General features: G+C 70.1%; 52 protein-coding genes and 1 pseudogene (1 of these 53 running past the window's edge). 20 read left to right on the top strand and 33 right to left on the bottom strand.

From position 1 onward, the window contains the following. A protein-coding gene (locus tag ACTWQA_RS36160; protein ID WP_443163462.1) for an aldehyde dehydrogenase family protein crosses the window boundary here: on the bottom strand, positions 1-1177 show its 5' portion. The gene continues 284 nt to the left of window position 1, outside the view; 1177 of the gene's 1461 nt are visible here — the first part of the coding sequence; it begins with the start codon at positions 1175-1177; its stop codon lies beyond the left edge, outside the window. A gap of 236 nt (positions 1178-1413) precedes the next feature. Between ACTWQA_RS36160 and purU the strand changes: the two genes are divergently transcribed. Beyond that, positions 1414-2265 carry a formyltetrahydrofolate deformylase gene (purU, locus tag ACTWQA_RS36155; protein WP_443163461.1) on the top strand — a complete coding sequence of 284 codons (852 nt, stop codon included), beginning with the start codon at positions 1414-1416 and terminating at the stop codon, positions 2263-2265. A gap of 49 nt (positions 2266-2314) precedes the next feature. Here purU and betA read toward each other — a convergent pair whose 3' ends face one another. After that, positions 2315-3973: a choline dehydrogenase gene (gene betA / locus ACTWQA_RS36150; RefSeq protein WP_443163460.1), complete on the bottom strand. Its 1659-nt coding sequence runs from the start codon at positions 3971-3973 to the stop codon at positions 2315-2317. 106 nt (positions 3974-4079) lie between these two features. Here betA and ACTWQA_RS36145 point away from each other — a divergent pair, with 106 nt between their 5' ends. Continuing rightward, positions 4080-4853, top strand: a complete 774-nt coding sequence (locus tag ACTWQA_RS36145) for an IclR family transcriptional regulator (protein WP_327590424.1) — start codon at positions 4080-4082, stop codon at positions 4851-4853. Here ACTWQA_RS36145 and ACTWQA_RS36140 read toward each other — a convergent pair. From ACTWQA_RS36140 to ACTWQA_RS36095, 10 genes are all read right to left on the bottom strand, one after another. Next, positions 4825-7068 (bottom strand): FdhF/YdeP family oxidoreductase, encoded by a 2244-nt coding sequence (locus tag ACTWQA_RS36140; protein WP_443163459.1) that lies wholly within the window; start codon positions 7066-7068, stop codon positions 4825-4827. The genes ACTWQA_RS36145 and ACTWQA_RS36140 overlap by 29 nt on opposite strands. 3 nt (positions 7069-7071) lie before the next feature. Next, the gene (locus tag ACTWQA_RS36135) at positions 7072-8178 is read right to left on the bottom strand and encodes an aromatic ring-hydroxylating oxygenase subunit alpha (protein ID WP_443163458.1); all 1107 of its coding nucleotides are present in this window, start codon (positions 8176-8178) and stop codon (positions 7072-7074) included. A 27-nt stretch (positions 8179-8205) separates the two neighbouring features. Next, complete coding sequence (locus ACTWQA_RS36130) at positions 8206-8829, bottom strand: MBL fold metallo-hydrolase (RefSeq protein ID WP_327590427.1); 624 nt, start codon at positions 8827-8829, stop codon at positions 8206-8208. Beyond that, a complete protein-coding gene (locus ACTWQA_RS36125) occupies positions 8829-9914 on the bottom strand; it encodes an S-(hydroxymethyl)mycothiol dehydrogenase (protein WP_443163457.1) in 1086 nt (361 codons plus the stop codon). The genes ACTWQA_RS36130 and ACTWQA_RS36125 overlap by 1 nt, the downstream gene beginning before the upstream one ends. Before the next feature lie 16 nt (positions 9915-9930). Continuing rightward, positions 9931-11091, bottom strand: coding sequence for an NAD(P)/FAD-dependent oxidoreductase (locus tag ACTWQA_RS36120; RefSeq protein WP_443163456.1), 1161 nt, complete (start codon positions 11089-11091; stop codon positions 9931-9933). Next, positions 11088-11438: a bifunctional 3-phenylpropionate/cinnamic acid dioxygenase ferredoxin subunit gene (locus ACTWQA_RS36115; protein WP_443163455.1), complete on the bottom strand. Its 351-nt coding sequence runs from the start codon at positions 11436-11438 to the stop codon at positions 11088-11090. Before ACTWQA_RS36115 ends, ACTWQA_RS36120 begins: the two co-directional genes overlap by 4 nt. 344 nt (positions 11439-11782) lie before the next feature. Then, positions 11783-12799 carry an NAD-dependent epimerase/dehydratase family protein gene (locus tag ACTWQA_RS36110; RefSeq protein WP_443163454.1) on the bottom strand — a complete coding sequence of 339 codons (1017 nt, stop codon included), beginning with the start codon at positions 12797-12799 and terminating at the stop codon, positions 11783-11785. A 6-nt stretch (positions 12800-12805) separates the two neighbouring features. After that, positions 12806-15049: a SulP family inorganic anion transporter gene (locus ACTWQA_RS36105; protein WP_443163453.1), complete on the bottom strand. Its 2244-nt coding sequence runs from the start codon at positions 15047-15049 to the stop codon at positions 12806-12808. A gap of 75 nt (positions 15050-15124) precedes the next feature. Continuing rightward, positions 15125-16549, bottom strand: a complete 1425-nt coding sequence (locus ACTWQA_RS36100; RefSeq protein ID WP_443163452.1) for a hypothetical protein — start codon at positions 16547-16549, stop codon at positions 15125-15127. 183 nt (positions 16550-16732) lie between these two features. Next, positions 16733-17275, bottom strand: a complete 543-nt coding sequence (locus ACTWQA_RS36095) for a YbhB/YbcL family Raf kinase inhibitor-like protein (RefSeq protein ID WP_327590433.1) — start codon at positions 17273-17275, stop codon at positions 16733-16735. Positions 17276-17833: 558 nt separating this feature from the next. Here ACTWQA_RS36095 and ACTWQA_RS36090 point away from each other — a divergent pair. Together ACTWQA_RS36090 and ACTWQA_RS36085 are read left to right on the top strand one after the other, a co-directional pair. After that, positions 17834-18355 (top strand): PH domain-containing protein, encoded by a 522-nt coding sequence (locus ACTWQA_RS36090; protein ID WP_443163451.1) that lies wholly within the window; start codon positions 17834-17836, stop codon positions 18353-18355. Beyond that, a complete protein-coding gene (locus tag ACTWQA_RS36085) occupies positions 18352-19971 on the top strand; it encodes a PH domain-containing protein (RefSeq protein ID WP_443163450.1) in 1620 nt (539 codons plus the stop codon). Before ACTWQA_RS36090 ends, ACTWQA_RS36085 begins: the two co-directional genes overlap by 4 nt. A 91-nt stretch (positions 19972-20062) precedes the next feature. Here ACTWQA_RS36085 and sepH read toward each other — a convergent pair whose 3' ends face one another. The 5 genes from sepH to ACTWQA_RS36060 form a co-directional block, all read right to left on the bottom strand. Continuing rightward, positions 20063-22093 carry a septation protein SepH gene (sepH, locus tag ACTWQA_RS36080; protein ID WP_443163449.1) on the bottom strand — a complete coding sequence of 677 codons (2031 nt, stop codon included), beginning with the start codon at positions 22091-22093 and terminating at the stop codon, positions 20063-20065. Between the two features lie 163 nt (positions 22094-22256). Beyond that, positions 22257-22469, bottom strand: coding sequence for a hypothetical protein (locus ACTWQA_RS36075; protein ID WP_443163448.1), 213 nt, complete (start codon positions 22467-22469; stop codon positions 22257-22259). Between the two features lie 96 nt (positions 22470-22565). Continuing rightward, entirely contained in the window at positions 22566-23843 is a 1278-nt protein-coding gene (locus ACTWQA_RS36070; protein WP_443163447.1) for a D-arabinono-1,4-lactone oxidase, read from the bottom strand. Positions 23844-23890: 47 nt separating this feature from the next. Beyond that, positions 23891-24613: a polysaccharide deacetylase family protein gene (locus ACTWQA_RS36065; protein WP_443163446.1), complete on the bottom strand. Its 723-nt coding sequence runs from the start codon at positions 24611-24613 to the stop codon at positions 23891-23893. A 54-nt stretch (positions 24614-24667) separates the two neighbouring features. Beyond that, complete coding sequence (locus ACTWQA_RS36060) at positions 24668-25870, bottom strand: MFS transporter (protein ID WP_443163445.1); 1203 nt, start codon at positions 25868-25870, stop codon at positions 24668-24670. Positions 25871-25963: 93 nt separating this feature from the next. Here ACTWQA_RS36060 and ACTWQA_RS36055 point away from each other — a divergent pair, with 93 nt between their 5' ends. Continuing rightward, positions 25964-27130: a lytic transglycosylase domain-containing protein gene (locus tag ACTWQA_RS36055; RefSeq protein WP_443163444.1), complete on the top strand. Its 1167-nt coding sequence runs from the start codon at positions 25964-25966 to the stop codon at positions 27128-27130. On the opposite strand, the gene ACTWQA_RS36050 is transcribed toward ACTWQA_RS36055, so the two are convergent. Beyond that, the gene (locus ACTWQA_RS36050) at positions 27121-28071 is read right to left on the bottom strand and encodes a ferrochelatase (protein ID WP_443163443.1); all 951 of its coding nucleotides are present in this window, start codon (positions 28069-28071) and stop codon (positions 27121-27123) included. The two genes, ACTWQA_RS36055 and ACTWQA_RS36050, sit on opposite strands and share 10 nt — an antisense overlap. Before the next feature lie 57 nt (positions 28072-28128). On the opposite strand from ACTWQA_RS36050, the gene ACTWQA_RS36045 reads away from it, so the two are divergent. Further along, positions 28129-30138, top strand: a complete 2010-nt coding sequence (locus ACTWQA_RS36045) for an alpha/beta fold hydrolase (RefSeq protein WP_443163442.1) — start codon at positions 28129-28131, stop codon at positions 30136-30138. A 105-nt stretch (positions 30139-30243) separates the two neighbouring features. Here ACTWQA_RS36045 and ACTWQA_RS36040 read toward each other — a convergent pair whose 3' ends face one another. The 4 genes from ACTWQA_RS36040 to ACTWQA_RS36025 form a co-directional block, all read right to left on the bottom strand. Then, on the bottom strand, positions 30244-31053 hold the full coding sequence (locus tag ACTWQA_RS36040) for a hypothetical protein (RefSeq protein ID WP_443163441.1): 810 nt from the start codon (positions 31051-31053) through the stop codon (positions 30244-30246). Between the two features lie 74 nt (positions 31054-31127). Continuing rightward, positions 31128-31427 (bottom strand): DUF4193 domain-containing protein, encoded by a 300-nt coding sequence (locus tag ACTWQA_RS36035; RefSeq protein ID WP_020542847.1) that lies wholly within the window; start codon positions 31425-31427, stop codon positions 31128-31130. A 310-nt stretch (positions 31428-31737) separates the two neighbouring features. Then, a complete protein-coding gene (locus tag ACTWQA_RS36030; protein ID WP_443163440.1) occupies positions 31738-33006 on the bottom strand; it encodes a sensor histidine kinase in 1269 nt (422 codons plus the stop codon). A 38-nt stretch (positions 33007-33044) separates the two neighbouring features. Next, a complete protein-coding gene (locus ACTWQA_RS36025; protein ID WP_305922372.1) occupies positions 33045-33698 on the bottom strand; it encodes a response regulator transcription factor in 654 nt (217 codons plus the stop codon). A 234-nt stretch (positions 33699-33932) separates the two neighbouring features. On the opposite strand from ACTWQA_RS36025, the gene ACTWQA_RS36020 reads away from it, so the two are divergent. Next, positions 33933-34097 (top strand): hypothetical protein, encoded by a 165-nt coding sequence (locus ACTWQA_RS36020; RefSeq protein ID WP_443163439.1) that lies wholly within the window; start codon positions 33933-33935, stop codon positions 34095-34097. Between the two features lie 49 nt (positions 34098-34146). Here ACTWQA_RS36020 and ACTWQA_RS36015 read toward each other — a convergent pair whose 3' ends face one another. From ACTWQA_RS36015 to iscB, 6 genes are all read right to left on the bottom strand, one after another. After that, a complete protein-coding gene (locus ACTWQA_RS36015) occupies positions 34147-34935 on the bottom strand; it encodes an inositol monophosphatase family protein (RefSeq protein ID WP_443163438.1) in 789 nt (262 codons plus the stop codon). A gap of 135 nt (positions 34936-35070) precedes the next feature. Continuing rightward, positions 35071-35454: a S26 family signal peptidase gene (locus tag ACTWQA_RS36010; RefSeq protein WP_443163437.1), complete on the bottom strand. Its 384-nt coding sequence runs from the start codon at positions 35452-35454 to the stop codon at positions 35071-35073. Positions 35455-35526: 72 nt separating this feature from the next. After that, positions 35527-36123, bottom strand: coding sequence for a TetR/AcrR family transcriptional regulator (locus ACTWQA_RS36005; protein WP_443163436.1), 597 nt, complete (start codon positions 36121-36123; stop codon positions 35527-35529). 4 nt (positions 36124-36127) lie between these two features. Next, positions 36128-37432 (bottom strand): phenylacetate--CoA ligase PaaK, encoded by a 1305-nt coding sequence (paaK, locus tag ACTWQA_RS36000; RefSeq protein ID WP_443163435.1) that lies wholly within the window; start codon positions 37430-37432, stop codon positions 36128-36130. A 34-nt stretch (positions 37433-37466) separates the two neighbouring features. Further along, positions 37467-37877: a hydroxyphenylacetyl-CoA thioesterase PaaI gene (gene paaI, locus ACTWQA_RS35995; protein ID WP_443163434.1), complete on the bottom strand. Its 411-nt coding sequence runs from the start codon at positions 37875-37877 to the stop codon at positions 37467-37469. Beyond that, complete coding sequence (gene iscB / locus ACTWQA_RS35990; RefSeq protein WP_443163433.1) at positions 37847-39259, bottom strand: RNA-guided endonuclease IscB; 1413 nt, start codon at positions 39257-39259, stop codon at positions 37847-37849. Before iscB ends, paaI begins: the two co-directional genes overlap by 31 nt. 347 nt (positions 39260-39606) lie before the next feature. Here iscB and paaN point away from each other — a divergent pair, with 347 nt between their 5' ends. The 4 genes from paaN to ACTWQA_RS35970 all read left to right on the top strand — a co-directional run bounded on the left by paaN (position 39607) and on the right by ACTWQA_RS35970 (position 45255). Further along, a complete protein-coding gene (paaN, locus tag ACTWQA_RS35985) occupies positions 39607-41253 on the top strand; it encodes a phenylacetic acid degradation protein PaaN (protein WP_443163432.1) in 1647 nt (548 codons plus the stop codon). 65 nt (positions 41254-41318) lie between these two features. After that, positions 41319-42266 carry an MBL fold metallo-hydrolase gene (locus ACTWQA_RS35980; protein WP_443163431.1) on the top strand — a complete coding sequence of 316 codons (948 nt, stop codon included), beginning with the start codon at positions 41319-41321 and terminating at the stop codon, positions 42264-42266. Next, entirely contained in the window at positions 42263-43807 is a 1545-nt protein-coding gene (locus tag ACTWQA_RS35975; RefSeq protein WP_443163430.1) for an FAD-dependent monooxygenase, read from the top strand. The genes ACTWQA_RS35980 and ACTWQA_RS35975 overlap by 4 nt, the downstream gene beginning before the upstream one ends. Before the next feature lie 14 nt (positions 43808-43821). Beyond that, on the top strand, positions 43822-45255 hold the full coding sequence (locus ACTWQA_RS35970) for an alpha,alpha-trehalose-phosphate synthase (UDP-forming) (RefSeq protein WP_443163429.1): 1434 nt from the start codon (positions 43822-43824) through the stop codon (positions 45253-45255). Here the strand turns inward: ACTWQA_RS35970 and ACTWQA_RS35965 are convergent. After that, positions 45188-45472, bottom strand: coding sequence for a DUF4235 domain-containing protein (locus tag ACTWQA_RS35965; RefSeq protein WP_327590450.1), 285 nt, complete (start codon positions 45470-45472; stop codon positions 45188-45190). The two genes, ACTWQA_RS35970 and ACTWQA_RS35965, sit on opposite strands and share 68 nt — an antisense overlap. Before the next feature lie 108 nt (positions 45473-45580). On the opposite strand from ACTWQA_RS35965, the gene valS reads away from it, so the two are divergent. Continuing rightward, positions 45581-48049 (top strand): valine--tRNA ligase, encoded by a 2469-nt coding sequence (gene valS / locus ACTWQA_RS35960; RefSeq protein ID WP_443163428.1) that lies wholly within the window; start codon positions 45581-45583, stop codon positions 48047-48049. A gap of 31 nt (positions 48050-48080) precedes the next feature. Here valS and ACTWQA_RS35955 read toward each other — a convergent pair whose 3' ends face one another. Beyond that, positions 48081-48599 carry an ArsR/SmtB family transcription factor gene (locus ACTWQA_RS35955; RefSeq protein ID WP_443163427.1) on the bottom strand — a complete coding sequence of 173 codons (519 nt, stop codon included), beginning with the start codon at positions 48597-48599 and terminating at the stop codon, positions 48081-48083. 57 nt (positions 48600-48656) lie between these two features. On the opposite strand from ACTWQA_RS35955, the gene ACTWQA_RS35950 reads away from it, so the two are divergent. The 7 genes from ACTWQA_RS35950 to ACTWQA_RS35920 all read left to right on the top strand — a co-directional run bounded on the left by ACTWQA_RS35950 (position 48657) and on the right by ACTWQA_RS35920 (position 54029). Beyond that, positions 48657-49889, top strand: coding sequence for an MFS transporter (locus ACTWQA_RS35950; protein ID WP_443163426.1), 1233 nt, complete (start codon positions 48657-48659; stop codon positions 49887-49889). Between the two features lie 115 nt (positions 49890-50004). Beyond that, positions 50005-51240, top strand: coding sequence for an AI-2E family transporter (locus ACTWQA_RS35945; protein ID WP_443163425.1), 1236 nt, complete (start codon positions 50005-50007; stop codon positions 51238-51240). Between the two features lie 11 nt (positions 51241-51251). Beyond that, positions 51252-51803 (top strand): PaaI family thioesterase, encoded by a 552-nt coding sequence (locus ACTWQA_RS35940; RefSeq protein ID WP_305922385.1) that lies wholly within the window; start codon positions 51252-51254, stop codon positions 51801-51803. Then, positions 51800-52240, top strand: coding sequence for a dUTP diphosphatase (gene dut, locus ACTWQA_RS35935; protein WP_443163424.1), 441 nt, complete (start codon positions 51800-51802; stop codon positions 52238-52240). The genes ACTWQA_RS35940 and dut overlap by 4 nt, the downstream gene beginning before the upstream one ends. Positions 52241-52286: 46 nt before the next feature. Further along, entirely contained in the window at positions 52287-52937 is a 651-nt protein-coding gene (locus ACTWQA_RS35930; RefSeq protein ID WP_443163423.1) for a DUF3710 domain-containing protein, read from the top strand. Between the two features lie 29 nt (positions 52938-52966). Next, a complete protein-coding gene (locus tag ACTWQA_RS35925; RefSeq protein WP_127935160.1) occupies positions 52967-53353 on the top strand; it encodes an OB-fold nucleic acid binding domain-containing protein in 387 nt (128 codons plus the stop codon). Between the two features lie 4 nt (positions 53354-53357). Beyond that, on the top strand, positions 53358-54029 hold the full coding sequence (locus ACTWQA_RS35920) for a DUF3159 domain-containing protein (protein ID WP_305922388.1): 672 nt from the start codon (positions 53358-53360) through the stop codon (positions 54027-54029). A 37-nt stretch (positions 54030-54066) separates the two neighbouring features. Here the strand turns inward: ACTWQA_RS35920 and ACTWQA_RS35915 are convergent, their stop codons facing one another. The 3 genes from ACTWQA_RS35915 to ACTWQA_RS35905 form a co-directional block, all read right to left on the bottom strand. Then, positions 54067-55326 (bottom strand): RNA polymerase sigma factor, encoded by a 1260-nt coding sequence (locus tag ACTWQA_RS35915; RefSeq protein WP_443163422.1) that lies wholly within the window; start codon positions 55324-55326, stop codon positions 54067-54069. Between the two features lie 70 nt (positions 55327-55396). Beyond that, positions 55397-55771, bottom strand: a complete 375-nt coding sequence (locus ACTWQA_RS35910; RefSeq protein ID WP_443163421.1) for a YciI family protein — start codon at positions 55769-55771, stop codon at positions 55397-55399. Between the two features lie 54 nt (positions 55772-55825). Next, entirely contained in the window at positions 55826-56491 is a 666-nt protein-coding gene (locus ACTWQA_RS35905) for a DUF998 domain-containing protein (RefSeq protein ID WP_443163420.1), read from the bottom strand. A gap of 398 nt (positions 56492-56889) precedes the next feature. Here ACTWQA_RS35905 and ACTWQA_RS35900 point away from each other — a divergent pair. Then, positions 56890-57077, top strand: a pseudogene (locus ACTWQA_RS35900) (cation:proton antiporter); the annotation flags it as partial.

The raw sequence follows: 57077 nt of genomic DNA, 5'->3' as shown, positions 1-57077 counted from the left end.
CGGTGGTGAAGCGCTCCACGGTCAGCACGGGGCCGAAGGACTCCTCGCGCACCACGCGCATGCCCTGCTTGCACTCGTCGAGCACGGTCGGGCGGTAGAAGAAGCCGGGGCCTTCCACGCGGTGGCCGCCGCAGCGCAGGACCGCGCCCTCGGCCAGGCCCGCCGCCACGTACTCCTCGACCTTGGCGAGGTGCGCGGCGGAGATCAGCGGGCCGGTGTGCGCGTCCGGGTCGAAGGGGCCGCCCAGGCGGATCAGCTCCGCGCGCCGGACGACCTCGTCCACGAAGGCGTCGTGCAGACGGTCCTCGACGAGGAGGCGGGCGCCGGCCGAGCAGACCTGGCCCGAGTGCAGGAACACCGCGGTGAGGGCGAAGTCGATCGCGGTCTCGAGGTCGGCGTCGGCGAAGACGATGTTGGGGTTCTTGCCGCCCAGCTCGAGCGCCACCCGTTTGACGGTGGCCGCGGCGGCCGCCATGATGCGGCGTCCCGTGGCCACGCCGCCGGTGAACGACACCAGGTCCACGGCCGGGTGCTCGGCCAGCGGCGCTCCCACCTCGGGACCCGCGCCGAGCACCAGGTTGGCCACTCCGGGAGGCAGGCCTGCTTCCTCCAATGCGCGCATCAGCAGGATCGAGGTGCTGGGCGTGAGCTCGCTGGGCTTCAGCACGAAGGTGTTGCCGGCGGCGAGTGCGGGGGCGACCTTCCACGTCGCCTGCAGCAGCGGATAGTTCCACGGCGTGATCAGGGCGCAGACGCCGACGGGTTCGTGGACGATGCGGCTGATGGCGTCGTCCCGGCCGGTGTCGATCACCCGCCCGGCGTCGGTGCCCGCCACCCCGGCGAAGTAACGCAGGGAGGCGATGGAGTCGTCGACGTCGTACTCGCTCTCCACGAGCCGTTTGCCGGTGTCGCCTGACTCGGCCTTCGCGAAGCTGTCGCGGTCGCGTTCCAGCAGGTCAGCTACCCTGTTCAGGAGTGCGCCCCGCTCGCGGGCGGGGGTCTGCGGCCAGGGGCCCGCGTCGAAGGCGTGCCGGGCGGCCTCGATCGCCCGCCCGGTGTCGGCCGCCGTGGCCTCCGCCACCGTGGCCACCCGGCCGCCGTCGGCGGGCGAGTGGATGTGCCGCAGGCCACCGGCGATCGGCCTCGCCCACGTTCCACCGATGTAGAGGTCGGTCATCGGGCACATCCCTGATCGTTGCGCATGGCGCAAGCTTGTGCTTAATGAGGAACAGGATTGACCGGCCGCCGGGGGTTCGTCAAGGCCTTGAGGGAATCACTGACCGAAACTATGTGTTGTGATGGGTTTTGCCCGGCGTTGGATGACATTTCACCTCTTGACGGACGCACTGCTCTGCGTTCACGCTGTTGCGTATAACTAACTCATTTGCGTAATACGCAACACAAGGAGGAGCGATGGCTCCTGGGCGCGAGTTCATCCTCACCGTCTCCTGCGCCGACAAGCCGGGCATCGTCTACGCCGTGAGCAGCTTCCTCATCCAGCACGGCGGGAACATGCTGCAGAGCAAGCAGTTCAACGACCGCAAGGGCGGCGGCTTCTTCATGCGCGTGCACTTCACCTCCCAGGACACCCTGGAGGAGCTGCGCGAGGGGTTCGCCTACGTCGCGGCGTCCTGCCAGATGACCTGGCAGCTCAAGGACGCGGCCACCCCGACCCGTACGCTGATCATGGTGTCGAAGTTCGGTCACTGCATGAACGACCTGCTCTTCCGCCGCCAGGTCGGCGGCCTGAACATCGAGATCCCCGCGGTGGTCTCCAACCACCCGGACCTCGAGCCGCTGGCCGCCTCCTACGGCGTGCCCTTCCACCACGTCCCGGTGACGTCGGAGGGCAGGGCGGAGGCGGAGGCCAGGGTGCTGGAGCTGGTCGCCGAGTACGACGCGGACCTGGTGGTGCTCGCCCGCTACATGCAGATCCTGTCGGACGACCTGTGCAAGCGGCTGGAGGGGCGGGCGATCAACATCCACCACTCCTTCCTGCCGGGGTTCAAGGGCGCCAAGCCGTACCACCAGGCGCACGAGCGCGGCGTGAAGCTCATCGGGGCGACCGCGCACTACGTGACGGCGGACCTGGACGAGGGGCCGATCATCGAGCAGGACGTCGCCAGGGTGGACCACGAGCTGGACCCCGACGACCTGGTCGCCGTCGGCCGGGACGTCGAGGCCCAGGTGCTCGCCAGGGCGGTGAAGTGGCACAGCGAGCAGCGGGTGCTGCTCAACGGCGACCGCACGGTCGTCTTCCGCTGACATCGCCGGACGTGAGGCGGTGGGGATCCCCCACCGCCTCTGTCGTCGTCTAGGAGCGGTGCCGGTAGAACTCGGCCGGCTCCGGCGGCAGCGGGGTGTTGCCGAGGATCAGGTCGGCCGCCTTCTCCGCCAGCATCATGACCGGCGCGTAGATGTTGCCGTTCGTCACGTACGGCATGGCCGAGGCGTCCACCACCCGCAGCCCGTCCACGCCGTGCACCCGCATGCTCTCGGGGTCGAGCACGGACATCTCGTCCACGCCCATCCGCGCCGTGCAGGAGGGGTGCAGCGCCGTCTCGCCGTCCTTGGCCACCCAGTCCAGGATCTCCTCGTCGGTCTCGACGGAGGGCCCGGGGGACAGCTCGCCGGTGCTGTACGCGGCCAGCGCGGGCTGAGCGAGGATGTTCCTGGCCACCCTGACGGCCTCCACCCACTCGCGCCGGTCCTGGTCGGTGGACAGGTAGTTGAAGCGCAGGGCGGGATGCCGCCGCGGGTCGCCGCTCTTGATCTTCACCGAGCCGCGGGCGTCGGAGTACATGGGGCCGACGTGCACCTGGTAGCCGTGCCCGCCCGAGGGCGCGGAGCCGTCGTAGCGCACCGCGATCGGCAGGAAGTGGAACATGAGGTTCGGGTAGTCGACGTCGTCGTTGCTGCGTACGAAGCCGCCGGCCTCGAAGTGGTTGGTCGCGCCCGGCCCCTTGCGCAGGAACAGCCACTGGGCGCCGATCCAGGGGTGGCGCCACTTCTGCAGGTTCGGCTGCATCGAGACGGGCTCGCCGCACCCGTGCTGGATGTAGACCTCCAGGTGGTCCTGCAGGTTCTCGCCCACGCCCGGCAGGTGGTGCACGACGTCGACGCCGAGGGGGCGCAGCTCGTCGGCGTTGCCGACCCCGGACAGCTGGAGGAGTTGCGGCGAGTTGATCGCGCCGCCGCACAGGATGACCTCTCCCGCGCGCACCGTCCCGCCGTCGTACTCGACGCCGACGGCCCGCTTGCCCTCGAAGAGGATCCGCGTCACGAACGCCCGCGTCTTCACGGTGAGGTTCGGCCGCTTCATGATCGGGTGCAGGTACGCTCTGGCCGCGCTCAGCCTGCGGCCCCGCCGGATGTTGCGGTCGAAGCGGGCGAAGCCCTCCTGGCGGTAGCCGTTGACGTCGTCGGTGAGCGGGTGGCCGGCCTGCTGGACGGCCTCGAAGAAGGCCGGGTAGAGCGGCGTGCTCGCCGGCCCCCGCTCCAGCGCCAGCGGGCCCTCGTGGCCGCGCCAGGGGGTGCCGGGGTCGGCCAGGCAGTTCTCCATGCGCTTGAAGTAGGGCAGGCAGTGCGCGTAGTCCCAGGTCTTCATCCCGGGATCGGCGCCCCAGCGCTCGTAGTCGAGCGGGTTGCCGCGCTGGAAGATCATGCCATTGATACTGCTCGAACCGCCCAGCACCTTCCCGCGCGCGTGGTAGATCCGCCGGCCCCCCATATGCGGCTCAGGCTCGGACTCGTACTGCCAGTCGTAGAAGCGGTTGCCGATCGGGAAGGGGAGCGCCGCCGGCATGTGGATGAAGACGTCCCAGGGGTAGTCGGGCCGGCCCGCCTCCAGCACCAGCACGCGGGTGGCAGGGTCCGCGGAGAGCCGGTTGGCCAGGGCGCAGCCGGCCGAGCCGCCTCCGACGATGACGAAGTCGTACTGCTGTGACGTCATGGTGCCTCGTCTCTCGCGCATTTCCGCGAATCGTAGCGTCATGTGCATTTCGTTGCACTACTCGCAACAGGAGATCTTTTCCGCACTTCAGCTCGCGTGAGTTCCTCACAGCACTTACAGTTTCGCTATGAGCAACGACTCGGGTAGTGGGGGCGTGCAGTCGGTCGATCGGGCGATCAGCGTGCTCGAGATCCTCTCCCGCCGGGGCGAGGCCGGCGTGAGCGAGGTCGCCGCCGAGATCGACGTGCACAAGTCGACCGCGTTCCGGCTGCTCGGCGCCCTGGAGGCGCGCGGACTGGTCGAGCAGGCCGAGGACCGGGGCAAATACCGCCTCGGTTTCGGCATCATCCGCCTGGCCGGCGGCGTCAACACGCAGATGGACCTCGGCCGGCGCAGCCATCCCGTCTGCCAGCGGCTGGCCGAGGAGATCGGTGAGACCGTGAACATCGCCGTCCTCCGCTCCTCCTACGCGGTCAACCTGGACCAGGTGCGCGGGCCGTCCGCCGTCACCGCCTACAACTGGGTCGGCCAGCTCACCCCCCTCCACGCGACCTCCAGCGGCAAGGTGCTCCTGGCTCACCTGGAGGACAGGCAGCGGGCGAAGCTGCTGTCCGAGGGGCCGCTGGAGGCCCTGACCGGCCGGACCATCACCGACGTGGCCGAGCTGGAGAAGCAGCTCGCCGAGATCAGGAAGACGGGCTACGCCTACTGTCTGGAGGAGCTGGAGGACGGGCTCAACACCATCGCCGCGCCCATCCGCTCCTACCACGGGGACGTCGTGGCCGCGGTCAGCGCCTCCGGCCCCGCTTACCGCTTCCCCGCCGAGCGCATGCACGAGCTCGCCTCCGTCCTCATCACAGGGGCCGATGAGATCAGCGGGCGGCTCGGCTACGCGGGCTAGCCCGTGCCAGCCGCACCACCACGCTCTTCGACGTCGGGGTGTTGGACGTCTCGGCCACCGAGTCCAGCGGCACCAGCACGTTGGTCTCGGGGAAGTAGGCCGCGCAGCAGCCGCGCGCCGTCGGATACGCGATCACCCTGAAGCCCTTCGCCTTGCGCTCGCCGTCCGGCCACTCGCTGATCAGGTCCACCACGTCGCCGTCGGCCAGGTCGCGCTCCGCCAGGTCGTCGGGGTGCACGAAGAGCACGCGGCGGCCCGCCTTGACCCCGCGGTAGCGGTCGTCCAGGCCGTAGATCGTGGTGTTGTACTGGTCGTGGCTGCGGATCGTCTGCAGCAGCAGCCGTCCCGGCGGCACCCGCAGCACCTCCAGCCGGTTGACGGTGAAGTTCGCCCTGCCGGTCGCGGTGGGGAAGCGGCGTTCGTCCCTGGGAGCATTGGGCAGCGCGAAGCCGGCCTCGGCCCGCGCGTTGAAGTCCGCGAACCCGGGGATCACCCGGGCGATGCGGTCCCTGACCGCGCCGTAGTCGCGCGCGAACTCGGCCCACGGCACGTGCGGGTCGTCGCCGAACAGCTCGCGCGCCAGCCCGCACACGATGGCCGTCTCCGACAGCAGGCCGGGCGCGGCGGGCCCGAGCCTGCCCCTGGAGGCGTGGACCAGGCCCATCGAGTCCTCCACCGTCACGAATCCCGCGGCATCGCGCTCGGTGCGGCCCAGCGCGGGCAGGATGAGCGCCCGCTCGCCGCACACGGCGTGCGAGCGGTTGAGCTTGGTGGACACCTGCACGGTCAGCCGGGTACGGCGCAGCGCCGCCTCGGTGACCTCGCTGTCGGGCGTCGCCCTGACGAAGTTGCCGCCCATCCCGAAGAACACCTTGACCGCGCCGTCGCGCATCGCGCGGATGGCCTCCACGGTGTCCAGCCCGTGCCGGCGCGGCGGGGCGAAGCCGAACTCCGCCTCCAGCGCGTCCAGGAAGTCCGCAGGCGGCTTCTCGTAGATCCCCATGGTGCGGTCGCCCTGCACGTTGGAGTGGCCGCGCACCGGGCAGACGCCCGCCCCCGGCCGGCCGACGTTGCCGCGCAGCAGCAGGAAGTTGACCACCTCCCTGATCGTCGCCACGGAGTTGCGGTGCTGGGTCAGGCCCATGGCCCAGCACACGACGACCGAGCGCGCGCCGCGGACCTCCCCGGCGGTCTCCTCCAGCTCGGCCTTGGACAGCCCGGTCGCCTCCAGCACGTCCGCCCAGTCGAGGGCGGCCAGGTGCCGCTCCCACTCCGCGAAGCCGTGTGTGTGCTCCTCGATGAACTCCCTGTCGGCCGAGTCGAGCAGCAGCAGCGACAGCGCCTGGAAGAGCGCCATGTCGCCGTTGAGGCGGATCTGCAGGAAGCGGTCGGCGAGCGCGGTGCCCGAGGCCAGCCCCGAGGGCCGCTGCGGGTTCTTGAACCGCAGCAGCCCGGCCTCCGGCAGCGGGTTGACCGCGATGATCCGCGCCCCGCCGCGCTTGGCCCGCTCCAGGGCGCTCAGCATGCGCGGGTGGTTCGTGCCGGGGTTCTGCCCCACGACGAAGATCAGCTCGGCGCGGTGCAGATCCTCCAGCGTGACGGTGCCCTTGCCGATGCCCAGCGTCTCGGTGAGCGCCGAGCCGCTGGACTCGTGGCACATGTTGGAGCAGTCGGGCAGGTTGTTGGTGCCGAAGCGGCGCACGAGCAGCTGGTAGGCGAAGGCCGCCTCGTTGGAGGTGCGGCCGGAGGTGTAGAACACGGCCTCCTCAGGGCCGTCGAGGGCGCGTAGCTCCTCGGCGACGATCCGGAACGCCTCCGCCCAGCCGATGGGCCGGTAGCGGTCCGAGCCCGCGTCCTTGTACATGGGCTCGGTGAGCCTGCCCTGCTGTCCCAGCCAGTGGTCGCTCATCGTCGCCAGCTCGCCGACCGGGTGGTCGGCGAAGAAGCCGGCGCTCAGCCGCCGCGTCGTGGCCTCCTCGGCGACCGCCTTGGCGCCGTTCTCACAGAACTCCGCCGGGCTGCGGTGCTCGCCCTCCGGCCAGGCGCAGCCCGGGCAGTCGAATCCGCTCTTCTGGTTGACCCGCAGCAGGGTGAGGACGGTGCGGCGGGCGCCCATCTGCTCGTACGCCATCCGCATGGCGTGTCCCACCGCGGGCAGCCCGCCCGCCCAGTCCTTGGGCGGGCCGACCTGGAGTCCCTCGTCCTCGTCCGCCATCGCTCAGCCGATCCGTTCCTGGACCCACTCATGGAAGGCGCCGATGTGGTGCTCGTTCGGTACCAGCACGCCGCCCTTGGCGTAGGTGCGCGAGCTCATACGCGGCTGGGTGCGCTCGCACGCCTCGAAGTCCTGCTCGTTGACGCGGTGGAAGAGCTCGACCGACTTGTCCAGGTCCTTGCCGCTCGCCACCACGCCGGGCAGGTAGAGCCAGTCGCACTCGACCACCGTGCGGTCGACGGCCATGGGGAACATCCGGTGCAGGATCACGTGGTCGGGCACCAGGTTCACGAAGACCTGCGGTTTGATGGTGATCGCGTAGTAGCGCCTGTCCTGGTCGTCGTTCACCCCGGGGATGCGGTCGAGCCCGGCGGACCCGTCGATGGTGAAGCCCTTGACCTCCTCGCCGAACTCGGCGCCGTGGCCGACGAAGTATTGCGCCGCGTAGCCGTCGGCGAACTCGGGCAGCACCTCGGTCAGCTCAGGGTGGATGGTCGCGCAGTGGTAGCACTCCATGAAGTTCTCGATGATGAGCTTCCAGTTGGCCTGGACGTCGTACACGATGCGCCGCCCGACTTCGAGGTTCGGCACGTCGTAGTTGTCGATCAGCTCCAGCGCTCCGAGTCGCTCGGTGACCGCGCCCAGCACGTCGGCCTCGAAGGAGGGCGGGTCGTCGGCCAGGCAGACCCACACGTAGCCGAGCCACTCCCGCACGTGCACCTTGACCAGGCCGTACTCGACCCGGTCCAGGTCGGCCATCTTGGTCAGGTTGGGCGCGGCGATGAGCTTGCCGTCCAGGTCGTAGGTCCACGCGTGGTAGGGGCACTGGAACGCCCGCTTGACCTCGCCGGACTCCTCGGTGCGGATGGTGGCGCCGCGATGGCGGCAGACGTTGTAGAACGCGCGCACCGACCCGTTCCTCGCCCTGGTGACGAGGATGCTCTCGGTGCCGACCTGCACGGTCTTGAAGGCTCCCGGCTTGCCCAGATCGGATGAGCGCACCACGCAGAACCACATCGACTCGAAGATGTTCTTCTGCTCAAGGGCGAAGATCTCGGGGTCGACGTAGTAGCGGCCGGGGAGGGTGGGGATCACGCTTGACGTGGTCACGGGAGTACTCCTGTGGGGTGGGCCGGGTCAGTGTCCTCGGCGGATCCAGTCCTCGAGTTGCGGAGCCTCGGCTCCGATGGTGGTGTCGTCACCGTGCCCGGTGTGCACCACCGTCTCACCGGGCAGGGTGAGGAGCGTCGTGCTGATCGACTTGATGATCGTCGGGAAGTCGCTGTACGACCTGCCGGTGGCGCCGGGGCCGCCGTGGAAGAGGGTGTCCCCGGAGAACAGGACCCCCAGCTCGGGCACGTAGAGGCAAACCGCGCCGGGGGCGTGCCCCGGAGTGTGCAGCACGTGCACGGCCGAGCCGCCGACGCGCAGGATCTGCCCGCCCGCCAGCGCCCGGTCCGGCGTGGCCGCAGGGTGCGTCAGCTTCCACAGCACCTCGTCGTCGGGGTGCAGCAGGACGGGCGCGCCGGTACGGGCGGCCAGGTCGGGTGCGGCGTTCACGTGGTCGTCGTGCGCGTGCGTGCACACGATCCCCGCGACCCGGCGGTCGCCGATCGCCTCGGCGACGGCGGCGGCGTCGTGGGCGGGGTCGATCACCAGCACCTGGTCGCCGTCGCCCAGCAGCCAGACGTTGTTGTCGACCTCCCAGGTGCCCCCGTCCAGGCTGAACGTGCCCGAGGTGACCAGATGCTCGACGCGCATTAGAGCACCACCACCGAGCGCAGCACGTCGCCGTGGTGCATCTTGGCGAAGGCCTCCTCGACGCCGTCCAGGCCGATGGTCTCGGTGACGAAGGCGTCCAGATCGAAGCGGCCCTGCAGGTAGAGCGAGATCAGCAGGGGGAAGTCGCGGCTGGGCAGGCAGTCGCCGTACCAGCTCGACTTGAGCGCGCCGCCACGGCCGAACACGTCCAGGAGCGGCAGCTCAAGGGTCGTCTCCGGAGTGGGCACGCCCACGAGCACCGCGGTGCCCGCCAGGTCGCGCGCGTAGAACGCCTGCTTGAACGTCTCGGGACGGCCCACGGCGTCGATCACCACGTCGGCGCCGTTCCCGCCGGTGAGCTCCCTGATCGCCTCGACCGGGTCGGCCTCCTTGGCGTTCACCGTGTGCGTGGCGCCGAAGCCGCGCGCCCACTCCAGCTTCCTGCCGTCCACGTCCACCGCGATGATCGTGGTGGCGCCGACCAGCCGCGCTCCGGCGATCGCCGCGTTGCCGACGCCGCCGCAGCCGATGACCGCGACCGAGTCGCCGCGGCTGACCGCGCCTGTGTTGACCGCCGCGCCGAGCCCCGCCATCACACCGCAGCCGAGCAGGCCCGCCGCCGCGGGGGAGGCGGCCGGATCGACCTTGGTGCACTGGCCCGCGGCCACCAGCGTCTTCTCGGCGAACGCGCCGATGCCGAGTGCCGGGCTCAGCGGGGTGCCGTCGGCCAGCGTCATCTTCTGCGTGGCGTTGTGCGTGTTGAAGCAGTATTGCGGCCGGCCGCGCAGGCACGACCGGCACGACCCGCACACCGCGCGCCAGTTGAGGATGACGAAGTCGCCGGGCGCGACGTCGGTGACACCGTCACCGACGGACTCCACCACGCCGGACGCCTCGTGACCGAGCAGGAACGGGAAGTCGTCGCTGATGCCGCCCTCGCGGTAGTGCAGGTCCGTGTGGCAGACGCCGCAGGCGAGCACCTTCACCAGCGCTTCGCCGGGGCCGGGGTCGGGGACGAGGATCGTCTCCAGGCCGACCGGCTTGCCCTTGCCCGTCGCGACCACGCCGCGTACTTCATGAGCCATTGATTCACTCCTGGTTTCAGACCGCGGTCTCCAACTGGCGGCGCCAGCGGGAGAAGAGGCGGACCTGGTTGACACCCAGCACGGCCACCGGCCGCTCGCCCTGCCGGTAGACGGCGAGGAAGCTGTGATCGGCCGGGTCGCCCTCCTCCACCACGACCGTGTCGGCGTGGCGGGCGTGCCCGACGAACTGGATCTTCACATCGAACTGGTCGGACCAGATGTAGGCCGGCCGCGGCCGCGCGGGTCGGGCGGCGCCGCCCGACAGCAGCGTCTCCGCCGCCACCGCGGCCCGCAGGCGCGCGCCGGTCCAGTGCTCGCACCGCTCGTGCCTGCCGAGCGCCGGATCGAACCAGGCCGCGCAGTCGCCGACCGCGACGATACCCGGCACCAGGGTGCCGCCACCCGCGTCGCAGATCACTCCGTCGCCCAGTCGCAGGCCGCTGTTTTCGAGCCAGGCGATGTTGGGCACCGCGCCGATCCCGACGACGACCACGTCCGCGGGCAGCAGGGTGCCGTCGGCCAGTCGTACCCCGTCGACCCGGGTCACGCCCGTCAGCGCCGTCACCCTCGCGCCGCGCAGCAGCCGGACGCCGCGCTGCTCGTGGAGAGCGGCGATGGCCTCGGCCATCTGGACTCCGACCACGCCGGCCAGCGGGATCTTCCCCGCCTCCACGAGCGTGACCTCCAGGCCCAGGGCACAGGCCGTCGCGGCGACCTCGGTGCCGATGAAACCGCCGCCGATGACGACGACCCGCTTCGCGCTGGCCAGGTCGTGGCGCAGCGCGCGGGCGTCGTCCAACGTCCGCAGGGTGTGCACCCCCGCCAGGCTCTCCGTGCGGGGAAGCCGGCGGGCCGAGGCGCCGGTGGCGATGACGATGCCGTCCGCCTCGACGTGCGTGCCGTCGCTCAGCGTGACGCGACGGGCGGCGGCGTCCAGGCCGGTGGCGGCCACACCGAGCCGCCACTCGGCCGCCAGCTCCTCGCCGTCGGCTTCCAGGGCCAGGTCGGACTCGTCCAGGACACCCTTGAGGAAGTCCTTGGACAGAGGGGGACGGTCGTAGGGACGGTGGAGCTCCTCGCCGACGAGGACCAGGCGGCCGTCGTAGCCCTGGGCGCGCAGCGCGCGGGCGGTCAGCAGCCCGGCGAGCGAGGCGCCGACGACGCAGACGCTCCTCACGCCTGCCCCTTCAGGGCGACGCCGGGAGGCAGGTTGGGAGGCGCGTCGGACGGCACGACGTAGACGACGTCGTCCTCGACCACCACGCGGTGTGTGCGGACGGGGCGCTTGGCGGGCGGCGCGTCCACCTTGCCGGTCCTGAGGTCGAAGCGTGAGGCGTGCAGGGGGCACTCGATCTCGCAGCCCTCCAGCCAGCCGTCGACCAGTGAGGCGTCCTGGTGGGTGCAGGTGTCGTCGATGGCGTAGATCTCGCCGTCCTCGGTGTGGAACACCGCGATGGGCGGATCGGCCTCGACCCGCAAGGCCTCACCTCGCGGCAGTGACGCCAGAGGGCACGCTGGAATCATCGAGTCACACCCCGGTTTCGCAAAGAGAAACGTCAAGCGCTATACGCAACAGCGTGAGGGTGCGGAATTCAGATGTCAAGCCTGATTTGTAGTGCTTCGTGGTGGTGCCGGTAGGTACGTCACGCCTCCCCATCGTCTACCCGACGAGGAGTGGTCTGCGCCAGGGGGCCGCCCGCGGCCTTTCGCCGCCGGGGGATCGGACCTGCAGACGTGGTGAGGGGCGGAGGTGATGCCTCCGCCCCTCCGGCCCCTGGGAGTCAGGACCGGTGTGGCGAGGTACGCCATGGGCACCTCGCCGGCACCGCCGACACTAACCCCGGCCACGCCCACCGGTCTGCGGAGAACTACTCAGAACGGGCCGCCCACGCGGAGAGAATCGCGGCCTCCTTCTCCGGCGCGATCCCATGCGTGCTGTTGTTGCCGAAATTGCGGCGCTTCTCGGGGATCTCCCGCAACCATTCCCACGTGTCGCGTACGGTCTCCGCGACGGGACGGATGCGCAGCCCGGCCGCCTGCGCCTTGGTCGTGGGGACGCTCCAGAACGTCTCGAGCTCCGCCGACGGCGGGCCGCCCCACAGCGGCAGCTCCACGAACGTCCCCGCGCCCTGCTCGGCCAGGAAGGCGCTGTCCACCCACACGAGCTCCGCGTCGGACCCGGTCGCCTCCTTGCACGACTCCAACCACTCCCCGAACGTGGTCTGGCCGACCGGACCCGTCACCAGGAACCGGCCGGCCGTGCCGCGCTCGGCCTGGTCGAGCGTGAAGATCCCCAGGTCGCGCGCGTCCACGAACTGCATCGGCGCGTCCGGCTCGCCCGGCGCCAGCACCTGCCCGCCCTGCGCGATCCTGGTCAGCCACCACGGCAGCCTGGCCACGTCCTCGCGCGGACCCAGGATGATCCCGGGCTGGACGATCAGCACGGTGCCGTCGAACCCCTGCTCGACCGCTCGCTCACAGCCTGCCTTCAGCACGCCGTAGTTGCCGTCGTCGGGCCCCGCGTCGGGCTCGCACGGCCAGATCTCCGCGTCGTCCGCCGCCGGCTTGCCGGGGAAACCGGCGAGCGCGGAGATGGTGGAGACGAACGCGTACGTGCCCGCATGCCCGGACAGCGCCCGCGCCGACGCCCCCACCACCCGCGGCACGTAACCGGACGTGTCCACCACGAAGTCCCATGAACGCCCGTCGACCAGCCGCTCGAGGTCGCCCGGAGTCTCGCGGTCGCCGCGCACCACTTCGGCCCCGGGCACGTCCACGCCGCTGCGCCCTCTGTTGAATGTCGTGACCTCGTGCCCCCGGGCCAGCGCCTCCTCCACGATGGCGCGGCCCAGGAACCCAGAACCACCGATGACAAGAACCCTCATAAGGGTTCATTCTTCGCCTGCGAGCACCCTTCGATCATGTGTCTTCACCGAGGGCGTAGCGCGCAGCGGCGGCACGAGGTGCACCCTGGCCGTCGCGATGTCGAAGAACAACCCCACGAGCTGCAGCTTCCCGGCTCTGACCTGCTCGTCCACCTTCCGGTACGTCCGCAGGTTCTCCAACTGCTGCTGCACGTTGACCCGGCACAACACATCCAGGGCCCCGCTGTGCAGCCGATCGCCTTCGGTCTCGATGAACGTGGCCAGGCTGTGGTGGCCGTGCCGCAGCCATCGGCGCAGCCCCGGCAGGCTGCCCGCCTGCACGCCCGCGCTCAGCACCCCCGCCATGGCGCCGCACCCGGAATGGCCGCACACCGTGATCGTGTGCACGCCCAGCACCTGCGTCGCGTACTCGATCGCCGCCACCACCGAGTCGTCGTGCGGCTCCGACCCCCTGCGCGGCACCAGATTGCCGATGTTGCGCACCGTGAACAGGTCGCCGGGCCCGCTGGCGGTGATCAGGCTCGGCACGATCCTGGAGTCCGCGCACGTGATGAACAGATGCGACGGTTGCTGCTTGCGGGCCAGCTCGGTGAAGATGGGCTTCACCAGCGGCGCCGTACGCCGGTGGTATTCGCGCGCACCGCGGGTCAGCTGGCACTCCACCTGCGCGACCCCGCCGTGGGACGACGGGGTGCGGCCGCCGAGGCGGCGGTGGCGGTGCGTCCACGGCAGCCACCACCGGTCCGGCGCCACCGGCGGCGACTTCACCGGGAACATGCGCACCCCACTGGCCGCCAGCGTGTACCACTCCTCGTGCAGCTCGTCGATGTCGACCGTGCCGCCCATCCGCTCGTGGTACAGCCGCCAGGAGTGAATGGCCTCGAAGGCGGCGTTGTCCATGAAGTCGATGTTCAGGTCCAGGTCCACGGGCGTGCCCGCGGGCAGTGCCCGGAGCTCGTGCGTCAGCCGCGGCACGCCCAGGAACGTCAGCGACCCGGAGATCGTCACGCGCATCCGGCCGTCCCTGTCCTCGTGCTTCCGCACGGTGACCCAGGTCAGGCGGCGCAGCGCGAGCAGCGCGGCCAGCGCCAGCCCGGCCAGCACGCCCTCGGCCAGCCCGAGCAGGATCACGGCGACCAGCGTCACCACGTAAACCGGCACTTCGCCGTGGCCGTGCACCTTCTTGACGTGGCCCAGGTTCACCATCTGCACGCCGATGAACACCAGCAGCGCCGCCAGCGCCTCCATCGGGATCAGCGTGATCGTCCAGCCGAACCCGAGCGCGAACACCATCACCCACACCCCGTGCAGGATCGTCGAGCCGCGGGTGCGGGCTCCGGCGTGCACGTTCGCGGTGCTCCGCACGATCACCCCGGCGACCGGCAGGCCGCCCAGCGCGCCGGTGACCATGTTGGCCACGCCCTGGCCGGTCAGCTCCTGGTCGAGGTCCGCGCGGCGGCCGCCGTGCAGGCCGTCGACCGCCACGCAGCACAGCAGCGACTCGCACCCCGCCAGCAGCGCCACCAGCATCACCGCCGCCACGACCAGGTGCCAGTCGCCCTGCGGAAGCACCGGGAAGGCCCACTCGGTGAGGCTGTCGGACAGGTCGACCCGGGTGACGTCCCAGCCGAAGGCCCACGCCGTGACCGCCGCCACCAGCAACGCTGCCAGCGGCGCGGGGATCGCCTTGACCTTCTGGGGCAGCCGCGTCCACGCCGCCAGCACCGTGATCGTGAGCAGGCCGACCGCGACCTTGTGCCCGTGCAGGTCGGCGATCTGCCCGGGCAGTTCCATCAGGTTCGCCACGGCCGAACGTTGCGAGCTGCCGCCCAGCACCACGTGGAGCTGGGACAGCGCGATGATCACACCGACCGCCGCGAGCATGCCGTGGATGACGGCCGGCGACACCGCGAGCGCCGCCCTGGCCGCCTTGAAGACCCCCAGCACGAGCTGCACGGCTCCTGCCAGCAAGGTGATCATGCAGGTGGCCCGCCACCCGTACGTGTGCACCAGATCCACGACCACCAGGGACAATCCGGCGGCGGGCCCGCTGACCTGCACGGCCGAGCCGCCGAGCGCGCCCGCCACGATCCCGCCGACCACGGCGGCGATCAGCCCGGCGGCGAGCGGCGCTCCCGAGGCCATCGCGATGCCCAGAGAAAGGGGCACCGCGACGAGGAAAACCACGAGCGAGGCTGGCACGTCATGCCGGAGGGTGCCCAGCCAGCTACTCTTCGTGTCGCGGAACATGGAGCAAACCCTAACGCTCCACCCTCCGCGCTTTAGCTGCGTCACATGGGTTTTACGTATTCATGGCGCCGATGATCAGCGGTAGTAGTCGTGCGGATAGTCCGGGTCCGAGGGGTGCCGGTGACCGCCGCTGTTGCCGTTGCCGCGGGAGGCCTGCGACTGGTTGCCGAACATGTCGCCGCCGTATCCCGGCCAGGTGGACTGGGCGCCGTTCTGCGCCGGCGGCTCGGGCCACGCGGCGCCGGGGGTGGTGGTGATGTCGCCCGTCTCGTACGCGGGGTACGAGGACGGGGGCGTCGGGGCCGACAACATGTCGTCGTGGTTGGCCGAGACCGCCCTGCGGGGGGTGGTCGGGGCGCCGGTGTCGGGGGTCGGGCCGGTCAGCGGGTCGGAGTCGTCGGCCACCGCCCAGCCCGGGCGCACCTCGTACGAGGTGGGGTAGGACGAGCGGGTAGCGGGCTGCTCGAACGCCGGCCAGGAGGTCCCCAAGTCGTAGGAGGGGGCAGCCGGGGCGGGGTCGTCCAGGATGTCCGGCGAGGGGCTGGCGGGCCAGGAACCCGACGGGGTGGGCGTCGGCGGGGTGGTCCAGGTGGTCTCGAGCGGGTCGGCCGCACCGTTGTAGGCGGGGAACGGGTCGCTCGTCGGGGCGCCGTGGATGGGCGCGGGCTGCGCGATCGGGAACGAGCCGCTGGATGTCGGGCCCGCGGCGGGGAACGAGCCGCTGGATGTCCGGCTCGCGGCCGGGAAGGACCCGCTGCCGTTCGCCGGGGAGGCGGGGCGGGAGGCCGGGACGACCGGCTGGGCGCCCACGCCGAGGATGCTCATCACGTCGGCCGTCGGGGCAGCGAAGGTCATGGTGCGCTGATCGGCCAGGTCGGCCTGCGAGGGAGCGGCGCGCTTGGCGGGCTCGACCAGGTCGGCGAGGTTCGACGCCGCGGCGGCCGCGGGAACCTGCCGCTGCGGCAGGGGAGCCTGGACGGTGGTCGCGTCGGGGTCCACGGCGGCCACGGGCTGCGGAGCGGCCTTGCGCTCGCTGCGCCGCTCAGGCCGGCTCGGGAGCTCGGCGGCGCGCTGCGGCTCTCGCTGCCGGTCGTCGGGACGGGCCGCGGCCTTCCTGGCCGCCACGGTGCCGCCGGCGCCGAAGTTGCCCTGCTCCGCGTCGCTGCGGATGTTGGCCCAAAACTCCTCGTCCTCGTCGTCCGAGGTCGGGTTGCCCCACTCGTCGACGCCACGCCTGCCACGCTGGCCGGTCCGCACCGGTTTCGGCGCTTTGGGCGCATCAATGGGGCTGAAGTCAGGACTGAAATTGTTCATCCGCGGCTCGTGCGCGGCGAACTCGTCCGTCGAGCGCGCGTGGGTCTTCTCCTCCTTCTCGGCCATCTCCTTCAGCCGTTCCGGAGGCAAGGAGCTCTCCCGCCGGTTCATCGAACGCATGCCCAGTGCCACGACGACGAGCACGAGGAGCACGACGGCGACCAAACTTACGATAACCGCAGTCATTGCACCACCCTCAAAGCCATGGCCTCCCTCTGGCATCGGTGAGATCGCGCGGCCATCGACGCGACCTGCCCCCTTTGATCACCAATGCCTAACAATTGGATCTGATTGTGTCGGACCACTATGAGCGTTGTCACACCCTACGTGAAGAATTGGTACACCGTATTACCTGCGGTGTTCGGTCTCTCACTCGATGTCAACGGCTGTGAGTCGGCCGCGGGCTATGGTCTGGTCCGCGATCTGCTTCAAGATCGTGGGGAGCGGGTCGCCCTCCTGGACGTCGACCTTGCCGTTCAACGTGTAGACCGTGAAGCGGTAGCTTCCCGGGTCGCATGGAGGGTCGTAACCCACTTTTCCGTTGGTCGACCTCGCCTGCTTGATCCCGTCGTCCGGGGGGTCCTCGGAGGCGCCGGGGCCCAGCTCGGTCGTGGTCGCCGGGATGTTGTAGACCACCCAGTTCACGGTCGCCTTCGACGACGCTCGCGAGTCGACCACGATGGCGATGGACTTGGCCTCGGACAGCGGCTGGCTCGACCAGCGCAGCGGCGGGCTGACCTGGCCGCCCTGGCAGGAGTATTGACGCGGCAGCGGCTTGCCGTCGCGCAACTCCGGGCTCGAGACGTTGATCTCCGCGATCTCCTGGGCCTGGGATCTGCCGATGAAACTGCCGCAACCTGACAGCGCGAACGCCGCGACCACCGTCGTCACACTGACGGCGATGCGTCGCACGCGTGATGCCGTGTTACACAGCCCCATGCCGGACGATGCTACGCGGATCTCGGCGGTGCACAGACCGTTTCTCGATGGTCCGTGCTCGGTAAAGGATCCGAAATCAGCCAGAATGGAGGCATCTGGAGAGTGAGCTTGACCACACCTGTGTCCTGCGCCCCACCCGTCGAGTCGAATCGGGGCGGGCCGGGGGACCTTCCTGGCCTGCTGCGTCGCGGGGACGGAACGGCGGGCGAGATGTCGCACAGCGACCCGACAAAACGGACGCTCGTTTCGGTCATGATCCTTGGCAAAAACCAGGTGCGCCAGCTGTGCGGACGGCGGCTGCCACGTTACGTGAGGCGCTCGCGCTGCGGTGCGGTCCCGCGCTTGCCCCGGGCCTGGATGGCACGAACGTGGCGCCGCCGACGCGGCCTTGCTCGACAGCCTGCGGCCGGCCGCCACCGAGCATGGCACCGGGCCTTGGGCCCCGGCGGGCAGACACGCCGCCGTGCTCGCCGGATCTTTACCGCCCCCGCGGGCCGATCACTTCGCGGGTACGCGGCCTAAGCTGGCCTTGTGACGTCAACAGGCCCGCTACGCGATCCGGGGAACCGCGTCTCACCCAAGGCCGTGCGCCTGTGGCTGCTCGAGGCGCTGGTCGGCTTCGTGTTCTTCCTGGGCGGCTCGCTCCTGGTGTCGCGGTGGGTCGGCGGCAGCGGGTGGTCGTGGGTGCCGGACTGGTTCGCCGCGAACTCCTGGCTGCTGCCTGTGGCCGTCGTCGTGGTGACCCTGCCGTTCCTGGTGGCCGAGCCGTTCGTCCGCTACGCCGTGCATCGCTGGGAGCTCTCAGGCGACGTCGTCTACGCCAGGTCGGGGTTCCTGACCAGGGAGTGGGTCTTCGTGCCCGTGAGCCGCATCCAGACGGTCGACAAGGGGCAAGGGTGGTTCGAGCGGATGCTCGGGCTGGCCACGCTGGAGATCCGCACCGCGTCCCATGCCGGCTCATCGACGATCAAGGGCCTGGACTACCAGGTGGCGGCGGGCCTGGCCGAGCAGCTGGCGCACCGGGCCGAGGCGCTCAGGGACGACGCCACATGACCGACCCCGGACCGCCCCGCGGCGACTCCGCGCCCGGCGACGGGACGGGCGACACGTCGCGGGCGGCAGGTGACGGGCAGCCGGCGCCTCCTCCGCTCCCCGTCCGGGCGCCGTTGCGGCTGAGCCCGAAGGTGCTGCTCATCGATCCGGTCCGCATGTTGCCCTCGCTGCTCCTGCCCCTCCTCGGCGTGCTGTTCGTGGGTGGCTTCTCGGCCAGGTCGTACGGCTGGGCCATGCTCGGCATCGTCGGCACCGTGGTGTTCGCGATCGTCAGGTGGGTCACCTTCACCTACGAGATCGCCGGGGACCGCCTGGAGACGAAACGGTCGCTGATCAGCCGCTCGGTCCGTACCATCCCGCTGGAGCGCATCCGCGGCGTCGACGTGTCCACGCCGCCCATGCACCGCCTGCTCGGCCTGGCCGTACTCAAGATCGACACGGGTGCGAGCGGTCGTGACGAGGAGGCCGAGCTCGACGGGGTCACGCGGCAGGAGGCCGACCGGCTCAAGGCGCTGCTGCTGCGGCGCGCGGCCCGGCAGGAAGGTCCCGTGCCCGAGACCGCGGCGGCCGGGCCCGCGGAGCGGGCGATCGTCAAGGTGCCGCTCAGGTGGCTGCTGTACGGGCCGCTGTCCGGCGCCTACCTGCTCACCCCGTTCGCGCTGGCCGGCGGCGCCGTGGGGCTGGCGTTCCAGTGGGGGGACGAGCTGGGGTTCGGCCGGGACGCCGCTTGGAACGTGGGCCAATGGCTCTGGGACCGCCCCTACCTGCTGCTGATCGCGGCGGTGCTGCTTGTCATGGCGATGCCCATCCTCGGCGGGCTCATGTACGCGGTCTTCAACTGGAACTTCGAGCTCAAACGCCGCGATGGCTACCTGGTGGCGGAACGCGGGCTGATCAATCGCCGCAGCGTGTCGCTGGAGTCGGCGCGGGTGCGCGGCTACGAGATCGTGGACGGCCTCGCCGAACGGTGGGCCGGGGTCGTGCGTGTGTGGGCCATCGTGACGGGGCTCGGCGACTCGGAGACCCGAGGGCAATTGCTGCCCGACGTGCCACGTCCGGTCGCGCACCAGGTGACCGGGGAGGCGATCGGTCCCTACACGGCCGCGCTGCGCCGTCATCCGCCGGTGGCGCGCAACCGCCGCCTGTTCAGGGCCGTCTTCCCGTGGGCGATGATCGCGCTGGTCAGCGGTGTGGCGGCGTGGGCGACCGGCATGATGGTGTGGTGGATCCTGCTGGTCCTGTCGCTGCTGCTGGCCGGGGTGGGGATCCCGCTGGGGCTCGACAGGTACGCATCGCTGGGGCACGGCTACGACGGGGTGCGGGTGGCAGTGCGGTCGGGCTCGCTGCGGCGGTCCCAGGCCGTGGTCGAACGCCGGGCCGTGGTGGGGTGGCGGCTGCGGCAGACGTGGTTCCAGCGGCGGGCCGGGGTGCTCACGCTGATCACCGGCGTCGGGGCCGGCAAGGGCGGGTACGAGGCCCTCGACGTCTCGGAGGCACAGGGGGCGGGCTTTCCCGCCGAGGTGACCCCGGAGTGGCTCGCCCCGTTCCTGAACCCGGCACCCCCAGGGCTCCCGTCTTCCGCCAAGCCTCGGACGCCGCCCACAGGGTTGGTCTGACCCGCCGCCGCGCATCACGCCCTGAACGTATGCGCGGCACCGCTAGGCCAATGGCCCGGCGGAAGGCCTCGATGGCGGGTCGGTGGAGAGGTCATTCCTGGCGGCGGGCTCCGAACATGATCTCGTCCCAGGTCGGGACCGAGGCCCGGCGGCCACGGGAACCCTTGCGCGGCTGCCGGGCGGCGGGTGCAGGCGGCGGGGAGGGCACTGGCACGGCCTGCTCCTCCTTGGCCTCGTCCTTGCCTGCCCGGGCGGCCGGCACCTTGGGCGCGGCGGGACCGGGCTTCGGCTTGGGCGCAGGCGGCTTGGTCTCCTTCGCCACCTGCTTCGACCCGCTCGGCTCACCCTCCGCGACCTTGGAACCGCCGGCCTCCGCGGGCTCGGCCGCGTCCACGCCGGGTGAGGCGGTGGCCGGTGGGGCGGTGGCGCCGGTTTCAGCGGGCGCGGACGCCTCGGAGACGGACGGGACGTCGGCGCCCTGCGCCTCGGTGAGCGGCTGACCCTCGGTGGCCGGCTGACTCGCGGTGGCTGGCTGGCTTTCCGTGGCGGGCGGAGTGCCGTCGGCGGCCGGCCGAGCGTCGGTGGCCGACTTTCCGTCGCCGGTCGCTCGGCCGTCGGCGGTCGGGCGCGGGTCGAGGGCCGGCTGGCTCTCGGTCGTCGGCCGGCCTGTTGTCTCGGGCTCGAGGGCCGTGTCGGCTGCGGGTGCCGCCTGCGAGACCGCCGCAGCCTGTGCGGCGGCTGCCGAGGCGGAGGCCGGCTCGCCGGCGGCGGTCTGCCCGGCAGGCTGAGACGCCGTGACCAGCTGCTCCTGGACGGTCACGGTTTGCTGCGCGGGAGGCTGCTCCTGCGACAGGCTGGTGGCGTCCGCAGGAGCCTGCGCCTGCGGCGAGGTGCGCTGGCCGGCGGCAGCATGCCCCTCGGCGACGGCGCGCGGCTCCTCGGCGGATGCCTGAGGAGCGGGGCGGACGTCCGCAGGGGCGGCAGGAGCGTAGATGGCGTCGGTGTCGCGCTCGGCCGGGTCGCGCTCGGCTGAACGGCCGGAGCCGAAGTCGGGCAGCCACGCCGAAGACCCGCCGCGACGCGAGACCGTCTCGCCGGGGCGGGCATGACCGGTTTCGCGGGCAGGCGTCTCAGGCCGGATGGAGTCGTCGCGCGATGGCGTCTCAGGCCGGAAGGAGCCGTCGCGCGATGGCGTCTCAGGCCGGAAGGAGCCGTCGCGGGACGGCGGTTCCTCACGGAGGGTGCTCTCGCGAGACGGCGGTTCGTGGCGGAGCGTGGTCTCGGGGGATGGAGGGGCCGCGTCGCGGGGCGGAGCGGCGCGCTCGAAGGGAGCGGCCTCGCGGGATGGACTGTCCGAGGCACGCGTGTAGCCGGTCTCCGAGGACCTGGGCGGCGGGTTGTAGCCGACCGCCGGCTCCTCAGGCTCCCGCCGCGCCGATGGGAACGGCACGGCGTCGGAGGCGAGCGGCGGCACCGGCTGCAGCTTGGCCACGCGCGGCGCGAACGGTGTCACCGTCGTGTCCTCGACGACCGGCGGCTCCGGGTCGAAGTCGGCCGACGACAGCCGCATGGCCTCGTCGCCGTACGGCGTCACATGCCGCTTGCGCGGGTCGAAGAGCCATTCGGCGTGCCGCGTGTGACCGTTCCACACGTAGCCCAGCTTGACCCGCCACAGCCCGTCGTCGCGCTTGGCGGAGTCCCAGTCGATCTCGTCGGTGGGCACGCCGCGTCTGGTCAGCCGCTCGGCGACGAGATCGCCGAGGGTCGGCCCCGGCGCGGTTTCGCCGGGCATGCGCACAGCGACCCGCTGCGCCTGTTGAGCGACGTACTCCCGCTCCTGCAGCACCGGCCCCTCGAACCAGCGCACGCGCTCGACCGGGATGCCGGCGGTCGCCGCGATTTCCTCTGCGGTCTCACCGGCGCGAATGCGGGCCTGGATCTCCTTGGGGCGCAACGGACTCTCCACTTCGATCTCGTACTGGCCGAGACGGGAGAAGTTGCCGCGGACGGCAGCACGGAGCCGGTCGTCCACGGGAAGCGTGAAGCGCGTACCTCGCCCGGCAGTCGCCAGCACGAGGTAGGTGCCGTCCTCACTCACCGCGACGAGTCGGAGCTCCTGCATGCGAGTCCCTTCGTCAGCGTCGTCGCCATTCTTCCCCCGGACCCTTGAGTCTCTCGCGTGTGCCGGTTGCCTGCCAGCACCGTACCCGGCATGTCCGAACATCGCCTTCCTGGGATAGCCCCGGGGCGATGTGACGCCGGTCACATTTGACGAATCCATGCCTCTAGAGCCCGCCGTTGCGCATGAGGAGGTTAAATGCCCTGGCTGGGTTCTGGCTAATCCCGCCCGTGGCGTCGACCGGCCGGTCGGGCTCGGCGGGGACGGGGCGCAGGGCGAGTCCTGAAGCAGGCGTCATGGCCAAGGGGACGGCGGTCGTGGCGGCCGTCGCCACGGCCGCGGCGAGGTATACGGAGGGCAGGCCGAGTCGTCGGGGCACGAGTGACGAGGGTGCAGGCCGCGCGTGTCATCCGGGAGGCCGGACACGCGGTCCCGGCCGTTCGCGAGGCAGTTCTTTACCGAAACAACGACGACCCTAGCCGAGCACCAGATTCAGGTAGTCGTTGGTGAACAGGCGGCGCGGGTCGAGCCGGTCGCGCAGCGCGGCGAAGTCGGCGAAGCGGGGATAGACCTTGGCCAGGTAAGCGGCGTCCCTGGTGTGCAGCTTGCCCCAGTGCGGCCGGCCGTCCAGCCGCACCATGATCTCCTCCACGCCCTCGAAGTACGCCGGATTCGGCGTCGGGCGGTAGATGTGGCAGGCGATGTACGCCGAGGCCCGCCCGTACGCGGTGGACAACCACGCGTCGCTGGGCGGCGTGACCCGCACCTCCACAGGAAAGGTGATCATCCACCCCATGCGGTCGATGAGGTCCCGAGTCTCGCGCAATGCCTGCGCCAGGCGCTCGCGCGGCACGGCGTACTCCATCTCGAGGAAGCGCACGTCCCGCCGCGCCGTGAAGATCTTGTACGAGGTGTCGACCGACTCGGAGTCCCCCAGCGCCGCCGCGCTCGCCTCGTTGATCCGCGGGATCAGCCCGGGGAAGCGGGCCCCGGTCGCGCAGGCCGCGCCGAACACGGTGTTCTCCAGGAACACGTTCTCCAGCCAGCGCTTGACCGCGCTCGGCGGCGACGCGGGACCGGGATGCCGGTTGTTGGTCTTGACCAGGCAGGCGTCGGTGTGCGGCAGCCAGAAGAAGTCCAGGTGCTCGTTCGCGGAGGTCAGCTCGTCGAGCGAGTCCAGGATCTCGCCGAGCGCCATCTTGCGCCGCCTGTTGTGCAGCAGGAACGCGGGCTCCACCCGGAACGTCACGGCTGTCACCACCCCGAGCGCGCCCAGACCTACCCGGGCCGCGTCGAACAGGTCGTCACCGGGGGAGGCGGTGGCCACCGACCCGTCGGCCAGCACCAGCTCCAGCTCGGTGACCTGGTCGGCGAGCCCACCGCTGTCGCGCCCGGTGCCGTGGGTGCCGGTCTGGATGGCGCCGGCGACGGTCTGCTCGGTGATGTCGCCCATGTTGGCCAGCGCCAGCCCATGCTCGCCGAGCAGTTCGTTCAGCGCCCGGAGCGGGGTGCCGGCCAGCACGGTGACGCGGTCGTCCGCCTGTGACCTGATGCCGGTCAGCGCGTCGGGGCGCAACATGATGCCGTCGGTGAGGGCCACCCCGGTGAAGGAGTGGCCCGTGCCGACCATGCGGACCCGCCGCCCGGAGGCGGCGGCGTCGTGCACAGCGCGTACGACGTCCGCGACGGACGCCGGAGCGCGCACTTCGGCGGGGCTGCCCGACTGGTTCTTCGCCCAGTTCGTGAAGACCATGAGCGCCCCTTAAAGAAGAGTCTCGTTCCGGTGAACGTGAACGATACTCAGTTCTCCCAGCCCGCGGGAACCGGGAAAATGTCGCCGGGCTCGAGGTTCTCCTTCTTGACGATGTCGGACACCGTCACGAGGTGGTAGCCCTTGTTCTGCAGGGTCTTGATGATCGACGGCATGGCCTCGACGGACTGCTTCACCCAGTCGTGCATGAGGATGATGCCGTCCTGCTTGGCCGCCTCGAGGGTCTTCTTCTTGATGGACTCGACGTTCTTGCTCTTCCAGTCCTCCGAGCCGCCGGTCCACAGGATGATCGGCATGCCGAACTCGGCGGCGATGTCGGAGACCGTCAGGTCGGCCATCCCGTACGGCGGCCGCAGCAGCTTGGGCTCGACGCCCGCCGCCTTCTTGACCTCGTCCTGAGTCTTCTTGATCTCTGCCCTGATGTCCCAGGGCTCGATCTTGGTGAAGTCAGGGTGCTTGTAACTGTGGTTGCCCAGCTCGTGGCCCTCGGCGACCATGCGCTTGACGTAGGTGGGGCGGCTCTTCACGTATTGGCCCTCGAGGAAGAACGTCGCCTTGGCGTTGTGCTTCTTCAGCGTGTCGAGCAGGACGCCCGCGTACTTGCCCGGTCCGTCGTCGAAGGTCAGCGCGATGCACTTGACCTGCGTGCAGTCGACCGGAGCCTTCTTGGGTGCCTGGGCTAACGCGGGCGATGGGGTGAGGGTGACGCATACAGCCGCGATTGCGAGAAGTGAACTGATCTGTCGGGACATGAATAAAGCTTCCATAGTGATGGATGTTGCGAGGGATGTCCCGACGGTAGCGGATCAACTCTTCGCGGGTGAAGGTGCCTCGGGGACTCTCAGGAAACCCGAACCTCCCAGTCCCACGATCACGGCCAGGAACGCGGCGCCCAAACTGAAGATGTAAGCGTTGGACGCGCCGTACATCTCGGTGAGCCGGCCGCCCGCCCACGCGCCGATCGCCACCCCGAAGCCCAGCGCGGTGGAGATCCACGCCATGCCCTCGGTGAGCAGCGACGGGGGCACCAGCCGCTCGGTGAGCGAGAACCCGGTGATGAGCGTCGGCGAGATCGCGAACCCGGCCAGGAAGAGCGCCCCCGCCATGACCCGCGCGTCACCGATGAACACGATCGGCACCAGCCCCAGCGCGAACACGCCCAGCGCCCGCACGAACCGGCCCTGCAGCGAAATCCGCCAATGTCTGGACCCGAACCAGAGCCCCGACACCATCGACCCGCCGGCGAACGACGCCAGCAGGAACCCCGCGGCCACCTTCACCCCCTCCTCCTCGGCGAACGCCACGGTGATCAGGTCCACGGACCCGAACACCGCCCCCATCGCCAGGTAGACGCACGACAGCAGGGCGATCGCGGGAATCAGGATGGGCGTGCCGCCCCCGGACCTGGCCGGCTGGACGGGCGGCTGCGTACGCCGCTGCGTCGCCAGCGCCAGGCAGCCGACGAACATGAAGACCAGCGCCACGGCGAGACCCATGTACGGGCTCACCCCGGTGGCCAGCACCGTGACCAGGGCGGGACCGGTGACGAAGATGACCTCGTCCACCACGGACTCGAAGGCGAAGGCGGTGTGCAGCTTGCTGGAGCCGCCGTGGATGACCGACCAGCGGGCCCGCACCAGCGAGCCCACCGACAGCGACGTGGCCCCGACCACCAGGCCGGAGGCGTACAGCGTCCAGTCGGGCAGCCGCAGGCCGGCGCTGAACAGGAGCGCGGCCAGCCCGAGCGCGTTGATCACGGCGAACGGCGGGATCACCCGGCTCTGCCCGAACCGGTCCACGAGCCGCCCGGACAGCGGGGCGCCGATGGCGAAGGCCACGTTGGTGGTGGCGGCGACCGCGCCGGCGGTGGCGTAGTTGTCGGTGAGTGCGGAGATCAGTAAGACGATCCCGATCCCGATCATCGACATCGGCATACGCCCGACGAATCCGGCGAGCACGAACGCCTTGATGCCAGGCCCATTGAACAGCCCCCGGTAAGGCCCGACCACCCTGTTTCCTCCTTACTTGCGCCAGTTAACCATTGCGCAACCGATGTCCGGTAAGCAAGTGGATATTCGCCTGGCTGGGCTAACGTGTCCCGAGTGTCCGGTCTTCCCACCTTCCGTGCGGTCATGCTCATGGTCATCGCGGTGCTCGCGGTCACCGCCGCAGCCGGTGGAATCGTCGTGTTCCTGGACGGTGACCTGCTCAAAACCGCTCAGGAGCCGGTACGCAGGCCGACCCGTCAGCCCACGGCCGCCCCCCGCCTCGACCAGCTCGTACCCCACGCGGAGCCGGTCAAGGATTTCGGCGCCGGCGGGCCCGGCGTCACCTCGACCCCGCCGCGGGTGCTGGCGATCGCCCCGTCCGCCGTGCCCAAGCAGACCAGGCTCAAGCTGGGCGAGCTGAAGCACGTGCAGAAGGTGACCGTCGTCGACGCGGGCGCGGTCAAGGTCTCGGGCACCGCGCTGAACCTGCTGGCCGTGGACCCCGCCCACTTCCGCTCGTGGACCCCGCAGCCGGTCGCCGACCAGCCGGCCGTGTGGAGCGCACTGGCCAGGGGGGAGCTGGTGGCCGACGCGAGCGCGATCAGCAGGTTCGGGATGATCCTCGGCGCCATGTACCAGGTGGACGGCGGTCCCACGCTCCGCGTCGCCGCCTCCGCCCCGCTGGGCCTGCGCGGCGTGGACGGGCTGGTGGGCGCCGACCTGGGGAGGTCGCTGGGGTTCGCGCCGGGGGTCGCGGTGCTGCTGCACGGCAAGCCGGGCACGATCAGCGAGTCGGGGGTGCGCAAGGTGCTCGGCAAGGACGCCCAGGTCGTCATGCTGGACTCGGCCGCCCGTGCCCCGAAGCGGGACCAGCCGAGCCCGCAGACGGTCAACGTGGGCCGCCCGGGCAGCTACCTCGAGCTCTACAAGGCCTCCGCCACCCGCTGCCCCGGACTGTCGTGGACGGTGCTCGCCGCGATCGGCCAGGTCGAGAGCAGTCACGGCCGCAACAACGGCCCGTCCAGCGCCGGCGCGCTCGGGCCCATGCAGTTCATGCCCGCCACCTGGAAGGCTTACGGCGTGGACGGCGACGGCGACGGCAAGGCCGACATCTGGAGCCCGTACGACGCGGTGCCGGGCGCGGCCAACTACCTGTGCGCCAACGGCGCGGGCAAGGGCGGCGAGAAGCTACGCAAGGCGATCTGGTTCTACAACCACTCCTGGGACTACGTGAACAAGGTCATGGGCATCGCCGAGGCCTACGCGCGCACCTACGCCTGAGGGCGCCGGCGGGGTGGAGGGCAGCAGGTGAGGGCGCAGGGGACCGGCTCGGGCTCGTCCATCAGCTCGCGCACCATCCGCACGAACCGCGGGTGCGTGCCCGCCGTCGCCGCCCGCTCCAGCGGCAGGCCGATCTCTGCGGCCACGTCCCTCGCCTCGGTGTCGAGGTCGTAGACGACCTCCATGTGGTCGGAGACGAACCCGATCGGCACCAGCACGACCGCGTGGGCCTCCGTCTTGCGCAGGTGGTCGCAGACGTCCGGCTCCAGCCAGGGCACCTGCGGCGGGCCGCTGCGCGACTGCCACACCAGGTCCCACGGCCCGGTGCGGCCGAGCTCCTGGTTGACGAGCTCGGCGCTCCTGCGCAGCTGCGCCTCGTAGAGGCCGCCGGACGGGCCCGCGGTCTCGGCCATCGACACCGGGATGCTGTGCGCGGTGAACACGAGCCTGGCGTCGTCACGGCCGAGCCGCTCCAGCGCCGCCCGCGTGTGGTCGGCCATGGCGGCCACGAACCCGGGGTGGTCCCCGAAATGCCGCATCTTGATCAGCTCAGGACCGGCCTCGACGGAGATCCTGGCGATGTCCTCATAGTATTGCCGGCAGCTGGAGTAGCCCGCGAACGCCGAGGTGGGGAAGACAGCCGCCTTGCGGATCCCGTCGGCCTTCATCCGGCGCACGGTGTCCTCGCCGAACGGGTGCCAGTTGCGGTTGCCCCAGTAGACCGGCACGTCCACGACCGGGCGCAGCGCCTCGACCAGGTCGCGGTTCTGCTGGTTGATCGGGCTGACCCCGCCGAAGCTCTGGTAGTGCTCGGCCACCTCGAGCAGCCGCTCGCGCGGCACGCCGCGGCCGCGCACGACGTTTTCCAGGAACGGCATCACGTCGTCGGGACCCTCGGGGCCGCCGAAGGACAGGACCAGCAGAGCGTCGTAATCTCCCACGTGACCAACCCTATTAGGGAGTGCCGGGGGTCCTGAGTGCGCGGTAGGTTCGGGTGAGTGAGCGCATTTACCGACATACGTGAATATGTGGCCATTCCCCGGGTTCTCTCGCTGCGGCTCTCCCCTGACGGCTCCAGGCTGATCTCGACAGTCCAGTCACTCAACCCCGACGGCAAGTCGTACGGCACCGCGCTCTGGGCGATCCCGCTGGACGGCGAGCCCTGCCGCCTCACCCGCTCCGCCAAGGGCGAGTCGGCCGCCGTCTTCACGGCCACGGGCGATGTGCTGTTCACCTCCGCCCGCCCCGACCCCACCGTCAAGGACTCCACCGACGAGGTCCCCGCGCTCTGGCTGCTGCCCCACGCCGGCGGCGAGTCCCGCCAGGTGGCCACCAGGCCCGGCGGGATCAGCGGGATCCGCACCGCGGGTGACGTGGTCGTCTTCGCCGCCGACGTGCTGGACGGCGAGGAGGCGGCCGAGGAGGACAAGCGCAAGGACCGCAAGGATGCCGGGATCAGCGCGATCCTGCACGAGGGCAACCCGGTCCGTTACTGGGACCACGACCTCGGACCCGGCCGCACCCGGCTGTTCGCCGCGCGGCTCGGCGACGACCGGCTGGAGGACGTGCGCGACCTGACGCCCGACGCGGGCGACGCGCTGCGTGACGCCGCGTTCGAGCTGACGCCCGACGGCGTCAGTGTGATCATCACGTGGCGGACGTACCTGCCGAAGGGCGAGACGCGTACCGACCTCGTCGTCATCGACGTGGCCACCGGCCAGCGGCGGACGCTGCTCAGCGACGACGCGCACGACTTCGACGGCCCCATCGCGATCTCCCCGGACGGCACTCGCGTGGCCTGCGCCCGCGATCGGCACACCGGGTGGGACGTCTCGGCCAGGAGCGAGCTGTGGATCGCCGACCTGGCCACCGGCGAGGGCCAGGCCTACGCGCCCGACCTGTTCCCCGGCGACCTCGAGTGGGCGCCGGACTCCTCGGCCGTCTACGTGGCGGCCGACCACCAGGGGCGCCGCCCGATCTTCCGCGTCCCGCTTTACGGGGAGGTGACCAGGCTCACCCGGGACGACGCCGCCTACATCGGGCTCAACGCCTCCGCCGACGGCCGGTTCGTGTACGCGCTGCGCAGCGCGGTCAACCTCGCCCCCGCCCCCGCCAGGATCGACGTGGCCACCGGCGAGATCACCGACCTGCCCTCGCCCGCGCCGCGCCCCGACGTACGCGGCACGCTCACCGAGATCTCGGCCACCGCCGACGACGGCGCGACGATCCGCGGCTGGCTCGCGCTGCCCGAAGGCGCCTCCGCCGCCGATCCGGCGCCGTTCCTGCTGTTCATCCACGGCGGCCCCGTCGCCTCCTGGAACGACTGGCAGTGGCGCTGGCAGGCCTGGATCATGGCCCAGCACGGTTACGCCGTGTTGATGCCGGACCCGTGCCTGTCCACCGGTTACGGTCAGGACATGATCGATCGCGGCTGGGGCAACTGGGGCCCGCGCACCCAGGCCGACCTCGACGCGATCGTGGACGTGGCCCTGGCCAGGGACGACATCGACAGCGAGCGCATCGCCGCGCTGGGCGGCTCGTTCGGCGGCTACATGGCCAACTGGCTCGCCGGCCACACCGACCGCTACAAGGCCATCGTCACCCACGCCTCACTGTGGAACCTCGACCAGTTCGCCGGCACCACCGATGTCCCGATGTACTGGCAGCGCGAGTTCGGCGCGCCCGGCTCCGAGCGATACGAGCTGCTGTCCCCGCATGCCGCCCTCGACAAGATCACCACGCCGATGCTCGTGATCCACGGCGACAAGGACTACCGCGTGCCGATCGGCGAGGCCCTGCGCCTGTGGTGGGACCTGCGGCGCACCGAGGTCGACGCGAAGTTCCTGTACTTCCCCGACGAGAACCACTGGATCCTGAAGCCGGGCAACATCGTCGCCTGGTACGAGACCGTGCTCGCCTTCTTGTATCAGCATTTGAGGCCAACCTTCGAGCCGCCGAAGTTCTCTGGTCTCGTTGACCTGGGCAGTCTTGATCCTGACAGATCATGAACCGGTCTGGTCCTTAGGGCATACCAACAAGCTCCTAGGAGCTTCCTAGGAGCTTCCTAGAGCTTCCTAGGGGCTTTCAGAGGCGAGAGGAGTGATGGGTCGCGTTCAGTTTCCGCCCGGCTCGATCTCGTCCCGCCGCGGCGCGGCAGGCAGCTTGCCGCGCAGGTCATTGCGCACGGCCTCGGCCAGCCTCTTGGTGGCGGCCCTGTTGAGCGCGCCGCCGGCGACCGCCCCGGTGAGGAACGGGCCGAGCGTGGTCAGATGGCGGCCGAGGGTCCGCAGGAGGCGGTTACGCAGGGCGGTCTTGGCGGCCGCACCGAAGGCGAGGGAGACGGACGCGGGAGCAAGGGGGTCGATCCCGCGTTGTCTGGCCCAGGCGGAGGTGAAGACGAAGGCGCGCTGGGTGCCGCTGCCCTCGACACGTACGCCGTAGACCTCGTGCAGCTCGGCCAGGAGTTTCACCTCGATGGCGGCGACGACGATGGTCTCGGCGACGAGCTGCGCGGGGGCGGAGAGCAGGAGAGGTGGTGCGGCGAACTCGGCCGCCGCGAGCGCTCCGCCGATGGCGCCCACCGTCATCGTGGCCTTCTGCGCCGTGCGCACCAGGTCGTCGGCGAGTTGCTCGCCGGTCAGGCCGTGATGATGCTCGGAGAGGGTGTGCAGGTCGCGGATCGGAATGCGCGGGGCGATGTTGAGGAAGACGTCTGCCAACCAGCGGCCCCGGCCCGCGCCGGTCACGCGTGCCCTTTTCGCTCCCGCGGACAGAGCCTGGGCAAGACGGCCGAGCAGCCTGCGCCGCTCGGCCGGCTCGAGCTCACCGGGCTCGGCGAGCTTACCGACGAGCTCGCCGACCTCTTTGTCGGGGTCGGCGATCTCGTTGCCCGGTTGTTGACGGTCGTTCTCCGGTACGGCCACGCGATGCCTCCGTCCTCATTGTCGACCGCTCAGGGTTCGCCGGCTCGCTGCTGTCGTACCCTGAGCCACGGCGATCAGGCGGCGCACTCCCGGCAGACCTGCTGGCCGTTCTTCTCAGAAGCCAGCTGACTGCGGTGGTGCACCAGGAAGCAGCGCGAGCAGGTGAACTCGTCGGCCTGGCGGGGAATCACCCGCAGGGAGAGCTCTTCGTTCGACAGGTCCGCACCGGGCAGCTCGAGCGACTCGGCCAGGTCGGTCTCGTCGATGTCGATGCTGCCAGACGACTTGTCGGTGCGCCGCGCCTGCAGTTCCTGGAGACTGTCCTCCCCCAGGTCGTCGTCTGTCTTGCGCGGGCTGTCGTAGTCGGTAGCCATTGTGCTTACTCCATCCCCCTCATCTATAAGTCTTCGCGCTCGTTGCGCGCTCTACTAACGTCCAGGAGACCCATCTTGTGCCCGTTCCGCCCGGGGAGATTTCCCATGGGTACCCCGCCGGAACGGACAACGAACCTCCCAACACGTCAGGGCCTGCTGCCGTCGGCAATGGTTAGCCAAATATGGCGAAACCCACAGCCTTGGCGCCATGCACCACCGTGTTCGACGGCACATCCAACCACATGTACGGCGAGAACGAGACTCCCCCCGTCCATCAACACGCTGACGAACGTTCCAGGACCAACCGCGGTCAGCGCCTCGGCAGCCGAATCGTCACCACAAGTCCTCCGCCATCTCTGGGCACGGCGGCCACATTTCCGCCGTGCGCCTGTACGACCGCACGGACGATGGACAGCCCGAGACCCGCTCCCTTGGCCGAATCCACGCGGTCGGCGTTGAGCCTCCTGAACGGCTCGAACAGGCTGTTCACCTCGTATGCCGGGACATGTTGCCCCATGTTGGCCACCTGAACAACCAAGACACCGTCCACCATTCCCGTCCGGATCCAGACTTTTCCATTTTCAGGAATGTTGTACTTGACCGCGTTCTCGAGCAGGTTGCTGACGGAGCGCTCCAAGAGCACCGGATCGCCTATGGTAGGCGCGCTGACCAGTTCGGTCGTCAGGGTGACGCCGTGTTCCTCGGCGAAGGGCGTGAGCTGTTCCACGGCCGTCCGAGCGACTTCTCGGACGTCGACCGGTTTGCGTACGGCGAGTTCGCGCTCGCTCCTGGCGAGCAGCAACAGCCCCTCGATGAGCTTCTCGTTACGCGCGTTGACTTCCAAGAGGGTACGGCCGAGCGCTTTGAGATCCTCCGACGCCTCCGGATCCGACAGAGCGATCTCCAGGACCGTCCGGTTAATGGTGAGAGGGGTGCGCAATTCGTGGGAGGCGTTGGCCACGAATCTGCGCTGGGTGTCGAAGGCGATGTTGAGCCTGGTGAGCATGGCGTCGAAGGTGTCGGCCAGCTCCTTCAGCTCGTCGTTGGGGCCCTGCAGGTCGATGCGCTGGTGGGCGAGCGTGCTCTCCGAGAGCTTGCGCGCCGTGGTGGTCATCTGCGCCACCGGCCGCATGGCCCGGTCGGCCACGAAGTAGCCGAGGATGATCGCCAGGATCCCGACGCCCAGCAGCGCCATCAGCGAGCTGCTGAACAACGTGCTCTGGGCGTTCTCCACGGCCCGCTCCCTGGCCGCGCTCCACCGGTTCTGCATGATCGCGGCCGAGATCGCGTCGAGCTGGGAGGTGTCCAGCGGCAGCCACGCCTCCGCGATCGCCCTGCCCACGATGGCGTAGATCGAGTAGAGCAGGGCGGCCGCGGCCATGAAGAACAGCACGCTGTAGGCCATGGTCAGCCGCCATCGGATGCTGACCCGCTCCGGGAGCGCCTTCACCCGCTCCATCGTGGTGCGCTGGATCGGCGTGTGCTCAGGCGGCGGCGGTCCGTCCCAGGCGGGCGGCCCGCTGGGCGGCGGCGCCTCCTCCACACGTGCTGCTTTGCGCGCCGAATGCGGGCTGATCATGGGATGCGTCGGCCCCGTCTGGCGCTCTGGCCCCTGTGTCACAGCTTGTACCCAACCCCGGGCACAGTCTCGATCACCTGAGGCTCGCCCAGCTTCTTCCGCAGCGTCATCATGGTCACCCGGACCACGTTCGTGAACGGGTCGATGTTCTCGTCCCACGCCTTGTCCAGCAGGTCCTCCTGGCTGACCACGGCGCCCTCGGCGCGCATCAGCTCTTCCAGGACCGCGAACTCCTTCTTGGTCAGCACGACCTCCCTGCCGTCGCGCTCCACCAGCCGCTTGCCCGGGTCCAGCCGGATGCCGCCCCGTTCCAGCACGGGCGGCAGGGCGGGCGCCGAGCGGCGGCCGAGCGCCCGCACCCTGGCCACCAGCTCGATGAACACGAACGGCTTGGCCAGATAGTCGTCGGCCCCCAGACCGAGCCCCTCGACCTTGTCGTCCACGTCGCCCGACGCGGTCAGCATGAGGATCCGCGAGGCGGAACGCTGCTCGACCAGCTGCCGGCACACCTCGTCCCCGTGCACGACCGGAAGGTCACGGTCCAGCACGATCACGTCGTAGTCGATGTAGGAGGTCCGCTCGAGCGCGCCACCGCCGTCGTAGGCCACGTCCACCGCCATGGCCTCGCGCCGCAGCCCAGTCGCGATCGCGTCGGCGAGCACCCGCTCATCCTCTACCACCAGCACGCGCACGCCTGATACACCTCTCTCCGATTCTGGGCACTCATTCTGCCCACAGCCTCGATAAGCGCACGGTAAGGCATGTTCAGGGGTTGGTGACCGCCAGGGGAGGCGGGGCACAGAGAAATTCATGTTTCGGAGGGCGATGAGCCGGGGTATGCCTGCGGGACACCCATTGCCAGGACATCGACCGGCAATGGGCGCCTATCGCCCGGACACGGACCGAACCCCTAGAGAGAAGGTGAGATGGGCGAGTTCACGACCACGATCGAACACCGCCTCGACCAGGCTTATGAAGGCCTTCGGGAGGCCCGGAGCATCGGCGACGAATACCTCGCCGACACGCTCACCGCCGAGATCGAGGACCTGCGCCGACTGGCGGACGATCACGGCATCGCGTTGCCCCGCTAGCCACGCGAAACGGCCGGAGCCCCTGGCTCCGGCCGTTTCCCCTGTCAGCTCACGCGTCGCGCTCGGGATCCAGCGTCACCAGCAGGTCATGCAGCTCCTCGAACAGCCCGGGTGCGGCACAGACGGCGAACTCGGGGCTCACCGGCTTGCCGCGCAGCCCGCCGAGCCTGGCTCCGGACTCGGTCGCCACCAGGCCGGCGGCGGCGTAGTCCCACGGGTTGATGCCGCGCTCGTAGTACGCGTCCACCCGCCCGGCCGCCACCGAGCACATGTCGATGGCGGAGGAGCCGCCGCGCCTGATGTCACGCACCCGAGGCAGCACCGCCGCCACCACCTGGCCCTGCACCACCCGCCTGGCCGCCCCGTAGCCGAATCCGGTCGCGACCAGCGCCTGCGCCAGCGGAACCCCGGTGTTGCAGCGCAGCCGCTCGCCGCCGAGCCAGGCGCCCTCGCCGCGCGCGGCGGTGTAGACCTCGCCGCGCATCGGGTTGTTCACCACGCCGGCCACGACCTGGCCGCCGACCTCGACGGCGATCGACACCGCCCAGTCCGGCAGGCCGTACAGGAAGTTGACGGTGCCGTCGACGGGGTCGACGATCCATCGGACGTCGGAGTCGCCCGGCGCCTCGCCGCCCTCCTCGCCGAGGATGCGGTCGCCGGGCCTGGCGGCCTGGATGCGCGCGCGGATGAGCTCCTCAGAGGCTCTGTCCAGGGCGGTGACCACGTCGGTGGGGCTGGACTTGGTCTCGATCTCCTCGGACATCGTGGGCCGCTTGGTCAGCAGCATGTCGCCGGCCTCGCGGGCGATGTCCTCGGCCAGCCGGAGGAAGTCGGTCATCGGCTCACCGGGTTCACATGCTTCCGCGCCCGGCGGACCATATGGTGTTCCTGAGAGGCGATCTTACTCCTGTACATTCTGTGTTGAGTCTTCACGCAGCTCAGCGTAACAACGGCGCTTTACCGCGCTCGGGGGTCAATCGCTCTCTTTCCGGCCACGCCGAGGCGAACGTGGCCAGACCACCGGGCCGATGATGTTCTCGATCGCGAAGTAGCCGTGCTTGCGGGAGTCGTAGCTGGCGGCGGCGTTGTCGCCGAGCAGGATCACCTTGCCTTGCGGGACGAACGACTCCGATGTGTCGCGCAGAGCCGGCGCCCGCTCTCGCGGCGGCGAATCTCCCGGAACGGCCACCACTCGCTTGATCACATACGAGGTGGTCATCTCCTCCGGCGGCGAGATCTTGAGGACTTTCCCCGCAACCTCGTCCGGCGGGTGGACAGGCATCCACTCCCGGCCGAACAGGACGACCACCTCGCCACGGCGTAACCGGTGCTGTGGTTTCCGCCGCTCTAGCAGCACAGGTGAGGGGTTTCCCTGATTCCCCGGGGCACCTGCCTGACGCCGCTGCCGATGTCCGGCAGCGGCGACGAGCTATCCTCTCAGCCCGTCGAAGGCCATGGTGACCAGTGCGTCGGCCACGTCGTCCGCCGACGCGCCGCACCCCCGCCGGTACCACTCGGCGATCGAGTTGACCGCGCCGAACAGCAGCCGCGTCACCAGCGCCGGATCCAGATCCGGCCGGATGCTCCCCTCCTCCGCCGCCTCCTTGACCAAGTGGCTGACAAACCCATCGAATTCCCCGCGCCGCTCCAGCGCTGCCTGCTCGGTCAGGCTGTTGCCGCGCACCCTTAGCAGCAGCGTCACGTACGGTAGTCGGTCGATGAGCAGCCGCACGCTCTGCCGCACCAGCCACTCAAGCCGGTCGATCGCCGGGCCCGCGGCCGCACGCTCGTCGGCGGCCAGCTCGAACAGCCCGTCCAGCGCCCGGTCGAGCGCCCGCGCCAGCAACTGCTCCTTGCCCGGCACGTGGTAGTAGATCGCCGACTTGGTCACGCCGAGCGCCCTGGCCAGGTCCTCCATACTCGTCCTGTCGTAGCCGCGCTCGTTGAAGACGCCCACGGCGATCGCCAGGACGGACTCGGGGTCGTGCCCGCGCCGACGCGAACGGGTGGAGGTAGGGGTAGCCATGTATTCAATTATCCCGACGTGAGTCGATGACCCGTCTAAACTTTCCCACCGACCGCTCCAGCGTCTCCGGGTCCACCACCTCGACCTCCACCCGCACGCCGACGGTGCCCCTGACCGCCTTCCGCAGCGCCGCGCCGACCTCCTGCCGGTCCGGGAACGCTGGCCGGGCCTCGACCCTGACCGCCATCACGTCGAGCCGCTCCGGGCGGGTCAGGTGCAGCTGGAAGTGCGGCGACAGGCCTGGCACCCGCAGCACGAGCTCCTCGATCTGAGTGGGGAACACGTTCACGCCGCGCAGAATGATCATGTCGTCCGTGCGGCCGGTCACCTTCTCCATGCGCCTGAACGCGGGCCTGGCCGTACCCGGCGACAACCTGGCCAGGTCGCGGGTGCGGTAGCGGATGACCGGCATCGCCTCCTTGGTGAGGCTCGTGAGCACCAGCTCGCCCGCGTCCGCCGGCTCACCAGTGAACGGATCGACCGTCTCCGGGTAGAAGTGGTCCTCCCAGACGTGCAGGCCGTCCTTGCTCTCCACGCACTCGTTGGCCACGCCCGGCCCGATCACCTCCGACAACCCGTAGATGTCGACGGCGTGCAGGTCGAAGCAGTCCTCGATTTTCTCCCGCATGCGCTCGGTCCACGGCTCGGCGCCGAAGATCCCGATCCGCAGCGACGACGCGCGCGGATCCAGCCCCTGTGCCGCGAACTCGTCCAGCAGGGCCAGCATGTACGACGGCGTCACCATGACGATGTCGGGCCGCAGATCCGCGATCAGCCGCACCTGGCGGGGCGTCATGCCGCTGGAGACCGGCACCACCGTGCAGCCCAGCCGCTCGGACCCGTAGTGTGCACCCAGGCCGCCGGTGAACAGGCCATAGCCGTAGGCCACGTGCACGATGTCGCCAGGCCGGCCGCCCGAGGCGCGGATCGAGCGGGCCATGACGTCCGCCCAGAGATCGATGTCCCTTCTGGTGTAGCCCACCACGGTCGGCTGTCCTGTAGTGCCGCTGGAGGCATGGACCCTGACCACCTGCTCGCGCGGAACGGCGAACATGCCGAAGGGGTATTGGTCTCGCAGGTCCTGTTTCGTGGTGAAGGGAAACCTTGTCAGGTCGCCGAGCTCCTTGCAGTCGCTCGCGTGCACGCCGACGCTGTCAAACTTTTGCCGATAAAAGGGGACATTTTCATAGACGTGCCTGAGTGTCCACCGCAGGCGCTCCAGTTGCAGCGCCATGAGCTCATCGTGGGAGGCCCGCTCGCTCGGGTCGAGCTCGTCCGGCCGTGGGGGATCCGCACGTCTACGTCTCATCTCGGCTCCCGGCCCGGGTGGTCGGACATCGCTGTCACCTCAATTCCCGGCTCCGGCCGCGGAACTCGGCGACCACCTGTCCGTCCGGCCTGCGTACCGTGATGTCGTAGATGCCGCTGCGGCCGTAGCGGGTCCGCTCGGCGGCCTCGGCCGTCAGCACGTCGCCCTCGCGGGCGGGGGAGACGAACGTGATCTCCGCGCCCGCCGCCACCGTCACCGGGCCGCGCGTGTTGCACGCGCAGGCGAAGGCCGTGTCGGCCAGCAGGAAGACGTAGCCGCCGTGGCACAGCCCGTGCCCGTTGATCATCTGGCCGGTCACCGTCATGCGGCACACCGCCCGGCCTTCCGCCAGCTCCGTCAGCTCGATGCCCAGGGCCGCGGAGGCGGTGTCGGCGTCGATCATGCGACGCACGCTCACCCAGGAGGAGTGGCGCATGGTCGGCATGCTTCCTCCTGAAGGGTGTAGGCGTATCCATCCGCTCGTTGCAGCAGGCGGATGTGACGGTGGCTGATGCCTTGGACGGTGCCGTGGGCGGTGGTGATGTTGAAGCTGCCGGTGGCCCGGACGGCAACGCGGCCGGTGTGGGTTCCCTGCTTCTTGCCGGCCGGGACCACAGCCCGCACCAGGTCGCCGGTGGCGTAGCCGAAGAACAGCTTGTGCCGGGGAAGGCGTAGGCGGGGCAAGCCGTGCTTGTCGGTGCGGGTGCGGGTGTGGGTGCCGCGGCCGGTGCATCCGGCGACCAGCACCGTGGACGTGGTCTCGGTGATGGTGTCGAGCTTGCCCACCGCCAGGGCGTCCAGGGTATGAGACTTGGGCAGGCCGTTGCGGGTGCGGTTCCATTTCGTCCGGCCCCCGGAGGCCACGTACGTGGGCAGGCGGGCGTCGAGTGCCCGCCACAGCGCCCAGCGGGTGGACTGGACGGCTGCCGCGTCCCGGAGTGGGGCCTTTGTCTGCGCGAGGATCTTGGCCAGCACCTTCGGCTTGCGGGCGAGAAAGTCGTCGATCGGCTGGTTACCCTTGGCCTGGTTGCAGGGTACGCAGGCCACGGTCAGGTTGGAGACGCGATCCGAGCCGCCGCGGCTGCGGGGGTGGATGTGGTCGAGGTTCAACGGCACACCTGACACACCGCAGTATGCACACTGCCGCCCCCACTTGGCCAGCAGATACTCTCGGATCTCGTACCCGGCGAGGGTGCCCTGCTGGTACTCAACGCCCTCCAGCGACCGGCCGACGGTGATGGCGTGGGTGTCGAAGGTGACTCGCTCCAGGTGCACCGCTCGCACCGGTGCCCAGCGGGTCAGTCGGTCCACCCATGAGACGGTCGTGGCCACACGGTGGCGTAGAGACGGCGCCAGCCAGCCCGACGGCCGGGTGCGGTTGGAGTAGCGAGGTGCACGGTAGCGCAGGTTCCGGGTGCGGCGGCCGCGCCGGCAGGCAGCCCGCTGCTGCATCTTCTTGCAGATCGTGCCGCTGCGGTGGTCGAGCTGGAGCGCGAACCGGGCGCGGCGCTCGCCGGCCTGAGCGGTGAACACCGAGATCCCGGAGTGCTTGGAGCCGGGGTCAACGCTCACCTCTACCCCGTCTACCTCGCTCTCATCGATGGTGCGGTCCTTGAGACGGATGACGAACGGAGTGTGCCGGTGAACAACAGCACGTCCCTTCGTCAGCAGCTTGCGCGCCCTGGCCGGCGTGCAAGGTTGCAGCGGGTGCCCGTGCTTGTCGAGCACGAGCACGTACGGGTGGCACTCACGTGCCTGCTCCCGAACCGGGTGGTCCGGGGTGACGCCCTCGGCGGCAGGTGAACTGCCGAGGGTCTCCTCTCGCACATGTCCCGCGCCGGGTGCCGCTCGGCGGCGGCCCTCGGTCCCCGTTTCGTCCCTGATCCCGGGGTTGTCTGCTGGACCGAGTTCCAGAGCAGGCTGCTGAGGAGGCACAGCCTGGTGGGGCTTCCGTCCTGCGCGGAACGTAGCCAACGTGGTCACCTCCTGTTTGGGGTTGGCTAGTGCTGGTAACACACGGGCCTTCAGCCATCTCGGCTGAAAGCTCCGCATTTACGCGGGGATCCGGTTACGCGACGCGCGCTTTCCAAACGTCGGTCTCCCTTGCCAACTGACCGAATGTTCGGTAAATATCTAGCTGTCTGGCTGATCTTTGTCAAGAAGGGTGAGCAACCATGTTCGAACAGCACCGCGACACCCTGGAGAAAGCCCTTTCCGCGATCGCCGGACGGGGATACTGGAGCGCCTACCCCGAGTCGCCGAGCCCGCGCGTGTACGGCGAGGGGGCGGCCGAGCGGGGCAAGGAGGTGTTCGAGTCCTACCTCGGCAAGCCGTTCCCCCTCGACCAGCCCGGCACCGGGACGTGGATCGGCGCCGAGCGCTCGCCGTACGGGATCGACCTCGGCGTCACCTACCCCGAGCCCGTCGTCGACCAGCTCATCGGCGCCGCCAAGGCGGCGATGCCGGCCTGGCGCGACGCCGGCCCCGACACCCGCGCCCTGACCTGCGTCGAGATCGTCAACCGGATCAACCAGCACAGCTTCGAGCTCGCCAACGCGGTGCAGCACACGACCGGGCAGGCGTTCGTGATGGCGTTCCAGGCCGGCGGGCCGCACGCGCAGGACCGCGCGCTGGAGGCCGTCGCGTACGGCTACGCCGCCATGACCTCCTCCGCCTCGATCGCCCACTGGGAGAAGCCGGGCAAAGGCGAGCCGCTCGTCATGGACAAGCGCTTCACCGTCGTGCCCAGGGGCGTCGCGCTGGTGATCGGATGCAACACGTTCCCCACGTGGAACGCCTACCCGGGGTTGTTCGCCTCGCTCGTCACCGGCAACCCCGTGATCGTCAAGCCGCATCCCCGGGCCGTCCTGCCGCTCGCGATCACGGTGCGGATCGCCCGCGAGGTGCTCGCCGAGGCGGGCTTCGACCCGGCGCTCGTGTCGCTGGCCGCCGAGGAGGGCCGGGGGCTGGCCAAGACCCTGGCCACGCACCCGGACGTGCGCATCGTCGACTTCACCGGCTCCACCGAGTTCGGCGAGTGGTTGGAGCAGAACGCCCGCCAGGCCCTCGTCCACACCGAGAAGGCCGGGGTCAACACCGTCGTCGTCGACTCCACCGACTCCTGGCGGGGCATGCTGGGCAATCTGGCGTTCTCCCTGTCCCTCTACAGCGGGCAGATGTGCACCGCGCCACAGAACATCCTCGTCCCCGCCGGCGGGATCGACACGGACGAGGGGCACAAGAGCTTCGACGAGGTCGCCGCGGGGCTGGCCGCCGCGGTCGGCAAGTTGCTCGGCGACGACGCGCGGGCGGTCGAGCTGACCGGCGCCATCGTCAACCCCGACGTGCTGGTGCGCGTGGAGAGCGCGCCCTCGCTGGGGGATGTGGTGCTGCCGTCGCGGGCCGTGCAGCACCCGTCGTTCCCTGACGCGGTGATCAGGACGCCGGTGATCGTCCGGGTGGATCCGTCCGCCTCCGACGTCTACGGACGTGAGCACTTCGGCCCCATCGCGTTCCTCGTGCCGACGGCCTCCACCGAGGAGAGCCTGGAGGTGCTGCGCCGCACGACCAAGGCGCGCGGGGCGCTCACCGCATCCGCCTATTCGACCTCTCCGGAGGTACTCGACCAGGCCGAGAGCGCGGCACTGGACGCGGGCGTGAACCTGTCGTGCAACCTGACCGCCGGCGTCTTCGTCAACCAGTCGGCCGCCTTCAGCGACTACCACGGCAGCGGCGCCAACCCGGCCGCCACGGCCTCCCTCACCGACCCCGGCTACGTGGCGGGCCGCTTCCACCTGGTGCAGTCTCGCCGCCCGGCATGACCCCGCCCCGGGAGGGGGCCGCGGGAGCGGGAAGGGACTCTACGAGTGGTGACGGGAGGAGAGCCATGGCCAAGCCGTTCGCCTCGTCGGCGGATCTCGGTGAGAAGAGGCAGACCCTGGAGGTGCTGGCGGACGGCGTGTACGCGCTCACCGCCGAAGGCGACCCCAACGTGGGCGCCATCGAGGGCGAGGACTTCCTCGTCTGCTTCGAGGCCCTGGCCACGCCGGTGGCCGCCGGCGAGTGGCTGACCAGGCTGCGTGCGCACACCGGCAAGCCGATCAGGTATCTGGTGTTGTCGCACTACCACGCCGTCAGGGTGCTGGGCGCGTCGGCGTTCGGCGCGGACGTGATCGTGACGCACGACAAGACCCGCGAGCTGATCGCCGAGCGCGGCGAGCAGGACTGGGCCAGTGAATACGCCAGGATGCCCCGCCTGTTCAAGGAGCCTGAGTCGATCCCCGGCCTGACGTGGCCGACGGCGACGTTCAGTGACACGTTCACCATCGACCTGGGCGGCGACCGGGGCGATCTGGTGCTGGCCTACTGCGGGCGCGGCCACACCGAAGGAGATCTGGTGGCGTGGCTGCCGCGCCACCGGATCATGTTCGCCGGCGACCTCGTGGAATCGCAGGCCGCCCTCTACACCGGCGACGCCTTCCACCGCGAGTGGTCTGCGGGGACGCTCGACCGGGTGGCGTCCTTCGGGGCGGAGACGCTGGTCGGCGGCAGGGGAGCGGTGGCCAGGGGCAAGGCCGGGGTGGAGGCGGCCATCGCGCAGACCCGTGACTTCCTGCGCGTCATGCTGCGCGAGGTGAGCGCCGCCGGCACGCTGAAGGAGGCGTTCGACAACGCCCACCGCGCTCTGGAGCCCCGCTACGGCGGCTGGCCGATCTTCGAGCACTGCCTGCCGTTCAACGTCTCCCGGCTCTGGGACGAGCTGCACGGTGTCGAGCGGCCGCGCATCTGGACCGCCGAGCGCGACCGCGAGGTCTGGAACGAGCTGCAGTCGTGAACACCGAGCCGCAGGTCATCGTGATCGGCGCGGGGCCGGTGGGGCAGAGTGCCGCGTTGTTGCTGGCCCGCTGGGGCATCCAGGTGCTGGTGCTGGACCGGCGGCCGGGGCGGGACGCGGGTGGGTCGCGCTCCATCTGCCAGCAGCGTGACGTGCTCGACGTCTGGGCCGCGGTGGGGGCGGGCAAGGTGGCCGAGGAGGGGCTGACCTGGACGACCGCCCGCACCTACTACCGCGACCGTGAGTTGTTCTCCTGGTCGTTCGAGCGGGAGGGCCCGATGCCCCCGTTCGTCAACATCTCGCAGGCGCGCACCGAGCAGATTCTCGACGAGGCCATCGCCGGGCAGCCGCTCATCGAGGTGCGCTGGAACCACGAGGCCACCAGGCTCACGCAGGACGCCTCCGGCGTCACGGTGCACTGCGGGCAGCGGTTGCTACGGGCACCGTACGTGCTGGTCTGCGCGGGAGCGCGGGCCCAGCAGGTACGCCAGTCGCTCGGCGTCACCTTCGACGGCGAGACGTTCGACGACCAGTTCCTGATCTGCGACATCAAGGCCGACCTGCCGGGCTGGGAGAGCGAGCGCCGTTTCTACTTCGATCCCATCTGGAATCCGGGACGGCAGGTGCTGATCCACCCGTGCCCAGGGGGCACGTTCAGGATCGACTGGCAGATCGCGCCCGACTTCATCCCAACGAAGACTGATATTTCGCGAAAAATCAGGCAAATCATTGGCGAGCGGCCCCACGAGCTGATCTGGCACAGCACCTACCGCTTTCACTCCCGCATCGCCTCCCGCATGCGCGTCGGCCGGGTCCTGCTGGCCGGCGACTGCGCTCACTTGGTGGCCCCATTCGGCGCGCGCGGGCTCAACTCCGGCGTGCCCGACGCCGAGAACGCGGCGTGGAAGCTGGCCTTCGTGCTCAACGGCTGGGCCGGGGACGGCCTGCTGGAGTCCTACCACGCCGAGCGGCACGCGGCCGCGCGGGAGAACCTCGAGGTCACCGCCGCCACGATGCGTTTTATCGCGCCCCGCAGCGTGGAGGAGCGGATGCACCGGCGGGCGGTGCTGGAGGGCGGGCTGGTCGCGGAAATCGACTCCGGGCGCTTCGCCGAACCCTACTGGTATGTCGATTCGCCGTTGACCACGCCCGAGCCGACGCGGCCCTTCACGGGCAGGCCGCCCAAAGGCGCGTTGTGCCCGCCCGCGCCCGGTGTGATCCTGCCCGACGCGAGCATTCCGGGCGGGCGGCTGCGGGAGTTCTGCCGGGATGGATTTCTAGTACTTCTGGGTGATATGTGCGATTCGAGTTTGTTTGTGCAGGTCCTGGGCAAGGTCACTACGGCGCCGCTCGCCGTACGCGGGCTCGCGGAGATGGATGGGACCGGCTCGCTCACTGAAAGGCTTGGCGCCGGGCCTGAGGAGGCATGGGTCATCAGGCCCGACTCCCACATCGCCGCGATCATCCCCCACGCGGGTCCGGAGTCGGTGGCGGCCGCCCTGAGCCGTGCCATGGGTGGCTCGCCTGACATGACCCCATAAGAGGAGGGAACTGCGTGACTGGCCGGAGCTCGTTTCTGATCGTCGCGAACCGTTTGCCGGTGGACAGGTCGATCGAGCCTGACGGAACGGCCTCGTGGCGCAGGAGCCCTGGCGGGCTCGTCACCGCGATCGCGCCGGTGATGCAACGGCGCCACGGAGCGTGGGCCGGCTGGCACGGGGCGCCCGACGAGAAGCTGGAGCCGTTCGAGCAGGGCGGCATGAACTTGATCCCGGTCCCGCTGTCGGCCCGCGAGGTGGAGCTCTATTACGAGGGCTTCTCCAACGCCACGCTGTGGCCGCTCTACCACGACGTCGTGGCGCCGCCGGTGTTCGACAGGGAGATGTGGGAGACCTACCGGGAGGTCAACGAGCGCTTCGCCAACGCCGCCGCCGACGCGGCCGAGGAAGGCGCGGTCGTCTGGGTGCAGGACTACCAGCTCCAGCTGGTGCCTGCCATGCTGCGCAGGCTCAGGCCCGACCTGCGGATCGGGTTTTTCCTGCACATCCCCTTCCCGCCGGTCGAGTTGTTCTGGCGGCTGCCGTGGCGCAAGGAGCTGGTCGAAGGGCTGCTCGGGGCCGACCTGGTGGGCTTCCAGCTGCCCGGCGGGGCCTCCAACTTCCGCAGGCTGTGCCGGCGGCTGCTGGGGCTGCCGTACAAGGGCAACGAGATCTTCCTCGACGACCGTATCGTCCAGACACAGGCGTTCCCGATCTCCGTGGACTTCGGGCAGCTCGACTCACTGGTACGCGAGTCCAGCGTCGTGGCGCGGGCCAAGGAGATCAGGGTGGAGCTCGGCGACCCCGAGCACGTGCTGCTCGGCGTGGACCGCCTGGACTACACCAAGGGGATCGGCCAGCGGCTCGAGGCGTTCGGCGAGCTGCTGAAGGACGGGCGGCTGCAGACGGGCGAGGCGGTGTTCGTGCAGATCGCCACGCCGAGCAGGGAGCGGGTGGAGGAATACCGCCGGCTGCGCGACGACATCGAGCTGCAGGTGGGGCGGATCAACGGCGAGCACGCGCAGCTCGGCTACCAGCCGGTCGTCTACTTCCACCAGTCCTACGACCACGAGGAGCTGGCCGCGCTCTATCTCGCCGCCGACGTCATGGTCGTGACCCCGCTGCGCGACGGGATGAACCTGGTGGCCAAGGAGTACATCTCCTGCCATCACGACCTGCACGGCGCGCTGGTGCTCAGCGAGTTCGCCGGGGCCGCCGACGAGCTGCGCCAGGCCTATCTGGTCAATCCGTACGACGTCGAGGACGTCAAACGGCAGATGCTGGCCGCGATGCGGGCCACGCCGCACGAGCTGGCCCGGCGGATGCGTACGATGCGCCGCCGGGTCGCCACCTACGACGTGGACCGCTGGGCGAGCGAGTTTCTCACTGCCCTGGAGTCACCTGCTTCAGCGACTTCCACGCGTCGTAGCGCTTCCTGGCGGTCCGGTTGACCACGATCTGCGCCACGGACATGCCCACGCCCATGAGCACGGCGTAGCCGATGGCTTCGCCCATGCTGACCTCGGGTGACTCGCTGTCGACCGGCGGCTCTTTGCCGGTCGCCTTCACCCAGACGAACCCGAGAAGCTTTTTCATCGCCCACCCGGTCACCAGACCCACGAGGCCGCCGATGATCCGCCAGGCCACGTCGGGCTTGTCGTCCGCCATCCCGATCTCCTTCCCCATATGTAACGAACACTAGTCTCTACCGCTTGTGGCGCCGGTGAAGCCGTACCATAAGGAGGCATGACTCAGCAGCGACTACGCCATGCATCCATGCCCCAAAAGCCGACCCTTGACGGCTTGGAGCAGGTATGGGTAGCTCGCTGGGAGGCCGACGGCACCTACCGCTTCGACCGGTCCAAGCCGCGTGATCAGGTCTACTCGATCGACACGCCGCCGCCGACCGTGTCCGGGTCGCTGCACGTCGGTCATGTCTTCTCCTACACCCAAACCGACATCATGGCCCGCTATCAGCGGATGATCGGTAAGGCGGTCTTCTACCCCATTGGCTGGGACGACAACGGCCTGCCCACGGAGCGGCGGGTGCAGAACGTCTACGGCGTGCGGTGCGACCCGTCGCTCCCGTACGACCCGGACTTCCTTCCACCGGACAAGCCCGGCAAACGCGAGGTCTCGATCTCGCGGCGCAACTTCGTGGAGCTGTGCCACCAGCTGACCGCGATCGACGAGCAGGCGTTCGAGGAGATGTGGCGGCGGGTCGGCCTGTCGGTGGACTGGTCGCTGCTCTACACGACGATCAGTGACGAGGCGCGGGCGGTCTCGCAGCGGGCGTTCCTGCGCAACCTGGCGCGCGGCGAGGCCTACCTGGCCGAGGCACCGACGTTGTGGGACGTCAGCTTCCGCACCGCCGTCGCACAGGCCGAGCTGGAGGACCGGGAGTGGCCCGGCGCCTTCCACCGGATCTCGTTCTACGGCGAGAAGGGCCCGGTCTGGATCGAGACGACCAGGCCCGAGCTGATCCCGGCGTGCGTGGCGCTGGTCGCGCACCCCGACGACGAGCGCTACCAGGAGCTGTTCGGCACGTCGGTGCTGACGCCGCTGTTCGGGGTCGAGGTGCCGGTGCTGGCGCACCACCTGGCCGAGCCGGACAAGGGCTCCGGCATCGCGATGATCTGTACGTTCGGCGACATCACCGACGTCACCTGGTGGCGGGAGCTGCGGCTGCCGATCCGGCCGGTCATCGGCTGGGACGGGCGGCTGCTGCCCGAGCCGCCCGAGGGCGTGGACGCGGAGCCTTACAAGGAGCTGGCCGGCAAGACCGTGCACAGCGCGCGCGAGCGGATCGTGGAGCTGCTGCGCGAGTCCGGCGACCTCGAGGGCGAGCCGCGGCCGGTCACGCGGACGGTGAAGTTCTACGAGAAGGGCGACAAGCCGCTCGAGATCGTCACCACCCGCCAGTGGTACATCCGCAACGGCGGCAGGGACGAGGAGCTGCGCCAGCAGCTGCTGGCGCGCGGGCGCGAGCTGCGATGGCACCCGCCGCACATGCGGGTGCGCTTCGACAACTGGGTCGAGGGGCTCACCGGCGACTGGCTGATCTCCCGCCAGCGCTTCTTCGGCGTGCCGTTCCCGGTGTGGTATCCGGTGGACGAGTCCGGGCAGCCGGTCCACGACGCGCCGATCGTGCCGCCGGAGCACACGCTGCCGATCGACCCGTCCTCCGACGTGCCGCCCGGCTACACCGAGGACCAGCGCGGCGTGCCCGGCGGGTTCATGGCCGACCCGGACGTCATGGACACCTGGGCCACCTCCTCGCTGACGCCGCAGATCGCCGGCCGCTGGGAGAGCGACGACGACCTGTTCAAGCGGGTCTTCCCCGCGGACCTGCGGCCGCAGGCCCACGAGATCATCCGCACCTGGCTGTTCTCGACCGTGGTCAGGTCGCACGACGAGTTCGGCGGGCTGCCGTGGAGCGACGTCGCGATCTCCGGGTGGATCCTCGACCCTGACCGCAAGAAGATGTCCAAGTCCAAGGGCAACGTGGTCACGCCCATGGACCTGCTGGAGCAGCACGGCTCCGACGCCGTGCGCTACTGGGCGGCCAACGGGCGCTACGGCGTGGACACCGCCTTCGACGTCGGGCAGCTCAAGATCGGGCGGCGGCTCGCCATCAAGATCCTCAACGCGTCGAAGTTCGTGCTCGGCCTGGCCGAGAGCGACGGTGAGGTCACCGAGCCACTCGACCTGTCGATGCTGGCGGCGCTGTCGGAGGCCGTGCGCGAGGCCGGCGAGGCGTTCGAGGCCTACGACCACACCAGGGCGCTGGAGGCCGTGGAGCGCTTCTTCTGGGCGTTCTGCGATGACTATCTGGAGCTGGTCAAGGCGCGGGCCTACGACGGGTCCGCCTCCGCCCACGCGGCGCTGCGGCAGGCGCTCGACGTGCTGCTGCGGCTGTTCGCGCCGTTCCTGCCGTTCGTGACCGAAGAGGTGTGGTCCTGGTGGCGGGAGGGCTCGGTGCACCGTGCGCCGTGGCCCGCCGCCGAGCCAGGGACGGGGAACCCGGCGGTGCTCGCCGTGGCCTCGGACGTGCTCCGGCGGGTGCGCAAGGCCAAGTCGGAGGCCAAGCTGTCGATGCGGGCCGAGGTGTCCCGGCTGACGGTCACGGGCCCTGAGGCGGAGCTCGTGCGGCAGGCGCAGGACGATCTGTGCGCGACGGGCAACGTCGAGGAGTTCGTGCTCGACCACGGTGACGAGCTGACGGTCGAGGTGCACCTGAGCTGATGCCCGGGGGGACGCGCGGCGTCCCCCCGCTTCAGCTGTCGCGGCTCACGTCCCGGTGGAGAGCCACGAACAGCGAGTACGCCTCCCCGTCCGGCGGCGGCCGCCGGTCGCGGAAGTCGTCGAAAACCTCCTGCAGCCGCTCCAGCAGCTCGCCGAGCCCGTCGGCGGTGAGTCTGAGTCCCAGCCTGGTGAAATGGCCCTCCTCGACGTCGACGAGTTTGAGCTCCTCCAGGAAGGCGTCCAGCATCGCCGCCTTGGCGCCGATGACGCCGCTCTCGCGGACGTCCATCTCCCAGGACTTGCCCGTGGCACGGTAGGGGATCTCGGTCGAGCCGCGCGGGCCGGGGCGGCTGGGCTCGGCGGCCAGGAACTCCGTCTGGACCAGCTTACGCACGTGGTGGAGCGTGGTGGCGGGGTTGGCGCCGAGCCGCTGGGCGATCTCCTTGTTGGTCAACGCCTGGTCGAGGCAGAGCCGCAGGATGCGCAGGCGGATGGCCGAGGCCAGCGCGCGGGCCTCCGCCTCGGTGGCCGGGCGGCGTTTGTTGCCCATGGCAGGCCAGCCTACAACTGATTGACTTTTATCAATCGGTCATGGATCGTCTATCCCGTGAGCTTGTTGCGCGATCGCGACTTCCGCGGGTTGTTCCTGGCCGACAGCGCCAGCCAGGCGGGCGCCCAGATCCTAGTGCTGGCCCTGCCGCTGGTCGCGGTGTCGGCGCTGCGGGTCTCGGAATTCGAGGTGGGGCTGCTGGCCGCGTGCCAGACGCTGGCGTTCGTGCTGATCGGGCTGCCCGCGGGAGCGATCGTGGACCGGTTGCGCAAACGCGTCGTCATGGTCGTCGCCGACTGGGCGCGGGCCGCGGCGCTCGCGTCGGTGCCGCTGGCGTGGTGGCTGGACGCGCTGACGATCCACCAGCTGTACGCGGTGGCGCTCGTGCTCGGGGTGTTCACCGTGTTCTTCGACGTGGCCTACCAGAGCTACCTGCCGCACCTGGTCGGGCGGGAGCGGCTCGTGGCGGGCAACTCCTCGCTGGAGATCGTGCGCACGGTGGCCCAGCTCGGCGGACCCAGCGCGGGCGGCTACCTGATCCAGTTCCTCACCGCGCCCTTCGCGCTGAGCGTCACCGTGGCCGGGTTCGCCTGGTCGGCGCTGTGCCTGGGGAGGATCCGCAAGCGCGAGGAGCGCCAGGAGGCGCGCCGTGGCCACCTGGGCCGGGAGATCGCCGAAGGCGTCAGATTCGTGCTCGGGCACCCGCTGCTGCGCCGCATCACGGCCTGCACCGCCACCTCGAACCTGTTCTCGGCGATGGCCTTCCCGATGGTCCTGCTGTTGCTGGCCAGGGAGCTTGGGCTGGCCGCGGGCACGATCGGGCTGCTCATGGCCGCGGGCGGAGTCGGCGGGCTTGCCGGCGCGCTGGTCAACGCCAGGATCGCCCGGTGGCTCGGGCAGGGGCCGACGATGTGGGTGGCCATCGCGCTGCCCGCGCCGCTGACGTTCGTGTTGCCGTGGCTGCAGGCCGACTGGCGCCTCCTGCTGTTCGGGCTGTACGAATTCTGCGTCGGGGCCTCCGTGGTGGTCTACAACGTCACCCAGCTCAGCTTCCGCCAGGCCATCACGCCCGAGCCGCTGCTCGGCCGGATGAACGCCACCATCCGCTTCGTCGTTTGGGGGACGATGCCGCTGGGCGGAGTGATCGGTGGCGTGCTGGGCGAGGTGATCGGGGTGCGGAACACGCTTCTGGTGGCAGCGCTCGGGGCCTGCCTGGCGTTCCTGTGGCTGGTCACCTCGCCCCTGCGCTCGATGCGCGAGCTGCCCGTACCGGCGAGCGCCGGTCCGTAGTCGCACACCCCGGATCCGCTTACGCCGGGCCCGATCGTACGCCGTCGGCCGGTTGTGAGCCGCACCGGCGATTATCCGCGCGCATCCGCGGCCCGGACGTGCCAGTCTTGAACACGTGCTGCCGGACCGCCCAACCAAACTCGTGCCGCCCGTGCTGGCCAGGATGGCCGCGTGGTGCGTGTGCCTGATCCTCGTCGGCGTGGTCGTCTATTTCTTCGCCCTGGTCATCGCCCGGCTCACGTTCGTGGCGCTGCCGGTGGCGATCGCGCTGCTGCTGACCGCGCTGCTGTTCCCGTTGACCAACCGCCTGCGGAAGGCGGGCATACGGCCGATCTACGCGACCTGGATCACCATACTGGTGGCCCTGACCGTGCTCGTCGGCACCGGCTGGCTGGTCGGGGCGCGGGCCGGCGAGGAGTTCCCCAACCTGGTCAAGCAGGTGCAGTCGACCGCTCGCGACGTGCAGGAATGGCTGATCACCGGCCCGTTGCACCTCGAACAGACGCAGATCACCGCCTACGTCGACGAGATCGCCAACATCATCAACACGCAACGCCAGGCCATCACCGGCACCGTGCTGAGCGCCGGCGCGGCCGCCCTCGAGGTGCTCGCGTCCATCGTGCTCCTGCTGTTCGTGACATTCTTCCTGCTCAAGGACGGCGAGCGGATCTGGGCGTGGTTCCTGCGGGGATTCGGCGGGATGGCGCCGCGCGTGGACCGGGCGGGGCGGGTCGCGTGGACCACGCTCTCCCACTACGTGCAGGGCACGGTGGCGGTGGCGGCGGTGCACGGGCTGGTCATGGGCATCGTGCTGGCCGGCATGGGCGTGCCTCTCTGGGCGCCGCTGGCGGTGCTGATCTTCTTCGCCAGCTTCATCCCCATCGTCGGCATCTTCTTCGCCGGCACAGTGGCCACGCTCGTCACGCTGGGCGCGAAGGGGCTCGTGCTCGCGCTGGTCTTCCTCGGGATCCTCATCGTGGAGCAGCAGCTGGAAAACCATGTGCTGCAGCCGCTCATCGTGGGGCGGGCGCTCAACTTCCATCCGCTGGCGATCATCCTGGTGCTGTCCATCGGGGGCATCCTGGCGGGCATCGCGGGGGCGGCCGTGGCCGTGCCGGTGGCGGCGGTGCTCTACCGGGCGCTGCCGGAGCTCAGGCACGAGCCGCCGGCCCTGCCGCCGCCGCCCGAGGAGCATGTCGAGCCACCGCCCGGCGGCGAGCCACCGCGGCCTGCACCCCGGCCTGTTCCCGCAGAGGACACGCCGCCCGCGGCAGGGCCGCCTTCGGCCGGCGGGACTCCCCCCGCGGGCGGAACCCGGTCCGGAGACGGGCAGGGCCGGGACACGGAGTAACCTCGTCACCCGTGACCCGTTCCTCCCTCACCACCCCGCCACACGGCGCCGGTGTGCCCGCGGCGCACCCCGACGCGCCGCCGGGCACCCACCTGGGCTCCCATTACAGCCGCTGCTTCGGGTGCGGCGATGACCACCCGACCGGCCTGCACCTCACGGCCAGGACCCCCGACGGCGCGACCGTCGAGGCCGAGTTCACGGTGGGGGAGGCGCACCAGGGCGCGCCTATGCTGGCGCACGGCGGCGTGCTGGCCGCCGCCATGGACGAGGTCATCGGTATGTCTGTTTACCTGTTCCGCAAGCCCTATGTGACGGGACGGCTGGAGACCGACTACCTTCTCCCCGTTCCCGTGGGCACGACACTCCACCTGCGCGCCTGGTGCAACGGCATCGCGGGCAGGAAGGCGTACCTTGAGGCAGAGGGGCGCATCGGCGCCCCCGACGGACCGGTCGCCGTCCGCGCGGCAGCGCTGTTCATCGAGGTGAATATGGAGCACTTCGCCAAGCACGGCGACCTGGCCGCCATCGCCGCAGAGCACCAGGACTACGAGGTGAACCCTTGAGCAACGTGGAGGTCCTCATCCACCGGCTCGACGCCGAGCTGCCGATGCCGTCCTATGCCCATCCGGGAGACGCGGGCGCCGATCTCTACGCGGCTGAGGACGTCGAGCTGCTGCCCGGCGAGCGGGCCGTGGTCGGGACGGGCGTGGCGATCGCCCTCCCCGACGGCTATGCGGCGTTCGTCCATCCGCGCTCGGGGCTGGCGGCCAGGCACGGGGTCACCATGGTCAACGCGCCCGGCACGGTCGACGCCGGCTATCGGGGCGAGATCAAGGTGACGTTGATCAACACGGACGCCAAGGAGCCGTTCCGGCTCCAGCGCGGCGACCGCGTGGCGCAACTCGTGATCCAGCGGGTCGAGCGCGCGGCGTTCTCCGAGGTCGAGCGCCTGCCGGGCTCGGTGCGCGGCGTGAACGGCTTCGGATCGACGGGACGTTGACGGACGGGTCGTTCCGCGGCCCAAGCGAGCAGGGAGAGTGAGAAAAGTGTTCCGACGTCGTCGTCGGCATGAGCAGCCGGAGCAGGCGGTCGCGCACGAGCAGGAGCCTGCCGCCCCCACGCGGGAGTCCGGCCCCTGGGACGCCGACGAGCCTCACCCGGACACCGACAGGATCGACTACGGCGGCCTGCGGCTGCCGGACATCCCCGATTTCGACCTACGGCCGGCCACGGTCGGCGACCATCACGTCAGCGTCGTCGTCCGCTACGACGACAGCATGCTGTCGCTGCAGGCGCTGGCCGCCCCACGCAGTTCGGGCCTGTGGGACGATGTGAAGACCAAGATCCGGACGCAGGCGAAGGACCTGGAGGAGCGGGAGGGCCCGTTCGGCACCGAACTGAGCGGCGAGGTCAAGGCCGCCGACGGCACCGTCATGCCGGTCCGTTACCTCGGCATCGACGGCCCACGATGGCTCCTGCTGGCGCTGATCTCCGGCAAGGCCGCGCGCGACGAGGCGGTCTTCGAGGCGTTCGCCGGCTTCATCAAGGATGTCGTGGTGGTCCGCGGCGACGAGCCGATGGCCCGGGAGGAGCCGATCCCGCTGCGCCGGCCCAATGAGCAGACCGGCGAGAAGGCCGAGGAGCGGCCCGGCTACGACCCCTTCCGACGAGGACCTGAAATCAGCGAGATTCGCTAAGGGCTGACATTCGCATAGGCTGATTCATCATGAGTACGGCAGAGCCCCCCAAACGCGGGGGATTGCGCGGCTTCTTCAGCCGACTGGCATCCCCGCAGTCCGAGATCGAGGCCCAGGAGCTGCGGGAAGACGCCGATGAGGTCGGTGCGACGCCGATCGCGTCGTGTGGCGGCCGACGGCGCTTCTGCGTAGCGGGTACGCTACGTACGGTGACGCTGCGTCCAAGGGGCGGTGCCCCCGCTCTCGAAGCCGAGCTCTACGACGGGTCGGATGTCATCGACCTGGTGTGGCTCGGCCGCCGCAAGATCGCGGGCATCGAGCCCGGCCGCACGGTCAAGGCCGAGGGCCTGGTCAGCATGCAGGACGGGCGCAAGGTGATGTTCAATCCACGCTACGAGCTGCGCCCAGGGAGTTGACCAGGTGAGTGCTGAGGCGGAAGAGGTCGCCCACGACACCGTGGAAGCGGCGGTGCGAGCGCAGCTCGCCAAGGCGTTGGGCGGGGTGCGCGGCATCCTCGAGGCGGCGATCCCGACGATCGCGTTCACGGTGTCCTGGATCTCCACCGAGGACCTCAAACTGTCGCTCATCATCAGCATCTCGCTGGCGGTCGTGCTGCTGGTGGCCAGGATCGTGCAGCGGTCCAGCCCGCAGTTCGTGATCAACAGCTTGATCGGCATCGCGATCGGCTGGTTCTTCGCCAGCCGATCAGGCGACGCGAAAGACTTCTTCCTGCCCGGCATCCTGTGGAACGCCGCCTACATGGTGGGGATGCTGCTGTCGATCGTCACCCGGTGGCCGGTCGTGGGCTTCCTGATCGGCTCGGTCACCAACGACCCGACCGGCTGGCACAAGGATCCGGGCATCGTGAGGCTCTGCACGCGGCTGACGTGGCTGCTCATGCTGCCGTGCGCGGTCAGGGTGGCGGTGCAGGGACCGGTCTACCTGTTCGGCGGCGGGGACCAGGCGGTGGCGGCGCTCGGGGTCGCCAAGATCGCGATGGGCTGGCCGCTCCAGGTGGCCGCGCTCGCCGCGATGCTCTGGGTCCTGGGCCGCGGCCGCACTCCGATCAAACCCCCAGTCGCCCCCGCCTGACTTCGGGCGGTCAGCCTGACAGCACGGCGGCGCGCTGTCAGGCTGACAGCTCGGCGGCGCGTTCCAGGAACAGCTCGCGCTCGCGTGCGTTCCGGGTCAGCCCGGCTGCGTGGCGGAACTCGGCGGCCGCCTCCTCTGCCCGCCCCAGCTTGGCCAGCAGGTCCCCCCGGACGGCAGGCAGGTGCGCGTAATCCCGCAGGGCGCGCTCGTCCCTGAGGGCGTCGGCGAGCTCCAGCCCGCGTGCGGGTCCGTAGGCCATGCCGAGCGCGACCGCGCGGTTCAGCTCGACGATCGGCGAGGGCGTGAGGTGAGCCAGCAGCCGATACAGCGCGGCGATGCGCTCCCAGTCGGTGGCATCCGGCTTCAGCGCGCGGGCGTGGCAGGCGGCGATGGCGGCCTGGAGCCCGTACGGCCCGAGCGTGCCCAGATCCTCGGCGCGGCGCAGCGCGTCCAGACCACGACGGACGAGCAGCCGGTCCCACCGGCTGCGGTCCTGGTCGAGCAGGAGGATGGGGGAGCCGTCCCCGGCGGTTCTGGCCGGGATGCGCGAGGCCTGGAGCTCCATGAGCGCCAGCAGGCCGTGCACCTCGGGTACGGCGGGCATGAGCCCGGCCAGGATGCGGCCGAGGCGCATGGCCTCCTGGCACAACGACGGGCGGATCCAGTCCTCGCCGGAGGTCGCCGCGTACCCCTCATTGAAGATCAGATAGATGACCTCCAGGATGGAGGCCAGCCGTTCCGGCAACTCGGCGGGCGGCGGCAGCTCGATGGGGATCTTCTGGTCGGCGAGCGTGCGTTTGGCGCGGGAGATGCGCTGGCCGACGGTGGGCTCGGGGACGAGGAAAGCACGGGCGATCTCGGCGGTGGACAGGCCGCCGAGCAGGCGCAGGGTGAGCGCGAGCCGGCCCTCGGCCGGCACGGCGGGGTGGCAGGCGGTGAAGATGAGGCGGAGCAGGTCGTCGCCGATGTGATCGTCGAGGGCGTCGTCGAGCTCGGCTTCGGCCGTTTCCTGGCGGAGCTCCATGTCGCGGCCCATCTCTTGCAGCTTGCGCTGGTAGGTGTCGCGGCGGCGGAACTGGTCGATGGCGCGGTGCTTGGCGGTGAGCGTCAGCCAGGCGCCCGGATTGTCGGGCACGCCCTTGCGGGGCCACTCTTCGAGCGCCGCCACCAACGCGTCCTGGGCCAGCTCTTCGGCCAGGGCGAGGTCGCCCGTCATGCGGGCCAGTGCGGCGATGACGCGGGCGGACTCGATCCGCCAGACCGCCTCCACCGCCCGATGGGAATCGGCTACCGTCATGCGTCCTGAATACAGCATCCGGCCGCGGACCCGCGCCTTCGCGGTCCGCGGCCGGTGGGGTCCTGGGGTGTCAGGCCGGTGGGGCGAAGTCCGCCGGCGAGAACAGCCGCAGCACGTCCGCCTGGCCCTCCCATCCCGGCCACAGGTCACGGTGCAGCTTGATGAAGCGGGAGGTCCACTCCACGGCCTCTTCCTTGGTCTTGACCTCGTACAGTGCGTAGCTGATCATTTCCTTGGCCTCGGCGAACGGCCCGTCGCTCACGGCCAGGCGGCCGCCGCTCACCTCGACCCTCGCCCCCTCGGAGCTAGGGGCCAGACCGCTCTGGTCGAGCAGGGCGCCGGCCTCGGTGGCCTCCTGGCCGAGTTTGAAGATGGCCTCCATGAGGTCGGCCGGCGGTGGCCCGTCGGGCTGGGCGGCGACCTTGAGCGTGACCAAGTAGCGCATCGTGCGTTGCCTTTCTTCGTTGCGGTGGGGAACGTCAGGTCTTCGTAGGGGGAGTCAGGCGGTCTGGCGGGACAGGCTCAGTGACAGTAGCGACAGCCAGCTCCAGATCGCCACGATGCCGGCGATGAACGCCAGGTTGGCCCAGGCGACGCCGCCGCCGCTGGCGATGCCCGCGAACGAGCCGAGGAAGAGCGTGCCGGTGACCCGGGAGTACAGGGCCCAGCCCTTGCGGTCCTCGCGGGCCTGCCGGGAGGCGATGACGAAGCAGGCCGCGACCATGCACAGGAATCCGACGCCGCCGACGGCCATGTGCAGCATCCCTGACAGGGTGACCGTGCCCGGGCCTTCAGGGGTTCCGGCGGGGAAGCCCATCGCGGGGTCGGCGGGGAAGATCGCGGCGCCGATCATGCTAGCCCCGAACGCGCCGACCAGGATCGGCGCCCAGCGCGCGCCGCGCCCGGGGGACAGGCTGCGACGCAGGCCGACGGCGGCGGCGATGGTGGCCAGGGCGGTGAGGACGAAGTTCGTGGTCTGGATCCAGCCGAGCTCGCCGTTGGCCAGGAAGCTCCAGGGGTGACGGGCCAGGTCGAAGCCGTCCCGGGTGAGCGCTTGCGCCAGGGCCACGATCACGTACGTGGGGCCGGCCACGATGCCGCAGCCGAGCAGCAGACGCCGGGTGGAGAGGGGGCGGGCGGGGGAGTGGGCAAGCTGCTGGGTCATGGTCGTCAACCTCGCATCGGCGGGGCCGGCTCGTCCGGCCCACTGGATACGCTGCGAACGAGGCGAGGCGGTTTCGACACGCGCCCACAGATTTTTTGCAAGATTTTTTGGTGGTCCGTAGTGCCGCTCGGGTGGGACGGCAAGAAGCGCCGCCAGGCGAGAATCTGACGGCGCTCGGCAGACCCCCGCGGCCTCGTAGTCGCCGTGGTCACCATCGCGCTGTGCGTGCCATACCTGTGGTGGCGCTACCTGTGACTCCCACGCGCCTTGTCGTGAAACATGCGTCAAGGACCCGTATAGACGGCTGCGGTAGGAGTGCTGTTACGGTATAGCGCGGTGCGCCGGGAAGTCTGGTCGGCAATGTCTGATCGCGTACGACTTCTGCGGAGGCTTCCCCTGTGGGCACCCTGTTGACGGTTTTCGCTGGCGTGCTGCTGCTGGCCGTGCTCGTCTCGAGTTTGGCCCATCGCACGATCCTGTCCACCGCCGCGCTGTTCCTGGTAGCCGGATTCGTGCTGGGCGACGGCGTGCTCGGCGTGGTCTCCGTCAGGCCGGGCGACGAGCTGGTGGGCACGCTGGCCGAACT

The sequence above is a fragment of the Nonomuraea sp. 10N515B genome (assembly GCF_052245915.1).
In the GTDB taxonomy this organism is placed as follows: Bacteria; Actinomycetota; Actinomycetes; order Streptosporangiales; family Streptosporangiaceae; genus Nonomuraea.
This window is presented reverse-complemented; position numbering and strand designations above follow the sequence as displayed.

Bases quoted from the DNA above. Each gene is read 5' to 3' on its own strand.
- ACTWQA_RS35915 (WP_443163422.1), bottom strand. From the start codon at position 55,326: ATGACGGTAGCCGATTCCCATCGGGCGGTGGAGGCGGTCTGGCGGATC.
- ACTWQA_RS36030 (WP_443163440.1), bottom strand. From the start codon at position 33,006: ATGATCAGCCCGCATTCGGCGCGCAAAGCAGCACGTGTGGAGGAGGCG.
- ACTWQA_RS36125 (WP_443163457.1), bottom strand. From the start codon at position 9,914: ATGGCTCATGAAGTACGCGGCGTGGTCGCGACGGGCAAGGGCAAGCCG.
- ACTWQA_RS36115 (WP_443163455.1), bottom strand. From the start codon at position 11,438: ATGATTCCAGCGTGCCCTCTGGCGTCACTGCCGCGAGGTGAGGCCTTG.
- ACTWQA_RS36065 (WP_443163446.1), bottom strand. From the start codon at position 24,613: ATGTCCCGACAGATCAGTTCACTTCTCGCAATCGCGGCTGTATGCGTC.
- betA (WP_443163460.1), bottom strand. From the start codon at position 3,973: ATGCGCGAGAGACGAGGCACCATGACGTCACAGCAGTACGACTTCGTC.
- purU (WP_443163461.1), top strand. From the start codon at position 1,414: ATGGCTCCTGGGCGCGAGTTCATCCTCACCGTCTCCTGCGCCGACAAG.
- sepH (WP_443163449.1), bottom strand. From the start codon at position 22,093: ATGCAGGAGCTCCGACTCGTCGCGGTGAGTGAGGACGGCACCTACCTC.
- ACTWQA_RS36140 (WP_443163459.1), bottom strand. From the start codon at position 7,068: ATGGCGGACGAGGACGAGGGACTCCAGGTCGGCCCGCCCAAGGACTGG.
- ACTWQA_RS35925 (WP_127935160.1), top strand. From the start codon at position 52,967: ATGAGTACGGCAGAGCCCCCCAAACGCGGGGGATTGCGCGGCTTCTTC.
- paaI (WP_443163434.1), bottom strand. From the start codon at position 37,877: ATGCCGACCATGCGCCACTCCTCCTGGGTGAGCGTGCGTCGCATGATC.
- ACTWQA_RS36070 (WP_443163447.1), bottom strand. From the start codon at position 23,843: ATGGTCTTCACGAACTGGGCGAAGAACCAGTCGGGCAGCCCCGCCGAA.
- ACTWQA_RS35980 (WP_443163431.1), top strand. From the start codon at position 41,319: ATGGCCAAGCCGTTCGCCTCGTCGGCGGATCTCGGTGAGAAGAGGCAG.
- valS (WP_443163428.1), top strand. From the start codon at position 45,581: ATGCCCCAAAAGCCGACCCTTGACGGCTTGGAGCAGGTATGGGTAGCT.
- ACTWQA_RS36035 (WP_020542847.1), bottom strand. From the start codon at position 31,427: ATGGCTACCGACTACGACAGCCCGCGCAAGACAGACGACGACCTGGGG.
- ACTWQA_RS36085 (WP_443163450.1), top strand. From the start codon at position 18,352: ATGACCGACCCCGGACCGCCCCGCGGCGACTCCGCGCCCGGCGACGGG.
- paaN (WP_443163432.1), top strand. From the start codon at position 39,607: ATGTTCGAACAGCACCGCGACACCCTGGAGAAAGCCCTTTCCGCGATC.
- ACTWQA_RS35965 (WP_327590450.1), bottom strand. From the start codon at position 45,472: ATGGCGGACGACAAGCCCGACGTGGCCTGGCGGATCATCGGCGGCCTC.
- ACTWQA_RS36100 (WP_443163452.1), bottom strand. From the start codon at position 16,549: ATGACTGCGGTTATCGTAAGTTTGGTCGCCGTCGTGCTCCTCGTGCTC.
- ACTWQA_RS36130 (WP_327590427.1), bottom strand. From the start codon at position 8,829: ATGCGCGTCGAGCATCTGGTCACCTCGGGCACGTTCAGCCTGGACGGG.
- ACTWQA_RS36005 (WP_443163436.1), bottom strand. From the start codon at position 36,123: ATGGCTACCCCTACCTCCACCCGTTCGCGTCGGCGCGGGCACGACCCC.
- ACTWQA_RS36015 (WP_443163438.1), bottom strand. From the start codon at position 34,935: ATGACCGACTTCCTCCGGCTGGCCGAGGACATCGCCCGCGAGGCCGGC.
- ACTWQA_RS36110 (WP_443163454.1), bottom strand. From the start codon at position 12,799: ATGAGGGTTCTTGTCATCGGTGGTTCTGGGTTCCTGGGCCGCGCCATC.
- ACTWQA_RS36020 (WP_443163439.1), top strand. From the start codon at position 33,933: ATGGGCGAGTTCACGACCACGATCGAACACCGCCTCGACCAGGCTTAT.
- ACTWQA_RS36145 (WP_327590424.1), top strand. From the start codon at position 4,080: ATGAGCAACGACTCGGGTAGTGGGGGCGTGCAGTCGGTCGATCGGGCG.
- ACTWQA_RS35905 (WP_443163420.1), bottom strand. From the start codon at position 56,491: ATGACCCAGCAGCTTGCCCACTCCCCCGCCCGCCCCCTCTCCACCCGG.
- ACTWQA_RS35910 (WP_443163421.1), bottom strand. From the start codon at position 55,771: ATGCGCTACTTGGTCACGCTCAAGGTCGCCGCCCAGCCCGACGGGCCA.
- ACTWQA_RS35955 (WP_443163427.1), bottom strand. From the start codon at position 48,599: ATGGGCAACAAACGCCGCCCGGCCACCGAGGCGGAGGCCCGCGCGCTG.
- paaK (WP_443163435.1), bottom strand. From the start codon at position 37,432: ATGAGACGTAGACGTGCGGATCCCCCACGGCCGGACGAGCTCGACCCG.
- ACTWQA_RS36105 (WP_443163453.1), bottom strand. From the start codon at position 15,049: ATGTTCCGCGACACGAAGAGTAGCTGGCTGGGCACCCTCCGGCATGAC.